Below are 56,477 nucleotides of genomic sequence, written 5' to 3' on the forward strand. Positions count from 1 at the left end.
CAGCAGATCGAAGTGATAGTTCTGCAGGGAGAGATCCGCCTGGGCGCCGTAGAAGGAGAGCGACTTGCGGCGCAGGTGGCCCCCCGTCATCAGCAGCTCCACCCCTTCCGCCTCCAGCAGGGCATTCGCCACGTTCATGCCGTTGGTCATCACCACTATCTCCTGGTGATCGCGCAGGTGGCGTGCCACCTCCAGGGTGGTGGTGCCCGAGTCGAGAATGAGGCGGCAACCCGGCTGCACCAGGCTCGCCGCCATGGCGCCGATGCGCTGTTTGACCGGGGTGTTGAGCACGCTCTTGTCGGCGATGGTGCGCTCGGCCACCGGCTGGCCGGATTCACACAACAGGGCACCGCCGTAGGCGCGCACCGCCACCCCCTGTTTCTCCAGAAATGCCAGATCGTTGCGGATGGTGACGGTGGAGACCTGATAGTGGCCGGCCAGCTCGTTGACCTGAACGCTGCCATTGCTGCGCAGCTGTTGAATGATGCGCTCCCGTCGCTCGCTGGTACCGAGCACGCTCTTTTCGGTGATTTGCATAGTCTCTCTGCCGGAGTCCTGTGGTGAAAGTAGAGCTTTCACTTCGTTACGTTTCCCTATTAACACTCAGCCTCGATGGCAAATCAAGCTTTCATTGAATTGAAAAGTGCCGTCAGACTCCCTAAAACAGCCACAATCCTTTCGATTCATTTCTTTTTGTGATCTTGTTCAAGATGTGAACACGCTTTTATTTCGTTTCGAACGCCGTACGCCTAGGGTAAAGAAAGAAATCGAAAGCAAAGCATCTTGTTCAGGCCAAGAGGAAGAGGGAAATGAAATCAATGCTGGATCTGGTCGCACAACACAAGCAGGGGGAGCAGGTCGGGATCTACGCCGTCTGCTCCGCCCATCCGCTGGTGCTGGAGGCGGCCTTGCGACTGGCGGCGCAAGGAGACCAGCTGCTGCTGGTCGAGGCCACCTCCAATCAGGTGGATCAATTTGGCGGCTACACCGGCATGACACCGGCCGATTTTCGCGACCTGCTGCACCGGCTCGCCGCCGAGTGCCGGTTTCCCGTGCAGCGGCTGGTACTGGGTGGGGATCACCTCGGCCCCAACCGCTGGCAGAGCGAGCCCGCCGAACAGGCCATGGCCCACGCCGAGGATCTCGTCGCCAGCTATGTCGCGGCCGGCTTCAAGAAAATCCACCTCGACTGCAGCATGTCCTGCCAGGGGGATCCGGTGCCGCTGACCGACGAACTGGTGGCGGTGCGCGCCGCCCGGCTGGCAAGCGTGGCCGAGCAGACCGCCACAGAGCAGTTTGGCCACAGCGACCTGGTCTATGTGATTGGCACCGAAGTGCCGGTACCGGGCGGTGCCCACGAAGAGCTGGCCGAGCTGGCGGTCACCACGCCGGAGGCGGCGCACCACACCCTGGCCGCCCACCAGCAGGCCTTCGAGCAGGCCGGACTGGCCCAGCTCTGGCCGCGGGTGATCGGTCTGGTGGTGCAGCCCGGCGTGGAGTTCGACCACACCCACGTCATCGACTACCGCCCCGAGCGGGCCGCCCCCTTGAGCCGGATGATCGAGGCCTATCCCCATCTGGTGTTCGAGGCCCACTCCACCGATTACCAGACCCCGGATGCCTACCACCAGCTGGTGCGCGATCACTTCGCCATCCTCAAGGTCGGCCCCGCCCTCACCTTCGCCCTGCGCGAGGCACTGTTTGCCCTCGCCGCCATCGAGGAGGAGCTGGTGGTGGCCAAGGCCTGCTCGGGCCTGCGCCAGGTGCTGGAAGAGACCATGCTGGATCGCCCCGACTTCTGGCGCAGCCACTATCAGGGCAGCCCCAACGAGTGCCGGCTGGCCCGCGGCTACAGCTACTCCGATCGCATTCGCTACTACTGGCCCGACAGCCGGGTCGATGAGTGCTACGCCCGGTTGCTGGCCAACCTGGCCGCCGAACCCATTCCCCTGCCGCTGCTCAGCCAGCACCTGCCGCTGCAATACCGCAAGGTGCGCCAGGGCACGCTGTCGCCCCGGGTGCACGACCTCATTCTCGATCAGGTGCAGGAGGTGCTGCGCCAATACGCGGCGGCCTGCTGCGCCTCCCCCGCCAGCCACTCCCGGCTGACCCCGGTTGTATAAGGAGTTGTAGAGATGATCCTTGGTTATCCAGAAGAGACGCTGCGGTCGGCCAACGGCCTGGCCACCGCCCGTGAAATTCGCCAGCAACCCGCCACCTGGCGGGAGACCCTCACCATGGTGGAGGAGTGCCGCGCCACCATTGAACGCTTCCTGCTGCCCCTGCTGTCACGGGGCAACCTGCGGGTGATCCTGACCGGAGCCGGCACCTCCGCCTTTGCCGGCCGCGCCCTCGCCCCCTATCTCAGTGCCCGCCTCAACGGCCGCTTCGAGGCGATCGCCACCACCGACATCGTCACCGATCCGGGCGAATACCTGGCACAGGACTGCCCGACCCTGCTTATCTCCTTCGCCCGCTCCGGCAACAGCCCGGAGAGCGTGGCGGCGGTGGAGCTGGCCAGCCAGCTGCTGAGCGAGTGCCACCACCTGGTGCTGACCTGCAACGGCGAGGGGGAGCTCTATCGCCGCTGTCAGAAGGATGCCCGCTCCCTGGCGCTGCTGATGCCGCCCCAGACCCACGACCGCAGTTTTGCCATGACCAGCAGCCTGACCAGCATGATGCTGAGCTGTCTGGCGGTGTTCCTGCCGCGCCAGTTCAACCCGATCGCCAGCCAGCCGCTCATCGCGCTGGGGGACGCCATCCTGCCCCAGGCCGAACTGAAGGTGCCCGAGTGGGATCGGCCGTTGCCGGAGCGGGTCATCTACCTTGGCAGTGGCAGCCTGCAGGGGGTGGCCCAGGAGGCGGCCCTCAAGCTGCTGGAGCTCACCGCCGGCCAGGTGATGGCCATGCACGACTCCCCTACCGGCTTTCGCCACGGGCCCAAGTCGGCCATCAATCGGCAGACCCTGATCGTGCTGATGGTGTCCAACGATCCCTATACCCGCCAGTACGATCTGGACCTGCTCGGCGAGCTGCGCCAGGACGGCCATGCCGCCCGGGTGGTCGCCCTGGCCGACCGGCCGGATCCGCTCATCAGCGCCGGCGAACACATCTACCTGCCCACCCCCCTCAACGGTGACGACGCCGAACTGGCGCTCTGCTACCTGCTCTACGCCCAGTACTACGCCTTCCACACCGCGCTGGTGCTGGGCATCACCCCGGACAACCCCTGCCCGAGCGGGCGGGTCAACCGGGTCGTGCAGGGGGTCAACATCTATCCGTTCAACCAGCAAGGAGGCGTCTGATGCCGAACATAGTGCTGAGCCGTATCGACGAGCGCCTGATCCATGGTCAGGTCGGCGTGCAATGGGTCGGCTTCGCCGGCGCCAATCTGGTGCTGGTCGCCAATGACGAAGTCGCAGAGGACCCCATCCAGCAGAACCTGATGGAGATGGTGCTGGCGGAGGGCATCGCAGTGCGCTTCTGGCCGCTGCAGAAGGTGATCGACAACATCGGCAAGGCCGCCGAACGCCAGAAGATCCTGCTGGTGTGCAAGAGTCCGGCGGACTTTCGCACCCTGGTTGAGGGCGGGGTGCCCATCCCCCGCATCAACGTCGGCAACATGCACTACGCCGACGGCAAGCGTCAGATCCACAAGACGGTATCGGTGGACGAGTCGGACATAGCGGCGTTTCACGCCCTGCAGGACGCCCACGTCGCCTGCTTTGTCCAGGGGGTGCCGACCGAACCGGCACAGGACATTTTCAACCTCATCTGATTAAGGACAATTGTGATGGAAATCAGTTTGTTGCAAGGGCTCTTGCTGGGCATGCTGGCGTTCTTCGCCGGGCTTGACCTGTTCAACGGCCTGACCCACTTCCACCGGCCCGTGGTACTGGGCCCGCTGGTGGGCCTGATCCTCGGCGACCTGCCCACCGGCATTCTGGTGGGAGGCACCCTGGAGCTGGTCTGGATGGGGCTGGCCCCGCTGGCGGGGGCGCAGCCGCCCAACGTCATCATCGGCACCATAGTCGGCGCCACCTTCGCCATCACCACCGGGGTCAAGCCGGATGTGGCGGTCGGGGTCGCGGTACCGTTCGCGGTGGCGGTCCAGATGGGGATCACCTTCCTCTTCTCGGTGATGTCGGGGGTCATGTCCCGCTGTGACCGGATGGCGGAACAGGGGGATGTGCGCGGCATCGAGCGGGTCAACTACCTGGCACTGCTGGCGCTCGGCTCCTTCTACTTCCTGTGCGCCTTCCTGCCTACCTACTTCGGGGCCGAACACGCCAAGACCGCCATCGACGTGCTGCCCGCCCGACTCATCGACGGCCTCGGCGTCGCCGGCGGCATCATGCCCGCCATCGGCTTCGCCGTGCTGCTCAAGATCATGATGAAGAACGTCTACATCCCCTACTTCATCCTCGGTTTCGTTGCCGCCGCCTGGCTCAAGCTGCCGGTGCTGGCCATCGCCGCGGCCGCCCTGGCCATGGCTCTGATCGATTTCATGCGCAAGGACCCGGCAACACAAGCCCGCCCCATCCAGGAGGAAACTGAAGATGGCATCTAACAACACCGCCACCCGGCTGACCCAGGCGGCCGAGCCGCAACCGACCAGCACCGTCTCCGACGACGTCTACGAAGATCAGCAGCTGGGGGCCGAGCTGACCCGCCAGGACATCAACCGCTTCGCCTAGCGTTCCCTGCTGCTGCAGGCCTCCTTCAACTACGAGCGGATGCAGGCCTCCGGCTGGCTCTACGGCCTGCTGCCGGCACTGCAGAAGATCCACACCAACCCCAAGGATCTCTCCCGGGCGATGAAGGGCCACATGGGCTTCTTCAACACCCACCCCTTCCTGGTCACCTTCGTGATGGGGATTGTGCTGGCGATGGAACGCTCCAAGCAGAACGTCAACAGCATCCAGAGCACCAAGATCGCGGTCGGTGCACCGCTCGGCGGGATCGGTGATGCCATGTTCTGGCTCACCCTGCTGCCCATCTGCGGCGGCATCGGCGCCGACCTGGCCCTGCAGGGTTCCATCATGGGGGCTGTGGTCTTCTTTCTGCTGTTCAACCTGGTGCACTTCGGTCTGCGCTTCGGGCTGGCGCACTACGCCTACCGCATGGGGGTGGCCGCCATTCCGCTCATCAAGGCCAACACCCGCAAGGTGGGTCATGCCGCCTCCATCGTCGGCATGACGGTGATCGGCGCCCTGGTCGCCACCTATGTGCGGCTCGGCACCACCCTGGAGATCACCGCCGGCGATGCGGTGGTGAAGCTGCAGGCGGACGTGCTCGACAAGCTGATGCCCGCCTTCCTGCCACTGCTCTACACCCTGGCCATGTATGGGCTGATCCGCCGCGGCTGGAGCCCGCTGCGCCTCATCGTCATCACGGTCGTGCTCGGCATCGTCGGCAAGTTTGCAGGCTTCCTCTAATCCGGTGCCGGCACCAGGCCGGCCCTTTGCTGTAAAGGAACAGATTATGTTGGGCATCATCATTTGCGGACACGGCGGCTTCGCCAGCGGCATGGAACAGGCCATGCTGCAGATCCTCGGCGAGCAGGAGGCGGTGGTCGCCATCGACTTTCCCGAGTCCTCCACCACGGCCCTGCTGCAGGATCAGTGCGAAACCGCCCTGACCCAGGTTGAACGAGGGGATGGGGTGGTTTTTCTGACCGACCTGCTGGGGGGAACCCCGTTTCGGGTCGCCTCCACCCTGGCGCTGCGCCAGCCCGGGCGGGAGGTGGTCACCGGCACCAATCTGCAGCTGCTGCTGGAGATGGTGATGGAACGCGGCGAGCTGACCCCGTCCCAGTTTCGTGAACAGGCGCTGTGCTGCGGTCATCGCGGCCTCACCAGCCTGGTCGACGAGCTGGCGCGCGAGCGGGCCGAGACCCTGGCCGAGGAGGGGATCTAGATGGCAGAGCGGATCCGCGCCCGCCGCCTGCTGACCGAGCAGGGCTGGCTGACACACCAGGTACTGACCCATGAGGGGGGCGTCATCACCGCCATCGCCCCCATACCGGCCGACGACCCGGTGCGGGAGGTCGAGCTGCTGGTGCCCGCCCTCATCGATGGCCATGTCCACGGCGGGGCCGGCGTCGACGTGATGGACGAGGCTGCCGACGTCCTGGCCCGCCTCTCCCTTGCCAAGGCGGCAGAAGGGGTGGGCGCCTTCCTCGCCACCACGGTCACCGCCCCGCTGCCCGCCATCCTCAGCACCCTGGGCCGCATCGCCGATGCCATGGCGGGCCCCCTGCCGGGCGCACAACTGCTCGGCAGCTATCTGGAGGGGCCCTACTTCACCCCGGACAACAAGGGTGCCCATGACCCGGCCCTGTTCCGGGAGCTGGATCTGGCGGAGCTCGACCGGCTGCAACAGGCGGCGCGAGGCACCCTGAAGGTAGTCGCCCTCGCCCCCGAGAAAACCGGGGCGCTGGCCGCCATCCGTCATCTCAAGCAGGCCGGCATCCGGGTGATGCTGGGTCACTCCGCCGCCAACCACGACACCACCATGGCGGCGCTGGCGGCGGGGGCCTCCGGGCTGGTGCACTGCTTCAACGGCATGCGCGGCCTGCACCACAGAGAACCCGGCATGGTCGGCGCCGGCCTGGTGCATCCCGATGCCTGGCTGGAGCTCATCGCCGACGGCCACCACGTCCACCCGAGCGTGCTCAGACTCTGTCACTGCTGCGCCAGGGATCGCCTGCTGCTCATCACGGATGCCATGCGCGCCGCCGGCATGCCGGACGGCCACTACCTGCTCGGCGACTACCGGGTGGAGATGAAGGACGGGGTGGTGCGCACCGACACCGGCGGCCTGGCGGGCAGCACCCTCGCCCTGCTCGGCGCCGTGCGCAACATGGTGCAGCTGGCCGGCGTGCCGCTGGAGGAGGCCATCCGCATGGCTTCGCTGGCTCCGGCCCGGATGCTGGGGATGGAACATCGCCTCGGCTCGCTGGCCGTCGGCAAGCAGGCCAACCTGCTCGCCCTGACCGCGGAACTCAATCAACAACACATCTGGGTGGCGGGCCGGGAGATCCTCCCCACCCCTGCCCCGCTCTCTTTCCCTGAAGCTGGTGCCCGCCAGGGCGCCAAGGAGTCCTCATGTATCTGATCTCGTCCCACGAAATGCTTAAAGATGCCCAGCGCCGCGGCTATGCGGTGCCCGCCTTCAACATCCACAACCTGGAGACCGTCGAGGTGGTGGCCCGCACCGCCGCCAAGCTGAACTCCCCGGTGATCCTGGCCGCCACGCCGGGCACCTACCGCCACGCGGGGGTCGAGTACCTGGTTTCCATCTGCGCCTCGGCGGCCCACCAGTACCGCATTCCGCTGGTGCTGCATCTGGACCACCACGAGGACGAGCAAGATATCCACTACAAGGTTGAAGCCGGCATCCACTCCGCCATGATCGACGCCTCCCACCTGCCGTTCGAGGAGAACGTCGCCAAGGTGCAGCGGGTCGTCACCTTCTGCCACCGCATGGGGGCAAGCGTGGAGGCCGAACTGGGCCAGCTCGGCGGCCAGGAGGATGACCTCATCGTGGACACCGCCAACGCCCATCTGACCGACCCGGACAAGGCGGCCGAGTTCGTGGCGCGCACCGGCATCGACTCCCTGGCCGTCGCCATCGGCACGGCCCACGGCCTCTACAAGGAGGAGCCGCGCCTGGACTTCGAGCGTCTCGCCGCCATCCGGGCCAGGGTCGCGGTGCCGCTGGTGCTGCACGGCGCCTCCGGCATTCCCGACCGGGACGTGCGCCGCTGCATCGAGCTCGGGGTGTGCAAGGTCAACGTGGCCACCGAGCTCAAGATCGCCTTCTCCGATGCCATGAAGGCCTTCCTGGCCTCCCACCCGGATGCCAGCGACCCGCGCCAGTATCTGGTGCCCGCCATGGCCGCCATGGAGGAGGTGGTCGCCGCCAAGATCCGCATGTGCATGAGCGACGGCAAGCTGTAATCCCAAAGGCGGGCCCGCTGCGGCGAGCCCGCCTCCATCCCGGTATCACAGGCGAGGTTCTGCCGACTCACACCTCACTCACATCAACACATGGAGACACCCATGCACGCACGTACCGTCATGACGCTGCTGCTCATGCTGAGCCCCTTCGCCCAGGCCGAAACCCTGTCGCTGGAGGGTGACCAGTACCGTATCAAGGTCGAAACCGATGCCGGCAAGTTCCGGGAACTGACCTTCACCAATACCGCCAACGGCGATCTCATTCGCTCTGACAACCTGTTCGACATCAAGGGGACGGATGATCGGCTGACCCCCTCCGCCGATTTCAAGGTCACCGCATTCACCAAGAACGGTGACCGGATCGAGATGGCGTTGGAAAATGCCGACTTCGTGGTCAAGAGCGCCATCCGGCTGGGCCGGGACAAGCGCTACGCCAGCATCGACTTTGCCCTCGACACCCTCAAGAACGGCAAAAAGATCAACGGCTTCTCCATGCTTCCCTTCCACTCCCAGGCGCCGTTTGTCTATGGCGCCATCAACAGCTCGCCCATCGTCAGCGACAGCTTCTTCATTACCCCCCAAAATCCGCTGGTCAATACCCGGGCCTACGAGGGTGGCGTCAGCCAGCTGATCCCGCTCAAGCTGCCGCTCGCCCAGGGCAAGCCACTCAGCTATCGCACCTATGTCGGCACCTTTGGCGAGGGTCAGCTCAGGCGCGACTTCAACCGCTTCCTCAACGAGGCCCGCGATCGTCCCTACGCCCCCTACCTGCATTACAACTCCTGGCTCGACATCGGCTTCTTCAATCCCTACACGGAGGCCGAAGCACTCAAGCGCATCGATCAGTTCGGCGAGGCGCTGATCAGCCGGCGCGGCGTGCCCATGAACGGCTTTCTGTTTGACGACGGCTGGGACGATCGACTGGGCAACTGGGGTTTCAGCAAGGATTTCCCCAACGGCTTCAGCAAGCTCAAGCGCGCGGCCGAACGCTACCATGCCCAGCTCGGGATCTGGCTCTCCCCCTGGGGTGGCTACAACAAGCCAAGGGATGAGCGGGTCTCCCATGCCGCCGAGTTCGGCTACGAGCTGAGCGATGGCAAGTTCGCCCTCTCCGGCCCGGTCTACTACCAGAACTTCCACCAGAAGGTGATGTCGCTCATCAAGGATCAGGGGGTCACCCACTTCAAGTTCGACGGGACCGGCAATGCGGACAAGCTGATCGAGGGGAGCCGCTTCACCAGCGACTTCGATGCCGCCATCCATCTGATCGCGGATGCGCGAGCCGCCAATCCGAAGGTATTCATCAACCTGACCACCGGCACCACCGCCTCCCCCGCCTGGCTGTTCTTTGTCGATTCCATCTGGCGCGGCGGCGATGACATCAACTTCTACGGACCCGGCTCCAGGGTGCAGCAGTGGATCACCTACCGGGATGCCGAGACCTATCGCTCCATCGTCAAGAACGGCCCCCTGTTCCCGCTCAACTCCCTGATGCTGCACGGGCTGGTCTATGCCAAACAGGCCAAGCATCTGGATCGGCAGTCACCGCTGGACTTCGCCGATCAGGCCTGGAGCTACTTCGCCACCGGCACCCAGTTGCAGGAGCTCTATCTCACGCCAGAACTGTTGAGCGACCAGGACTGGGACCTGCTGGCCAAGGCGGCTCTCTGGTCGCAGCAGAACCAGGCCGTGCTGTTCGACAGCCACTGGATCGGCGGCGACCCCACCCTGCTGGCGGTGTATGGCTGGGCGGCCTGGAGTCCGAGCCGCGCCTTCATTACCCTGCGCAATCCCTCCAGCCAACCGCAGACATTCCTGCTGGAGCCTCAGCGCCAGCTGGAGATCCCGGCGGGCGAGGCCACCCGCTTCACGGTGCAGCCACGCTATGGCAGCAATGCCAGCGTACCGGCCACCCTCGATGCCCCCCGCCTCATCACCCTGGCACCGCTCGAGCTCATCACCCTGGAGCTGACTCCGGCGGGAGCCAAACCCGCTGCTGCGGAAAAATCCTGACCCAGACCAAGTTTGACCTGACAAAAAGGGACGCCGCGGCGTCCCTTTTTCTTCGTGCCGTGGGGCCCAGCCCCTGCCGACAGATCAGATCCCCTGACGGGCTTCCTGCATCAGCAGGCGCATGTCGCTGACCGCCTTGGCCAGGCCGTCGAAGGCGGCGCGGCCGATGATGGCGTGGCCGATGTTGAGCTCATAGAGCTCGGGGATGGCGGCGATGGCCTTGACGTTGTGGTAGTGCAGGCCGTGGCCGGCATTGACCTTCAAGCCCTTGCCAGCGGCATAGGAGGCACCGGCGGCGATGCGCTTGAACTCGGCGTTGCGCTCGGCATCCGTGGTGGCATCGGCGTAGCGACCGGTGTGGATCTCGATGAAGGGGGCACCGCTCGCGGCAGCCGCATCGATCTGGATGGGGTCGGCATCGATGAAGAGGGATACCTGGGCGCCGACGGCGGCCAGACGGGTCACCGCATCGGTCACCTTGTCCAGCTGGCCGGCCACGTCCAGCCCCCCCTCGGTAGTCACCTCGGTGCGCTTCTCCGGCACTAGGCAGACGAAGTGAGGCTTGATACGGCAGGCGATGCCGACCATCTCCTCGGTCACCGCCATCTCCAGGTTCATCCTGGTCTGGATGGTCTGGCGCAGGATCTCCACGTCACGGTCGGTGATGTGGCGGCGATCTTCCCGCAGGTGTACCGTGATGCCATCGGCACCGGCCTGCTCGGCCACGAAGGCGGCCTGTACCGGATCCGGATACTGGGTGCCCCGGGCATTGCGCAGGGTGGCGATGTGATCGATGTTCACACCCAGATAGATTTCGCTCATTGACGACTCCTTGAAGCTCTTCACTGTTAACTGTGCAGCTGGCGCCTTGGCACCAGCGCCGATATCCGTATGTCACGTGGGCGGTTGCAGGTTGCAACCCGCGGCAGAGGCACAAGGCCGGCAGGCGTTCAGCCCTGGCCTGCAACTCTGCGCTTTAAAAACAGCTCCCGGCTCTTCAACTGACGCCGTCCCAGATAGGGTTGCAGCGCCAGCCGGCTGAAACGCTTGGCCGCCTGCAACAGGGGGGGACTGTCGAAACGCCCCTCGGCAAAGGCCAGCAAGTGCGCGCCGAGAAACAGGGTACGGGGATCCGGCGCCCGCTCGCAAGCGACAAAGCCCAACTCCCGCTCGAAGCCGTAGAGCAGGGTTGGCTCAATCGGCGACTCGTCATCCGCCGTGTACTCGAAATCCACCGCATAACCCAGCGCCTGCAGCAGCAGGAACTCGAAGCGGCGCAGCGGCAGCTCCGGCGTCTCGCCGTCGGCCAGCGCCATGATGGCGCGGGCATAGGCATCGAACACCTCGGGGAAGGGGGTGTGCGCCTCCAGCAGGTAGTAGACCAGCTCGTTGAGATAGAGGCCGTAGAAGAGGCGATCGCCACCGAGGCGCAGGGAGTGATCCGGGCACTCGACCTGGGTGAGATTCTTGAGATCCCCCTTGCCACGCCAGGCGATGGTGAGCAGGGTAAAGGGTTGCAACAGCCCCTTCAGAGGCGAGCGTGGCCCGCGAGAACCGCGAGCCACCAGGGTAAAACGGCCACTATCCTGGGTGAAGACCTCGACCAGCTGGCTGGTCTCTCGATAGGGCCGACTGTGAATGACGAAAGCCGGGGTCAGCAATCAGTCGTCGCCATAGCCGAGACTACGCAGAGCGCGCTCGTCGTCGGCCCAGCCGGACTTGACCTTGACCCACAGCTCCAGGTGCACCTTGTTCTGGAACAGCCGTTCCATGTCGATGCGGGCCTCGGTGCCGATGGTCTTGATCTTCTCGCCCTTGTTGCCGATGACCATCTTCTTCTGGCCTTCGCGCTCCACCAGGATCAGGCCGTGGATGTGGTAGAGACCGTTCTCTTCCACCTTGAAGCGTTCGATCTCCACCGTCACCGAGTAGGGCAGCTCCTCACCGGTGAAGCGCATCAGCTTCTCGCGGATGATCTCGGAGGCCATGAAGCGGGAGGAGCGATCGGTTACGTAATCTTCCGGGAAGAAGTGGACGTTTTCCGGCAGCAGATCCTTGGCCCACTCGCGGATCTTCTCCACGTTGGTGCCCTTCTCGGCACTGATGGGCAGGATGTGGGAAAAGTTCATCTGCTGGCCCAGCCACTCCAGGTGCGGTAGCAAATCCTCTTTCTCTTTGACGTTGTCGATCTTGTTGACCGCCAGCACCACGGGACACTTGAGGTTGCGCAGTTTGCCCAGCACCATCTCGTCGTCCTTGGTCCAGTGGGTGCCGTCGACCACGAACACCACCATGGCAACGTCCCCCAGCGAACTGGTGGCGGCGCGGTTCATCAGGCGGTTGATGGCCCGTTTCTCTTCAATGTGCAGACCCGGGGTATCCACGTAGATGGTCTGATAGTTCTCCTCGGTGTCGATCCCCAGGATCCGGTGACGGGTAGTCTGGGGCTTCTTCGAGGTGATGCTGACCTTCTGGCCAAGCAGCTTGTTGAGCAGGGTGGACTTGCCCACGTTGGGGCGGCCCACGATGGCGACAAAGCCGCAATAAGTGCTATCTGTCATGACAGTTTTTCCAATGCTTGCTGTGCGGCGGCCTGTTCGGCCTTGCGACGGCTGGTGCCGACCCCGACCAGCGGACCATCCAGACCTTCCACCTCACACTGGACGGTGAACTCCTGGTTGTGGGCTTCGCCCTTGACGTTGGTCACTGTATAGGTCGGCAGGAATTTGCGGCTTCCCTGCAGAATTTCTTGCAGACGGGTCTTGGGATCCTTCTGCTCTATGCCCGGCTTGATCTCGTCCAGGCGACTGGCGTACCAGCCCAGCAGCAGGGTCCGTACCGTCTCAAGATTGGTATCCAGATAGACGGCGCCGATCACCGCCTCGACCGTGTCGGCCAGAATGGATTCACGGCGAAAACCGCCGCTCTTCAGCTCGCCCGGCCCCAGGATCAGGTGATCCCCGAGGTCGAACTCCCGGCCCAGTTCGGCCAGGGTCTTCTCGCGCACCAGGGTGGCGCGCATCCGGCTGAGATCCCCTTCCGCCGCCTGCGGGAAGCGGTGGAAGAGATCGTCGGCAATCACCAGACTCAAAATGGAGTCACCCAGAAATTCCAGTCGCTCGTTGTGACGGGAGCCGGCGCTGCGGTGAGTCAGCGCCCGGGTCAGCAGTTCTTGATCCTGAAAGACATGTCCGAGACGGGACTGCAGTCTGTTCATCTTGATATTCATTTACTTGATTCCGCCAATGCGGTTGAAGCGCACCCCTGTCGGTACCCAGCTCGGCAGCAGGGAGCCTTCTTCGCGCTCGAATTCAAAACTTATCCAGATAGCGACCGCCTTGCCCACCAGGTTCTGCTCGGGCACGAAGCCCCAGAAGCGGCTGTCGGTACTGTTGTCACGGTTGTCGCCCATGACGAAGTACTGACCTTCCGGTACGACCCACTCGTCGGGGTAGGTGCCGGGCTGGCGGTAGTAACGGCCGACCATATCGGGCATCAGCGGGTTGCGCAGGGTCTCGTGAGACACCTCGCCCAGCTGCTCGGTATAGCGGTCAAGCGGGATCCCCATCTGGGTAAATTCACCCCTTTGTTCAAACTTGACGTCGAGCTTCTGGAAGCCCGGGCACGTTTTCCCTTCCTGCTCCTCGCACTTGGGCCGGATCATCAGCTCCTTGTTGCGATAGATGACCCGATCCCCCGGCATGCCGACTACGCGCTTGATGTAGTCCACCCGGGTATCCAGCGGATACTTGAACACCACCACGTCGCCGCGCTTGGGTTCACCGGTCTCGAGGAACTTGGTATTGGTCACCGGATCCTTGAGGCCGTAGGCAAACTTCTCCACCAGGATGAAATCGCCCACCAGCAGGGTGGGCATCATGGAACCAGACGGGATCTGGAACGGTTCGAAGATGAAGGAGCGCAGGATCAGTACGAGGGTGATGACCGGGAAGACCCCGGCGGTCTGTTCGATCCAGACCGGCACGGGGGCCACCTTGGCCAGGGTTTTCTCGTCCAGATGGGCGCCGCCGTGGGCACGGGCCACGGCAATCTTGGCGGCTCGCTGCTTGGACCAGATCATCTTGTCCAGACACCAGATAACACCGGTGATCGCGCAGACCACCACCAGGATCAGGGAAAACGTGCTTGCCATCTATTAATCCTTTCCGACGTGGAGAATTGCGAGGAAGGCTTCCTGCGGCACGTCGACACGGCCCAGAGACTTCATCCGTTTCTTGCCTTCTTTCTGCTTGTTCAGCAGCTTCTTCTTACGACTCACGTCACCACCGTAACACTTGGCGGTCACGTCCTTGCGCAGGGCCTTGACGGTGCTGCGGGCGATGATCTGGTTGCCGATGGCTGCCTGGATGGCGATATCGAACATCTGGCGCGGGATCAGCTCGCGCATCTTCTCCACCACCTGGCGACCGCGATACTGGGCGTTCTCCTTGTGGGTGATGATGGCCAGGGCGTCGACCCGCTCGCCGTTGATCATGATGTCCAGACGGACCATGTCGGAGGTTTCGAAACGCTTGAAGCCGTAATCCAGCGAGGCGTAACCGCGGCTGGTGGATTTGAGGCGGTCGAAGAAATCGAGCACCACTTCCGCCATCGGGATCTCGTAGGTCAGTGCCACCTGCTTGCCGTGATAGACCATGTTGGTCTGCACGCCACGCTTCTCGATACAGAGGGTGATCACGTTGCCCATGTACTCCTGCGGCAACAGGATGTGGCACTCGGCGATCGGCTCACGCATCTCCTTGATGCTGGTGATGGCGGGCATCTGGGCCGGGCTGTCGATGTGGATGGTGGTGCCATCGGTTTGCTCGATCTGGTAGACCACGGTCGGCGCGGTGGTGATCAGATCCAGATCGTACTCACGCTCCAGCCGCTCCTGGATAATCTCCATGTGCAGCATGCCGAGGAAGCCGCAACGGAAGCCGAAGCCCAGCGCGGTGGAACTCTCCGGCTCGTAGAACAGGGAGGCGTCATTGAGCGACAGCTTCTCCAGTGCATCGCGGAAGGACTCGTAGTCATCGCTGGAGATGGGGAACAGACCGGCATAAACCTGCGGCTTCACCTTCTTGAAGCCGGCCAGCGCCTTCTCGGCACCGTGTTTGGCCAGGGTCAGGGTATCGCCCACCGGCGCGCCGTGGATGTCCTTGATGCCGCAGACGACCCAACCTACCTCGCCGCAGCCCAGACCGTCGGTGTCCACCTGCTTGGGCGTGAAGATACCGATTCGATCGACGCCCCAGGTCTGGCCGGTGCTCATTACCTTGATCTTGTCGTTCTTCTTGAGCGAACCGTTCTTGATCCGCACCAGAGAGACAACGCCCAGATAGGAGTCGAACCAGGAGTCGATGATCAGCGCCTGCAACGGGGCATCCGGATCCCCTTCCGGAGACGGGATCTTGGCCACGATCTCTTCCAGCACCAGATCGACGCCGAGGCCGGTCTTGGCGGAGCAGCGCACCGCATCTACCGCGTCGATGCCGACGATGTCCTCGATCTCTTCGGCAACCCGCTCTGGCTCGGCGGCCGGCAGGTCGATCTTGTTCAGCACCGGCACCACTTCCAGGTCCATTTCCATGGCGGTGTAGCAGTTGGCCAGAGTCTGTGCCTCAACCCCCTGGCCGGCATCCACCACCAGCAGTGCCCCTTCACAGGCCGCCAACGAGCGGGAGACCTCGTAGGAGAAGTCCACGTGGCCTGGGGTGTCGATAAAGTTCAGCTGGTAGGTGTTACCGTCTTGTGCCTGGTAGTTCAGGGTCACACTCTGTGCTTTGATGGTAATGCCGCGCTCGCGCTCCAGTTCCATGGAGTCAAGCACCTGAGCCTGCATCTCGCGGTCGGACAGGCCGCCACAAGTCTGGATCAGACGGTCCGACAGGGTCGATTTACCGTGGTCGATGTGCGCAATAATCGAAAAGTTACGAATGTGTTTCATCGAGCAAGAATCACTCAAAATTAGGTTAGGGCCGGATATGGAGGCAGGATTTTACTGGATAACCCGGTCGACGGCCAATCTTTAGTCGACGAAGCACCAGAAATAGCGGCCTGCACGGTCAGGAGAGATGGCGGGTGGGCAGGACCACTCCCAGCATGCGGGGACCATAGGCCCCCTGATCAAGCCGGTTGGAAAAGTAACGAACCAGTGAAAATCCGATAAGGCCCCCCAGCAGGCAGCAGAGGATGGTGACCCCCTCCCCCGCAGAGAGCAGGGGGGCCAGCCAGAGTTGCCCCAGCAGGGCTCCCGCCAGCAGACAGAACAGCGGCAGCACGTAGACCAGCGCGGCCCCCTGCAGGATGCTCGCCTGGGGAATGCCGAGCCTCACCTGCTGGCCGACGCTCACCTCGGCGGTGAGCGCCACTCGCAGTCGCTGCGCTTTCAATGGAAACGCCTTGGCCACCGTGCCGGTGCCGCAGTTGGACTGTTGATGACAACCGCTGCAGGCGGAGCGCCGTTCGCACTCCACCCAGGCATGTTCTCCATCAATGGCCACCACGGTCGCCAGCTCTTCGCTCATTCCACTCACAAGACGGTTCCACAATAACGAAAGATAGATTGACCCAATCTGAACACGACTGCCGGCCTTGGGCAAGCAGCCGCGTCTGACGGCTTACTGTACGGCCTCGTTGCGGGCCAGCGGCTGCACCGACTCGGCAATCCGCTTGGCGGTGTCGGCCGGCACTTCCCCGACCACGGTTATCTCGACCCCCACGTCATTGACGAAGCTCACCAGCGAAGTGGCGCCCTGGCGGATCAGTTGCTGGCGCACCGCCTGCTTGGGATCGACCCAGGCCACGTAGACCGAGAGATCCACCAGCCCGTCGGAGAGCATCATGTAATCCACCGGCAGACTGGTAGTCACCAGCTGGTGGCGATCCCGGGAGAGCACCTTGAAGCCTTCAGGCAGCCAGGTGAGGTGCCAGTTCAGCTGCTGCTGCGGCGCCGGATAGGCATCTTCCAGCGCCAGCGCCTGGGGCAGCTTGCTGCTGGCCAGCTTCACCAGCCAGGGGGCCGGCGCAGGGAGCCGATCCAGATCCACCCCCAACACCTGCTCGACCAGATTGCCTTCCCGATCCACCATGTCCACCCGCAGCAACAGGTTGCTCTGCTCGTCAATCCAGAGCACGAAGCCGTACTTGTCGGCCTCCTTGGGTACCAGCCGTACCACCTGAGCCACCAGCCCGGCAGCCCGGCTGCGGCCGGCCAGCACGGGATCATAACTCTCCAGCACCCGCGGCAGCGGCATTTTCACCAGGGTGGCCCATACGCCGGGGAAACGCGCCCCCTTGAGGGTGTAGGGTTCATGGGTATTTTCAAAAAAGGTGTACTCGTCCTGACGCTGCAGGTACTCGATGGTCTTGCCATCGAGATAGCTGAGATGAGCCACCTCCTTGCCATCGATCACGCCGTGGCTGAAGCGGATAGGCTCGAGGCGCCCCTGCCGGGCCTTGACCATGGACAATTCGAAATTCTGTTGCGAGACGGCACTCTGCATCTGCTGCAACAAGGCCTCGGCCGACTTGTCGTCGGCCGAGGCCTTGGCACTGATCAACAGGAGAGAGGCCAGCAAAATACGGCTGGACTGGCGCACGTTCTGATCCCTAATCCGTTATTCCTGAATCTGCTTGTCTTGCAGCAGACGCTGTTGCAACTGGTGGTCGCGCAAGAACGCGTTGATGCGTTCGCGCTGCTCCTGCATCTGCTGTTCGCTCAGCCCCTGCTGACGCTGGGTTGCGCGGTTACCGTCCTGCGGATAGTGCACGCTCACCGGCGAGGCGCTGCCACCCACCGGAATGGTGTTGAGTACCGGGTTGGCTGGCACACCGTCCTGCCCCTGATACTGCTGCACCCCGAAGATGACGGCGGCAGCGACCGAGGCGGCGATGGCGTATTGTCCAACCTGTTGGCCGGCACGACGCAGGAACGGCACTATCGTGGCGGTCTTGGCGGTACCCGGCTGCGGTGCGGCTGGTTTGCTCTCCACCGGCTTGGGCGCCAGTATGGTGGGCTCATCTTCCAGCGCAGCCATGATGCTGTCGCTCAGATCCAGTTGCAGATTGACCGGCAGGTCCCCCCGCATGGCATCACCGATCAGGTGGTAACGAGACCAGGTCTCTTGCAGAGCCGGATCCGTTCCCAGCTCGTTCAGAACCTCAACATCGCTCAAGTCACCGTCCATCAGGGCCGAGAGTTGCTCTTTATTTGCCATAAGTTAACCTGTCTTTCCCCAGTTTAATTCTCGATCAGAGGTTGCAGCTTTTTATCGATTGCTTCCCTCGCCCGGAAGATGCGGGATCTCACCGTACCCACCGGACAATCCATGATTTCGGCAATCTCTTCATAGCTCAGCCCTTCCAGTTCGCGAAGGGTGATAGCTGTCCTCAAGTCTTCCGGCAAAGCTTCTATGGCAGAAAACACGGTGCGCTTGATCTCGTCGGTCAGCGTCAGGTTTTCCGGGGTAGCCACCTCTTGCAAGGCTTCGCCACCGCCATAGTATTCTGCCTCTTCCGCCTCTACGTCACTGCTGGGCGGCCTGCGCCCCTGAGAGGTCAGATAATTCTTGGCCGTGTTCACGGCAATTCGGTACAACCAAGTGTAAAAGGCGCTCTCGCCACGGAATGTCGGCAGCGCGCGGTAAGCCTTGATGAAGGTCTCCTGCGCTACATCCGGTACATCACCCGGATTGTTGACATACCTGGCCACCAGGTTGACCACCTTGTGCTGGTATTTTTTTACCAACAGGTTGAATGCATTTTTATCGCCACGCTGGACCCGTTCAACCAGCTGTTCGTCCAGTAGATTCTGGTCGCTCATCAGAGCCGTAAAACCCCCATCAGGTTATCGTTTTTCTTTTCCGGCCCTTCCTAAGCGCACAAGTTCAGACAGGAGGAATCAGGGAAAGTTCGCTTGCATTGAAAAAAATGTGACGCAGGCTGCATCACCACCCTCGCTTGGGCTACCATGGTGCCAGTTCTTAATCCAGGCCAATGATACTTATGAAAGCAAGTGTTGAATACCTTTGCGACGTACTGATCATTGGCAGCGGTGCCGCCGGTTTGTCTCTCGCGTTGCGATTGGCAGACCAGGCCAAAGTCCTGGTTCTGAGCAAGGGGCCCATCAGTGAAGGGGCCACTTTCTATGCGCAAGGAGGCATCGCTGCCGTGTTCGACGAGACCGACAGCATCGAATCCCACGTGAGCGACACGCTCAACGCCGGGGCCGGGTTGTGTGACCCGGCCGTGGTGGAGTTCACCGCCCGCAACGCCCGCGACTCCATCCAGTGGCTGATCCAGCAGGGGGTCCCCTTCGATCAGGAGGAGGACGCCGAGGGCGAATCCCACTATCACCTGACCCGTGAAGGGGGCCACAGCCATCGCCGCATCTTCCACGCGGCCGATGCCACCGGCAAGGCGGTGCAGCTCACCCTGATCGACCAGGTGCGGGCCCACCCCAACATCCAGCTGATGGAGCGTTTCAACGCGGTCGACCTCATCACCACCCGCAAGCTGGGTCTGCCGGGCAACCGGGTGCTGGGCGCCTATGTCTGGAACCGCAACGCCGAGCAGGTCGAGGTGGTGCGTGCCCGTTTCGTGGCGCTGGCCACCGGTGGTGCCTCCAAGGTGTACCAGTACACCTCCAACCCGGATGTCAGCTCCGGTGACGGCATCGCCATGGCGTGGCGCGCCGGCTGCCGGGTGGCGAACCTGGAGTTCAACCAGTTCCACCCCACCAGCCTGTTCCACCCCGACGACCCCAACTTCCTGCTGACCGAAGCCCTGCGCGGCGAGGGGGCCTATCTGCGCCGCCCCGACGGCAGCCGCTTCATGCCCGACTTCGACGAACGGGCCGAGCTGGCACCGCGCGATATCGTCGCCCGTGCCATCGACCACGAGATGAAGCGGCTCGGTGCCGACTGCATGTATCTGGACATCAGCCACAAGCCGGCCGACTTCATCATCAAGCACTTCCCGACCATCCATGAGCGCTGCCTTGCGGTCGGCATCGACATCACCAAGGAGGCGATGCCCATCGTCCCTGCCGCCCACTACACCTGCGGTGGCGTGATGATCGACAACAACGGCCAGACCGACATTCCCGGCCTCTACGCCATCGGCGAGGTGACCTACACCGGGCTGCACGGCGCCAACCGGATGGCCTCCAACTCCCTGCTCGAATGCGTGGTCTATGCCCATCAGGCGGGGGCCGACATCCTGGCCAAGCTGCCGACGAGCGTGGAGCCGCCCCGTCTGCCGGTGTGGGACGAAAGCAAGGTGGAAGATTCGGATGAGCTGGTGGTGATCCAGCACAACTGGCACGAGCTGCGGCTGATGATGTGGGACTATGTGGGGATAGTACGTACCAACAAACGTCTGGCCCGCGCCAAGCGCCGCATCGACCTGCTCAAGCAGGAGGTGCAGGAGTATTACGCCAATTTCCGGGTCTCCAACAACTTGCTGGAGCTGCGCAACCTGCTGCAAGTGGCCGAGCTCATCGTCAACTGCGCTCTGCAGCGCAAGGAGTCGCGCGGCCTGCACTACAACCTGGACTACCCGGACATGCAGCCGGACTCCAGGCCGACCGTGCTGACGCCGGAGCGGGATTGATCTTTTTGCTCAGCAATGAGCCTGAAGGTCCCGCAGCCTGCACTGCTGCAACCCGGACTACGCGGACATGCAGCCGGACTCCAAGCCGACCGTGCTGACACCAGAGCGGGATTGATCTTTTCGCTCAACAATGAGCCTGAAGGTCCCGCGGCCTGCACTGCTGCAACCCGGACTACGCGGACATGCAGCCAGACTCCAGGCCGACCGTGCTGACGCCGGAGCGGGACTAATCTCTGCCGCAAGCAATAAGAATCAACATCCAGATGACCTCGCTCCGGCGGGGTCATCTGTTTTATGGGGAAGATAGGCTAGCGGGTCTGCAGGGAGAAGTGGATGGCGCGAGCCAGCGTGCGGTAGTGGGCCGGTGCCAGCGCATCGCTGAACAGCCAGAGCCGGCTGGCGGGACGCTCCACCGCTACCAGCTGCAGCCAGAGTACCCCGGGCCAGATGCGGCTGCCCGCCCCCAGCTGATAACGGTTGCCCTGCCAGCTGAGCCACTGACCGTCCCACTCCAGCACGCCGGTCATCCGGCTCGTGTCGAGCCAGGCGCGCCACAACCCCAGACCCCAGCAGGGCAGCAACAGGGCCCACTGCCAGCCGTGGATCAGGGCGGCCAGTGGCCACAGGATCAGCAGAAACAGCGACAACAGCAGCAGACGCTGCTGCCTGGAGACGGTGACGGGCATCGACACCCGTACGGATGGATCAACGCTGGCGATCGTGACGGGCCTGATTGCGTTCCAGGATCAGCGGGATCATGGCGGCGAAGGCGGGGTCTTCCGGCACGCCGTGGCCCATGCTCCAGCGGAACAGCTCCGGATCCTCGCACTCCAGCAGGCGGATGAAGGTCTGCTGATCGGCCTCGCTCAAGCCATCGAACTCGTGCTCGAAGAAGGGCATAAAGATCACATCCAGCTCGAGCATGCCACGGCGGCAGGCCCACTTCAGGCGGGATTTTTCAATTGGGCTCAACATGGAACTCTCCTTACAAAGACCCGGCGATGGTACCAGCTGGATTTTCCGGCTGACAAACATTCCTTACGTCTTTACCATGCAGGTCACATACTTTCTGTCTCTGGAATGCCATCGTGAGCCTGCCAATCCTTCCTGCCGAGCCAACCCTGTTCCCTCTGACCGACCTTGCCATCACCAGCCTGAGCGGCCCGGATCGTGCCAAATACCTGCAGGGTCAGGTCACCTGTGACGTCAACGCCCTGCAGCCGGGCCAGCACACCCTGGGCGGCCACTGCGATCCCAAGGGCAAGCTGTGGAGCGATTTTCGCCTGCTCTGCCTGAGCGATCGCCTGCTGATGCTGACCAAGCCGTCGGTGCTGGCCCGCCAGCTGCCCGAGCTCAAGAAGTTCGCGATCTTTGCCAAGGTCGAGATCAGCGAGAATCACGGCCAGGCGGTCGGCGTGGCCGGTCAGGGAGCCGATGGCTGGATCGCGGGGCAATACGACCTGCAGCAGAGCGGCCTCATCGAGGGTGGCATGGCGGTGCGGATCGAAGCCGATCGCTGGCTGCTGGTCAGCGAACAGCCGCTGGCGCTGGCCCTGCCCAGCGGCCCCGAGTCGCTCTGGTGGGGACTGGAGATCAAGGCCGGCATCCCCCATCTGGAGGCGGTTCATCAGGGTGAGTACATTCCCCAGATGCTCAACCTGCAGGCGCTGGATGGCATCAGTTTCACCAAGGGCTGCTACATGGGGCAGGAGACGGTGGCCCGCGCCAAATATCGCGGCGCCAACAACCGCGCCCTGTTCGTGCTGAGCGGCACCGCCACTACCCCGGTTACCAGCGGCGACACCCTGGAGATCCAGCTCGGTGACAACTGGCGCCGCAGCGGCATGGTGCTCAACGCCTGGCAGCAGGATGGCGAGCTGTGGCTCACCGCCGTGCTGCCCAAGGACACCGAGGCCGACGCCCACTTCCGGCTCAAGCAGGAAGAAGGCTCAAGCCTGACCCTGCAGCCCCTCCCCTATCAGCTGACCGAGTAAGCGAAGCCAAGCGCCCTGCTAGCGCACCCGCGCCAGCAGGGCCTCCTTCAGCCAGCGCCCCGCCTGCCCGAGCGGGCGGGCGCGATGCCACTGCAGCTCCAGCGCCAGCTCGGGCTGAGTGATAAAGTCCGGCTTGAGCACCACCACCTCGCCCCGAGCCAGCGGCCGGTGCAGCAGAAAATCGGGCACTGCCGCCCACCCCAGCCCCAGTTTCACCAGCTCCAGGATCCCGAGATCCCCCTCCACCCACCACACCTGCGCCGACAGGCGAAAGCGATGGCGCTCCGTCCCCTCCCGTCGCCCTGTCACCAGCAGCTGGCGAGCCCCCTGCAGATCGCTCTCCCGCAGCGGCGCCTTGTGGGCCAGCGGATGCTCGGGGGAGACCACCAGCGGCATGGCGACGCCTCCCAGCGAGCGGGCCACGATCTCCTGCTGCGGGTGCTCCTTCTGATAGCTGATGCCGAGCTGGGCGCGGCCGCTGATCAGCATCTCGGTGAGATCCTCCATCAGCGGAAACAGCAGCTCCAGCTCAACCGTCGGGTAGTGGGTGGCGAACTCCTCCAGCACGGCGCCGAGCCAGGGCAGGTGGGAGTCATCATCGATGGCCAGGGTCAGGCGCGACTCGCCGGCGATGGCCTGCAAGCGGGCGCTCTGGGCCAGCAAGATGCCGGCCTCCTGGCTGATGCGTACGCCCGCCTCGGTCAGCACCGGATAGCGCCCGCTGCGATCGAACAGCTCCAGCCCCAGATCTATCTCCAGATTGGCGATGGCGGTACTGACTACCGACTGCGCCTTGCCCAGCTGACGCGCGGCCGCCGAGAAGGAGCCTGCCTGTGCGGCGGCCAGCAATACCCTGAGTTGTTCCAGCGATGGGTTCATCATCCTACTCCTGCAAATGCGGCAATCCATCTATTTTAGCGATGGATACCAACGTGAAACTATCAATAAATAGCGATAGATTGCCAACCAGTCAGTCAACATAGCGGTTTAAAGAGAGGAATTTATGCGTACCCGCAATGACCGTATCCGCCACGCCATCGGCTTTGAAGTGATAGGTCTGCTCATCGCAGCCCCCCTGGCCAGCTGGATCACAGGCATCGAGCTCAGCCACATGGGGCCGCTGGCCGTCCTGTTCTCGGTACTGGCCACCGTCTGGAACTATGTCTACAACATCGGCTTCGACAAGCTGCTGCTCAAGTACCAGGGTCACCCGCACAAGACCTTGTGGCAGCGCGTGGTCCATGCGTTCGGCTTTGAAGGTGGCTTCATGGCGCTCACCCTGCCGGTCATCGCCTGGTGGCTGGATCTCGCCCTGCTGGCGGCACTGGCGCTCAACATCGGCTTCGTGACCTTCTATCTGGTCTACGCCTTCGTCTACAACTGGAGCTACGACAAGGTGTACCCGATCCCGGGCCAGTGGCAGCAGAACGCACTGGGTTGAACAACGGCAAAAAACGGTAGGAAAAACGAGGCACCATCATGCAAGGGGCATGATGGTGCTGGGGGAGGACAAGCCCGGCGGGCCTGCCGCGTCGTTCAGGCTTGTGCCTTCAGCTCTTCGGTCTGGGCCTCTGCCTCGGCCTCCTGGGTCAGCATGGCCTCAAGGTCGCTCTGGTACTGGGTCAGCAGACGCTGGGCCGCCACCATGTCGCCCTTGTGCAGGCGCTCGAACAGATGGTGTTGCACCACGCCGTTGAGATACTCCACCGTGACCGGTTGCTCCAGGGTCTCCAGCAACTCCTCTTTTTCCAGCTCGGCATTGATTTCATCGGCACTGGTACGCAGCAGACCGGCCAGTTGCACCAACATACGGCGCTCACCTTCGCGCAACAGGCTCAACATGCGGTTTCTCTGCTGCTCATTCTGTTGGGTCATACATTTCCTTACGTCGAATGGGAACAAGCCCGCTCATTCTGCCTTGTCGCTCTGACAGCGTCTATCTCATGCCCCCCACTTATTTTCATGTCGCAGCCACAAAGTGCGCCAGATGCTATTTGACCCGTCGCTAGGTATAGTAGCCACTGGTTTGCGGGCTCCTTGCCGCCCGGTACGGACGAGAAATTTCACCATGACTGACGCCATTCTGGTGCTTTGCACCTGCCCGGATGAGGCCAGTGCCGACCTCATCTGCGAACAACTGCTCGACCGGCGGCTGGCGGCCTGCATCAGCCAGCTGCCCGGCCTCACCTCCGTCTATCGCTGGCAGGGCCGGATCGAGCGGGCCACGGAGATCCAGCTCATCATCAAGTCGCAAGCGGCCCTGTTCGAGCAGCTGCGCCAGTGCATCATTGCTCATCACCCCTATGAGGTGCCGGAGATCCTGGCGCTCCCCACCCATCAGGGTCACCAGCCCTATCTCGACTGGATAAAACAGGAAACCTCATGACGCCGTTTCGCCTGCTCTCCCCCCTGTTGTTGCTCTGTGCCCTGCTGGCCGGGCTGGGCTCGCTGCCGGCCCGGGCCAGCAGCACGGATCTGCTGAGCGCCCTCGGCATCGAGGCCAGTGCCCAGCCCAAATTTCTGAAAGTGGACGAGGCGTTCGTCCTCGAGAGCGAACAGCAGGGCAACCGGCTGCTGCTGCGCCTGCGCATCGCCGACGACTACTACCTCTACCGCCACCGCTTCAGCTTCCAGGGCGAGAACCTCACCTTCGAGGAGCCGGTGCTGCCCGCCGGCACCGATCATGAAGACGACTTCTTCGGCAAGACCCAGGTCTATTATCGGGAGGTGCAGATCCCCGTCACCCTGACCGAGGCGGGCCAACAGGCCAGCCTCAAGATCAGCTATCAGGGCTGTACCGACGGCCTCTGCTATCCCCCGACCGACAAGCGGATCGCCGTCGAGCCCCTCGTGGCCGAACCGCCGCATGACCAGGTCGATGCGCCCACGCCGGCCCCGGCCAGCAGCCAGCAGGATCAGCTGGCGGCCGCCCTCGGCAGCCAGGGTTTCTGGCTCAGCGTCGCCGCCTTCTTCGCACTGGGGCTCGGCCTCGCCTTCACCCCCTGCGTCTTCCCCATGTATCCCATCCTGACCGGGATCATCGCCGGGGCCGGCCATCACCTCTCCACCCGCCGCGCCTTCCTGCTCTCCTTCGTCTACGTGCAGGGGATGGCGGTCACCTACACCCTGCTCGGGCTGGTGGTGGCGTCGGCAGGCTTGAAATTCCAGGCGGCGCTGCAGCACCCCTATGTGCTGATCGGGCTCTCGGTGATGTTCGTGCTGCTGGCCCTCTCCATGTTCGGGCTCTACACCCTGCAACTGCCGAGCAGCCTGCAGACCCGACTCTCTGGTCTCTCCAACCGCCAGCAGGGCGGCTCCGTGCTCGGGGTCGGCATCATGGGGATGATCTCCGGCCTGGTCTGCTCCCCCTGCACCACGGCCCCCCTCTCCGGCGCCCTCATCTACGTGGCCCAGAGCGGCGATCTCTGGCTCGGCGGCGCGGCCCTCTACACCCTGTCGCTCGGCATGGGACTGCCGCTGCTGCTGCTCGGCACCTCGGGCGGCAAACTGCTGCCCAAGGCGGGCGCCTGGATGGACGTGATCAAGCAGCTGTTCGGGTTTGCGCTGCTGGCGGTGCCCATCCTGCTGCTCTCCAGGCTGTGGAGCGATCAGGTCACCACCCTGGCCTGGCTCGGCTGGGGGCTGCTGCTGTGCGGCTACCTCTACCATCACAATCAGCACCAGAGCCATTCGGTGGGCCGCAGCCTGCGCGGCTTCGTGCTGCTGCTGGCGATGATCAGTGCCGTGGTGGTGGGCAAGGATCTGCTGCTGCCCTCCCCGGGCGCCAGCGCAGCCGCCCAGACCGAGGCACCGGCCTTCATCCGCATCAAGACGCTGGACGATCTCAAGACCCAGCTGGCCGCCGCCCACGGCAAGCCGGTGCTGCTCGATCTCTATGCCGACTGGTGCGTGGCCTGCAAGGAGTTCGAACACAAGACCTTCAGCGACCCCGCCGTGCGCGCGCGCTTCGGCCAGATGGTGCTGCTGCAGGCGGACGTCACCGCCAACGACGATGCCGATGTGGAACTGCTCAACGGTCTCAACGTGCTGGGGCTGCCGACCCTGATCTTCTTCGACCGCACCGGCAACGAGGTGAGCGGCCAGCGGGTGACCGGCTTTATGGGGCCCGCCGAGTTCCTCGGCCAGCTGGACAGGATTGGCAATGCCAACTGAGCTGCGTCAGCTGCAGGCAAGCGATGCGCCCGCCCTGCAGCGGCTGTTCGAGCTGACGCCAGCCTATCAGGCGGCGATAAGTCACTCACCGCTCTGCGCCCGGGCAGCAGAGGAGGCGCTCACGGCCTGTCCGCCGACGCTGCCCTTCTCTGCCAAACAGGTGATCGGGCGCTGGGAGGCGGGGGAGCTCACCGCCGTGCTCGATCTGCTGCGCGGCTATCCCGAGCCCACCACCGCCTATCTGGGGCTGCTGCTGGTGGGCGAGCCCTGGCAGGAGGCCGGCCGCGGTCAGGCGCTTTATCTGCACGCCTGCACGCTGGCTCGCGCCTGGGGCGCAACCCGGCTGCGCCTGTCGGTCATTGCCAGCAATGAGGTCGCCTTGTCCTTCTGGCAGCACCGAGGGTTCACCGAGTGCTATCGTCGCGAGCTGGCCGGCTACCGGGCCGAGGCAATCGTGCTGGAGCGTGCCATCGACCCTGCCCCTTCCGGGCACGCCCCCTCCCTCTCGCCCCTTACTGACTGATTTTTCTGGCAATCCCTTGTATATGGTCGGCAGCATGGCAAAATTTGCCCTTTCCCGTCTCGTTCGTCCGGAGTTTTGATGAAAAAGTGGTTCATCCCCCTGCTGGCCCTCTGGCTCTATGGCTGTTACGCAGGTCCAGGTGAAGAGGCAATCCGGACCCAGGTCACCGCCAAGTTGCAGGCAAACACCGACGCCAATCTGTTCGAAATCAGTGACTTCGCCATCCTGGACAAGGAAGAGCGCATGGAGGGGGTCAATCTGGTCAAGGTGAGCTACCAGCTCCACTTCAAGCAGGGGCTGGAACAGCTGCAGGTGTTGCACGACGAGGATCTGGTCTATGACAGGGTAGGCCCCTTCCAGCAGGAGATGGGGCTGATGGAGCTGGAACGCAAATACGGCGAATTCGAGGCGGGCCAGGTGCTGCCGCAGCAGGCCGAAGTGTGGATGATGAAGACCGAACAGGGCTGGCGTCTGGCCGAGCCCGCTCACTGACGCGGCCCCGGCCAGGCAACCCGGGCCGACTCAGGCCTGGGTATCCACCATATAACCCTTCCGGTCGGGCGCGTCGCTCGGGATCTTGCTGGCAAAGGCCGACAGCAGATCCTTCAGAGTCACCCCGCTACCGCTGTTGCCGCTGCTCTCCAGCAGGCTGGAGAATTGACTCTGCAGGGCGCTCACCTCGCTGCCAGGCTCCCCTTCCCCATCCAGCTGACCCAGCAGGCTCTGCAGATCCAGCTTCATGGGATTGTCATTGCTGCCAGTGGCGATGGCCTTGCTCCCCTCCTGCTGAGCGTGCAGGGCATCCATCAGGCTCGCCATGAAGGAATCGAGTGAACCACCGCTGGCGGCGGTACTCTCGGTACTCTCACCGCTCTCTTCCTCGCTCTTGCCCGACAGGCCTAGCTCGGCCAGCACCGACTTGAGATCCTGCTCCATCTTGTTGCTCGCACCGGGGGGCGGCGGGGGCGGCATCTCTGGTCTCTCCTGCCGTTCGCCGCTGCGCGTTGCCAGCAGTTGCGCCAGCGAGCCGACGCTTCCCGCGGCTGTTACGTTTGTTGTCATTGTCCTGATCTCCTGAGCGGGGCCGCCGCTGACCCTCAGCGGCTCGAACCCCGTTCACAGATGGCAAACCCCGCGCCAATCCGGTGTATTCCTCTGATCAGCACAAGAAATTGGCGCACGATGGATTTTTGACAACTCCGGCTATAAAGCGAGGCAACGGCAGGATAAATCCGGCTGGCCGGCAAACGGGGCGGCAACCGCTTGCCGAGCCGTGGCAAGCCCTGACTCGCTTAGAACAGATCCTTGAAGCGGTACCAGAGCATCCCCAGCGCCAGCAAGGGCGAGCGCAGCGCCGGACCGCCTGGGAAGGTCATGTGAGGCACGCGGCCAAACAGATCCAGCCCCCGGCCATCCCCCCTGATCGCCTCCGCCACCAGCTTGCCCGCCATGTGGGTAGCATTGAGGCCGTGGCCGGAATAGGCCTGGGCATAGAAGACGTTGGGCTGCTCCGCCAGACGGCCGATCTGGGGCAGCCGGTTGGCCCCTATGCCTATCATGCCGCCCCACTGAAATTCGATGGCGGTCTCCGCCAGCTCGGGAAACACCCGCAGCAGCTTGGGCAGCATGAAGGCCTTGATGTCGCGAGGATCCCGGCCCGAATAGTTGCAGGCCCCGCCAAACAGCAGCCGGCCGTCGGCGGAGAGACGGTAGTAGTCGAGCGCCACGTTCTGATCGCACACCGCCATGTTCTGCGGCAGCAGGCGCTGGCGCAGCCGTTTATCCAGCACCTCGGTGGCGAGGATGTAGGAGCCCGCCGGCAGCACCTTGCCCCCCAGCTCGGGGTTGAGGTCGTTGAGATAGGCGTTGCAGCCGATCACCAGGTAGTCGGCGCTGACCCGGCCATGGGCCGTGGTGACCTGCAACCGATCGCCATAGTCGATGTGCACCACTCTGGAGTGCTCAAACAGCGCCACTCCCAGGCTGGCTGCCGCGCGCGCTTCACCCAGCGCCAGGTTGAGGGGGTGCAGGTGGCCGGAGCCCATGTCGATCATGCCGCCGATGTAGCGATCCGAGCCCACCACGCTATGTATATCTTCGCGCGCCACCAGTTTCAGCTCGTGCCGGTAGTCGAGGCTCGCCAGGTGCGCGAGCTCGTCTTCGAAGCCGGCCAGATGGCGCTGGCGAGTGGCCAGATCACAGTAGCCCCAACGCAGGTCACAGTCGATGTTGAAGCGCTCGATCCGCTCGCGCACCAGCTCGACCGCCGCCAACCCCATCAGGTCGAGCTCACGGACCCCCTCTTCACCAATCCAGCGGGCGAACTGGCTGGTGTCGTGGCCAATGCCGCGGATAAGCTGACCACCGTTGCGCCCGGAAGCGCCCCAGCCGATGCGGTTGGCCTCCAGCAGCACCACCTTGTAGCCCGCCTCGGCCAGATTGATGGCGGTGTTGAGACCGGTGAAACCGCCGCCGATGATGCAGACCTCGGCATGCAATTCACCACTGAGCTCGGGCCACTGCTGATTGTCATTGCGGGTGGCCGCGTAATAGGAGGCCACGTGTTCCTGATGTGTGTTGTGCTTTCCCTGCATCTTCTGCATCCTGCCCTGATCCCGTTGCGTTTACTAAAATAAACAGTCTGTCATCGATAATACGCAGGCCCCCGCCGCCAATCCAGCCCGCCGGGATCACAGAAATGCAAAAGGCGCCCCGCAGGGCGCCTTTTCATGCAATCTAACAACCGTAACGGATTACAGTACGTTGATGGCGTTCAGGTCGGAGAAAGCCTGTTCCAGACGCTTGATCATGGAAGTCTGACCGGCACGCAGCCATACGCGCGGATCGTAGAACTTCTTGTTCGGCTTGTCGGCGCCTTCCGGGTTGCCCAGCTGACCTTGCAGGTAGGCTTCGTTGGTCTTGTAAAAGTCCAGGATGCCTTCCCAGGTCGCCCACTGGGTGTCGGTGTCGATGTTCATCTTCACTACGCCGTAGGAGATGGACTCGCGGATCTCTTCCAGAGTGGAACCTGAGCCACCGTGGAATACGAAGTCCAGAGACTTGGCCGGGATGCCGAACTTCTCGGACACGTACTTCTGGGAAGCGTCCAGGATGGACGGGGTCAGCTTGACGTTACCCGGCTTGTAGACACCGTGTACGTTGCCGAAGGAGGCAGCGATGGTGAAACGCGGGCTGATCTTGGACAGACGCTCGTAGGCGTAGGCCACGTCTTCCGGCTGGGTGTACAGAGCAGACTGATCCATGTGGCTGTTGTCGACGCCGTCTTCTTCGCCGCCGGTGCAACCCAGTTCCAGTTCCAGAGTCATGTTCATCTTGGCCATGCGGGTCAGGTACTCGCAGCAGATGTCGATGTTCTCTTCCAGAGACTCTTCGGACAGATCCAGCATGTGGGAGGAGAACAGCGGCTTGCCGGTTTCAGCGAAGTGCTTCTCGCCCGCTTCCAGCAGACCGTCGATCCACGGCAGCAGCTTCTTGGCAGCGTGGTCGGTGTGCAGGATTACCGGTACACCGTAAGCTTCGGCAACGGCGTGCACGTGCTTGGCACCGGAGATGGCACCGATGATGGCAGCCTGCTGACCTTCCAGCTTCAGACCCTTACCAGCGGTGAATGCAGCACCACCGTTGGAGAACTGAACGATAACCGGCGCTTTCACCTTGGCGGCAGCTTCCAGCACGGCGTTCACGGAGTCGGTACCGACGCAGTTGACTGCCGGCAGAGCGAAGCCGTTCTCTTTCGCGATGGCGAACACTTTCTGAACGTCATCACCAGTGATCACGCCCGGTTTTACGAAGTCGAAAATTTTCTTAGACATGTTTAATCGTCCTGTCTCGTATGCCGTTAATAAAAAATGGGGGGTTCATCATGAACCGGCACAGCGGCCACATGATAAACGAAACGGGAGGCTTTTGCCCCCCGTCTCGGGTCAATTAGGCTTTGGCGCGCTGTTCCAGAATCGCAACAGCCGGCAGTACCTTGCCTTCCACGAACTCCAGGAAGGCGCCGCCGCCGGTGGAGATGTAGGAGACCTTGTCGGCGATGCCGAACTTGTCGATGGCAGCCAGGGTGTCACCACCGCCAGCGATGGAGAAGGCCGGGGATTCAGCGATGGCGCGAGCGATCACTTCGGTACCCTTGGCGAACTGGTCGAACTCGAACACGCCGACCGGGCCGTTCCACAGGATGGTCTTGGCGTTCATGATGATGTCGGCCAGGGCCTTGGCAGAGTCAGGGCCGATGTCGAAGATCATGTCGCCGTCGGTCACGTCAGCGACGGACTTGATGGTGGCCGGGGTGGACTCGGAGAACTCGGCACCCACAACCACGTCGGTGGTCACCGGGATGTTGGTTTCGGCAGCCAGCTTCTTGGCGGTGTCGATCAGGTCGTGCTCGCACAGGGACTTGCCGACGTTGTGACCGGCAGCGGCGATGAAGGTGTTAGCGATGCCACCACCGACCACCAGCTGGTCAGCGATCTTGGAGAGGGATTCCAGTACGGTCAGCTTGGTGGAGACCTTGGAGCCGCCAACGATGGCAACCATCGGGCGCTCGGGCTTCAGCATGGCTTTGCCCAGGGCTTCCAGTTCACCCGCCAGCAGCGGACCGGCACAGGCGACCGGTGCAAACTGGGCCACACCGTAGGTGGAGCCTTCGGCGCGGTGAGCAGTACCGAACGCATCCATTACAAAGACGTCACACAGGGCGGCGTATTTTTTGGCCAGCTCTTCGGTGTTCTTCTTCTCGCCTTTGTTGAAGCGGCAGTTTTCCAGCACAACCAGCTCACCGGCGGCGACTTCTACGCCATCCAGGTAGTCTTTGGCCAGACGAACCGGGCAGGACAGTGCGTCTTTCAGATAGTTGACAACCGGAGCCAGGGAGAATTCTTCGTTGTATTCACCCTCGGTCGGACGACCCAAGTGGGAGGTGATCATCAGCTTGGCGCCCTTTTCCAGAGCCAGCTTGATGGTCGGCAGAGTCGCCACGATACGTGCATCGGAGGTGACCTTGCCGTCTTTTACCGGCACGTTCAGGTCAGCACGGATCAGAACGCGTTTGCCCGCCAGATCCAGGTCAGTCATCTTGATAACAGACATATTCAGTCCTCTATATTTTCAGGTAATGTTAAAAACAGTAACCTTGCGCCCGGTGCAGGCTCTCAGCCTGCGGCCATCATGGCCCGGGTGGTATCCAGCATGCGGTTGGCGAAGCCCCATTCGTTATCACACCACATCAACATCTTGACGAGGTTGGCATCGCTGACCCGGGTCTGGGTACCATCAATGATGCAGGAGTGAGCATCATGATTAAAGTCTACGGAGACCAGTGGCTCTTCCGTGTAATCCAGAATACCGCTTAATGTACCTCTGGATGCCCGTTGCAGGGCTTGATTTACGTCAGTAACCGTCACTTTTTTACGAACAGTAATACTGAGATCCATTGCCGTTACATTGATGGTCGGTACCCGTACCGCGATCGCCTCAAACTTGCCGGCGAAGTGGGGGAGGATCCGCTCCAACCCCTTGGCCAGCTTGGTATCCACCGGGATGATGGACTGGCTGGCGGCGCGGGTTCGGCGCAAGTCGCTGTGGTAGGCATCGATGACTTGCTGATCATGCATGGCCGAATGAATTGTCGTAATAGTACCACAATTTATCTCGAATTCTCGATGCAATGTTTCGATGACGGGGACCACGCAGTTGGTGGTGCAGGAGGCGTTGGAGACGATCCGCTCGCGCCCGGTCAGCACCTGATGGTTGACCCCGTAGACGATGGTGGCGTCCACGTCCGCCTCGGCCGGATGGGAGAACAACACCTTGCCCGCCCCCGCCGCCAGATGCAGCTCGGCATCGGCCCGCGAGCCGAACACTCCGGTACAGTCCAGCACCACGTCCACTCCCAGCGCCCGCCACGGCAAGCGCGACGGATCCCGCTCGGCGAACAGGGAGATGAGATCTTCCCCCACCAGCATGCTGTTGCCGGCCAGCTGCACCGGATGGTGGAAGCGACCGTGGCTGGTGTCGAAGCGGGTCAGGTGCACCATGGCCTCGGGAGCGGCCAGCTCGTTGATGGCCACTATCTTGATGTTCTTGTCGCGGCCGCTCTCGTAGAGGGCCCGCAGCACGTTGCGGCCGATCCGCCCGTACCCGTTGATGGCAATCTTGATCATGAAAATTCCGGGTCCTCAGCATGGACAAAGGGACAAGCGGATGGCTGACTCACGACAGCAGGGCATCCTGAAATTCACCACGGGCCAGCAGTGCCGCCCCGAATACCCCGGCGCTGTCCCCCAAGGCTGGAGCAATAATGGGGGTGGCGAAGCGGGGATTAAAGAGGAAGGGCAAAATAGTCTCCCGTCCCGCGCGGTACAGGCTCTGCACGTTGCCCACCCCGCCGCCGATGACGATCACATCCGGATCCAGGATGTTCACCACGTTGGCAAGCGCCTGGCCAAACAGCAGGTGCAGCCGGTCGATGGTGAGCTTGGCCACGTGATCGTGAGCCGTCGCCGCCGCTATCTTGGCCAGCGAGAGGTGACGCTTCGCCTTGGCCTCGTACCAGGTCTCCAGCGCCGGACCACTGATGAAGGTCTCGACGCAGCCGCGCTTGCCGCAGTAGCACTCGGGGCCGTCCGGTGAGAGCACGTTGTGGCCCCACTCGCCGGCGATGCCGTGGTGGCCGTTGAGGATGCGGCCGTTGATGACGATGCCGGAGCCAACCCCGGTGCCCATGATGATGCCGAACACTACCTTGGCATCAGGGTGGTGCTGGCGCACGGCTCCCAGATGGGTTTCCGCCAGCGCGAAGCAGTTGGCGTCGTTGGCGATAAGCACCGGCACGCCGAGCCGGCGCTCCAGATCTTCCTTGAACGGCTTGCCGTTGAGCTCGGTGGTGTTGCAGTTCTTCATCAGGCCGGTTTGCGGATCTCGCGCCCCCGGCGTCCCCATGCCGATAAGGGTCGGCCGCTGACCGATCTTGTCGGCACACTCGGCCACCAGTTTGGCGATCTGGCCGATCATGTGGTCATAACCGCCGGCACGCTCGGTGGGAATGCGATGGCGCAGCAGCACCTCGTCCCCGTCCAGTACCACGCACTCGCATTTGGTACCGCCAAGGTCGATACCCCAATCCAACAACCTGTTGCTCATCCTGCCTCCAGCCATGACCGCAGGGCGCCAGCTCCGGGGTGCACGCTGTCGTGCCCGCCTGCAGTCGACCGCCCTCTACCGGGTTGCAGTGTAACCCGAGCGGCGGTCAGGATGCAGCCCCCGCAGCAGACAGCAAAACGGGGCCCGCAGGCCCCGTTGTTCACTGTGCTGTCGGCGGCGCTCAGCGGCCGTGGTACTGGGCGGACAGCTCGTGGACCGCGTTGACGAACACGCCGGCATGCTCCGGGTTCACATCCTGATGGATGCCGTGCCCCAGGTTGAATACATGGCCGTTGCCGTGACCGAAACCGGCCAGGATGGAGGCGACCTCTTCACGGATGCGGGCCGGGCTGGCGTAGAGCATGGAGGGGTCCATGTTGCCCTGCAGCGCCACCTTGTCGCCGACCCGACGCTTGGCGTCCGCGATGTCGGTGGTCCAGTCCAGACCCAGCGCATCGCAACCGGTGGCGGCGATCTGCTCCAGCCACTGGCCACCGTTCTTGGTGAACAGGGTGACCGGCACGCGGCGACCGTCGTGCTCGCGGATCAGGCCGTCGACGATCTTGTGCATGTACTGCAGGGAGAAGTCGCGGTAATCGCGCGGGGTGAGCACGCCGCCCCAGGTGTCAAACACCATGACCGCCTGCGCACCCGCCTTGATCTGGGCGTTGAGATAAGCAATCACGCTGTCGGCCAGCTTGTCGAGCAGCAGGTGCAGGGTCTGCGGCTCTGCATACATCATCTGCTTGATCTTGGTGAACGCCTTGGAGCTGCCCCCCTCCACCATGTAGGTGGCCAGGGTCCAGGGGCTGCCGGAGAAGCCGATGAGCGGCACTTCGCCCTTGAGCTCACGGCGGATGGTACGCACCGCGTTCATCACGTAGCCGAGTTCGTCTTCCGGATCCGGCACCGGCAGCGCCTGCACATCGGCCATGGAGGTGATCGGACGCTCGAAGCGCGGGCCTTCACCCTGCTCGAAGTAGAGACCCAGGCCCATGGCATCGGGCACGGTGAGGATGTCGGAGAAGAGGATAGCGGCATCGAGTGGATAGCGGCGCAGCGGCTGCAGGGTGACTTCACAAGCCAGCTCGGCGTTGCGGCACAGGGACATGAAGTCCCCCGCCTGGGCGCGCGTGGCCTTGTATTCCGGCAGATAACGGCCAGCCTGGCGCATCATCCATACCGGGGTCATGTCCACTTCTTGGCGCAGCAGGGCACGCAGGTAACGATCGTTCTTCAGCTCTTTCATCCCAGTTCCTGAGTCATATCCAGCATAAAATGGCGGATATGATACCACTTTGTGCGCGGCGGGGGGCGGCTCAAACGCCAGCCGCCGCCGTTGGAGTGCAAAGATGTGAAGGGGCGCAAACAAGCGCCCCTCTTTGCATCCCTCATTGCATCCCTCAGGCCTGCTCGCCGAGGCAAAGCTCGATTAGCCGCCGCGCTATGGTGCCGTGGGGTGGCAGCCTTGGCAGCGCATCGGCCTCGAAGAAATCGGCCGCCACCAGCTCTTCGTCCTGCACCCGGATCTCGCCGCTCTCATAATCGGCGGTGAAGCCCATCATCAGGCTATGGGGAAACGGCCAGGGCTGGCTCGCCACGTAACGCACATTGCGCACCCGGATGCCGCTCTCCTCGAACACCTCCCGCGCCACGCACTGCTCGAGGTTCTCCCCCGCCTCCACAAAACCCGCCAGCACGGTATACATGGGATCCTCGGCCTGATAGTGACGGCGGTGGGCCGCCAGCAAGATGGCGGGCCCCTTGCGCACCGCCACTATGATGCAGGGGGAGATGCGCGGATAGACCAGGTGGCCATGGCGGCACCCTTGCGCCCACTCCCCCGCCTTCGGGCTCATGGGGGCGCCGCACTCGCCGCAGAAGCGGTGGGTACGGCGAAAGGTGGCGAGCTGCCAGGCACGGCCGGCGAGGCGAAAGCCCTCTTCATCCCCGGCCACCATCAGCTGGCGCAGCGGGGTCAGGGGCGCGGTGTCAGCCGCCTCCCCCAGATCCAGCAGCAGGCAGGGCAGCCCGTCCCACTCGTCAAAGCGCTCAAAGGCGGCATGCTGCAAGTGGCTGGGCAGACAGGCACGGGGGCCTTGTGGAATGCGCCCCTGGTCATCCAGCAGGACGAGGTGATCGCCCCCCAGCACGAGCCAGCGGGCCTGTTCGGTCAATGGCATAGATGCAGCACTCTTTGTTGTGACGTCGGTCGGAATGCGCGCCCGGGGCTGGGCGGCAGTGACGGATGAAAGCGACAACCGGCCACCATATTAAGGCGCGGCAAGCCGGGTGGCGACCCCAAGATGGCGGCTTTTCAATACTCATGAGAATGCCCATGAAAAACGCCCATGAAAAAGGCCGCCCGCAGGCGGCCTGATGTCGGTCACGGTCGATCAGGCGTCGCCCATCGCCAGCAGGGAGGCGTTGCCGCCCACCGCCGTGGTGTTGATGGTGCGGGTCTTCTCGGTAATGAAACGGCTCAGGTAATGGGGGCCGCCCGCCTTGGGACCGGTGCCGGAGAGGCCCTGCCCGCCGAACGGCTGCACCCCGACCATGGCGCCGATCTGGTTGCGGTTGATGTAGACGTTGCCCACGTTGATGCGGCTCGCCAGCTCCTCGGCATGGGATTCGTTGCGGCTGTGGATCCCCAGCGTCAGGCCGTAACCGGTGCCGTTGATGTCGCTGATCACCTTGTCCAGATCCCGCGCGGCGTAGCGCACCACGTGCAGGATGGGGCCGAACTGCTCGCGGGTCAGCTCGCGGATGGAGCCGATCTCCAGCGCGGTCGGCTGCACGAAGTGACCCCCCAGGGTCACCGCCGGCATCGGCGCCTGGGCGATCAGGCGGGCACGCAGGATCATGTGCACCAGGTGCGCATCCAGCCCGGCCTTGGCCTCGGCGTCGATGACCGGGCCGACGTCGGTGTTGTGCTCGGCCGGGTTGCCCACCTTGAGCTCCTGCAGGGCACCGGTCAGGATCTCCAGCACCCGCGGCGCGATCTCTTCCTGCAGGTAGAGCACCCGCAAGGCGGAGCAGCGCTGGCCGGCACTCTGGAAGGCGGCGCTCACCACGTCGCGCACCACCGGCTCCGGCAGGGCGGTGGAGTCGACGATCATGGCGTTCTGGCCGCCGGTTTCGGCGATGAGCGGCAGGATGGCGCCATCGCGCTGGGCCAGGGTCATGTTGATGAGCTTGGCGGTCTCGGTGGAGCCGGTGAAGCAGACGCCGCCGATGCGGGCATCCGCCGTCAGCTTGGCACCGACGGTGGCGCCGTCGCCCGGCAGCAGTTGCAGCACGTCGCCCGGAATGCCGGCCTGATGGGCCAGGGTCACCGCCAGGTGGGCGATGAGACCGGTCTGCTCGGCCGGCTTGGCGATGACTGTGTTGCCGGTGGCCAGCGCCGCGGCGACCTGGCCGAGGAAGATCGCCAGCGGGAAGTTCCACGGGCTGATGCAGACAAACACGCCACGCCCCTGCAGGAACAGCTCGTTCATCTCGCCGGTGTAACCGGGCAGCAGGGTGGCCTGCCCCATCAGGCCGCGGGCCTGCACCGCGTAGTAGCGGCAGAAGTCCACCGCCTCGCGCACCTCGTCGATGCCGTCCTGCAGCAACTTGCCCGCCTCGCGGGTACAGAGGGAGATGAACTGCTCGCGGTTCGCTTCCAGCAGATCCGCCAGTTTCTCAAGGGCGGCGGCACGCTCGCTCACCGGAGTCTCGCGCCAGCGCGGGAAGGCGGCGTGGGCCGAAGCCAGCGCCTGCTCCACCGCCTGCTCGTCGGCCCAGTGGATCTTGCCGACGGTCAGGCTCACATCCTGCGGGCTCAGCACCACGCGGGCCTCGTTGCGCTTGAGGGTCTCGCCATCGACGATGGGGCCCGCCAGCCACTGCTTGTTCTCCAGCTCTTTCAGCTTGGCAAAGAAGGGACGCTGGATGGAGACGATGTTCATGTTGACGCCGCTGGAGTTCTTGCGGTCGCTGAACAGGTTCACCGGCTGCGGAATGCGGTCGTTGGCCAGGCTGGAGTAGCGCTTGAGGGTGCGCAGCGGGTGCTCGGCCAGGGAGTCGACCGGGGTGTTGGGGTCCACCAGCTTGTGGACGAAAGAGGTGTTGGCCCCGTTCTCCAGCAGGCGGCGCACCAGGTAGGGCAGCAGATCCTTGTGGGCACCCACAGGCGCATAGATGCGGCAGTGCAGGCCGGGCTGCTCGTTCAGCACCGCGTTGTGCAGCTCCTCCCCCATGCCGTGCAGGCGCTGGAATTCGAACTGGCGATCACCGGCCATCTCCAGAATGCTGACCACTGTGTTGGCGTTGTGGGTGGCGAACTGGGGCGAGATGAAGCCGCGGGTCGGCTCGCTCAGCAGGTAGCGGGCGCAGGCGAGGTAAGAGATGTCGGTGCCCGCCTTGCGGGTAAACAGCGGGTAGCCGGGCAGGCCGGCCTGCTGGGCATATTTCAGCTCGCTGTCCCAGTAGGCACCCTTCACCAGCCGCACCGGAATGATATCCCCCTGCTCGCGGGCCAGCGCGGTGAGCCAGCAGAGCACCGGCAGGGCGCGCTTGGAGTAGGCCTGCACCACCATGCCGAGCTTGCCCCAGCCACGGTTGGCGTCGGAGCGATAGAGCTGCTCGAACAAGTCCAGGGAGAGCTCGAGGCGGTCCATCTCTTCGGCGTCGATGCTGATGGCCACGTCCTTGTCGCGGGCCAGACGCACCAGTCCCACCAGCCGCTCGCACATCTCGCCGAGCACCCGCTCGCGGTTCGCCACGTCATAGCGCGGATGCAGCGCCGACAGCTTGATGGAGATGGAGGGAGCCGGGCCGCCGTCGCTGATGCGCTCGCCGCCCACCGCCTCGATGGCGCGCTGGTAGTCACCGAAATACTTGTCGGCATCGGCCAGGGTCAGGGCGGACTCCCCCAGCATGTCGTAGGTGTGGGTGTAACCCTTCTCGCGGGACTTGCGGCTCGCCTTGAGGGCTTCCTTCATGTCGCGCCCCAGCACGAACTGTTTGCCCATGATCTTCATGGCGGCGTACATGGCGGAGCGCACCACCGGCTCCCCCAGCTTGTTGACCATGCGGCCCAGCAGGTTGGCCGGGTTGCCGTCCAGCTTCTTGTCCAGCTTGATGATCTTGCCGGTCAGCATCAGCCCCCAGGTGGAGGCGTTCACCAGGGTGGAGTCGCTCTTGCGAAAATGGGACGACCAGTTGGCGCCGGAGAGCTTGTCCTTGATCAGGGCATCGGCGGTCTCGGCATCGGGAATGCGCAGCAGCGCCTCCGCCAGGCACATCAGGATGATCCCCTCCTGGGTATCCAGGCTGTACTCCTGCAGGAAGGCGTCGATGCCATCGCCGGAGCCGCTCTCCTTGCGCACCTTGGTCACCAGGGTGCGGGCACGCTGGGTCACCCGTTCCAGCGAGGCGCCATCCCCCGGCAGCATGGCCGACAGTTCGGCCAGATAGGCATTTTCATCCACCACGTAGTTCTGGGTGATGGCTTCGCGCAGGGCGGCCAGATCGGAGGGAATGTAGTCAGCGGCAAGCACTTGGGTAGCTTTGAACATATGGGGTCTTCCTGTACGCCCTAGGGCTGATATCGACGAAGGCGGTCGTGCCGCCGAAACGCCGATAATGTATACAATATCGACCCATAGATGAAATGAAATTGTTGCCTGTTATTAACAAAGATCGCTGATTGGCTCATATGGCGCACTATATCGGCGCCATATGCCTACCAGGCAAAATTCATCGCCTTATTTTGTATACAATTTTTCGCCAGGCAAAAAAGAAGGGTCGCCATGGCGACCCTTCACTCTGCTGACGACACCCGGCATCAGTTCATCCAGCGATCGCCGCGGCTGCGGCGACGGGGTAGCATGGGCAGCAGGATGCCGAGCAGGATGCCGCCCCCCACCATGGCCCCACCGCGGATGAACCAGTCCATCTGCATGTCGTGCTCCTGGTTGTCGTAGCTCTGGGTCAGGGCGTCGTTCTGTTCCTTGAGGTTGCCCATCTCCTCGCCCTGGCTGGCCAGCTGGGCCTTGAGGGTGGCGATCTCCTTGCTCTGCTCGGCGATCTTGCCATCCTTCTCGGCGAAGCGTTTCTCGTTGTCACCGTTGAGGTTCAGCAGGCGGGCCTTGGCCTCTTCCAGCTCTTTCTGTACCTGGGGCAGCCGCTCGCGCAGGCTGATCTCGCCCTGCAACTCGCTGCTCTTGATCCAGCCCTCACGGCCGCGACCGTCCACCACCTGGGTAAAACCGGCCTCGTTGTTCACTGCCTTGACGTCCAGCGGCTCACCCGCCTTGACGCTGCCAAGGATCCGGTACTGGGTGCCCGGACCATTGTGAATAAAGGTAAAGATGTTGTCTGAAACATAGCGGGTATCGGCCAGTGCCTGTTGGGCACACAAGCAGATCAGGATCCCGAGAAGGGCGCGCATGGTCGATCGGTTCTCTTCGTTTGGTTAGGTGACTGGCGAATGTTAAGCCGCCGGCGGGTCAAAGGACAAGCAAAGAAAAGGGCTCCCCCCCGAGCTGAGAGGTGGCTCGCAACTTGTCTCTATCGCGACGCGACCATTCCGGACGCCGCTGCCTATTTCTGTTTCAGTGCCTTCACTTCGGCCCGCAGGGCACGCAGCTCCTGCAGCAGCAGATCCTGCTGTGCGCTCTGGTGATGGCGCCACTTCTCCAGCTCAGCATCCCCCCGTCCCGGCTGCAGGAACAGGCTGGCCATGAAACCGCTGATGGCACCGAACAGGCCGACCCCGAACAGGATCAGCAGACTGGCGACGAAGCGCCCCTCCTCCGTCTTGGGCACCAGATCGCCGTACCCCACGGTGGAGAGGGTCACCAGCGTCCACCAGAAGGCATCGTAGGGAGTCTGGATCTGGCTGCCGGGCTGGCCCGACTCGACCCAGTACATCACCCCTGATCCCACCCCCAGCAGCAGGAAGAACAGAAACAGGATGCCGGAGAGGGTGGTCTCGTTGCGCTCGCGGCGAAACATGGCCAGCAGATCCGGCTGATCCCGCAGCAGCCGGTAGATCCGCCACAACTGGATGAGACGGGCCCAGCGCAGTTGCTCCACCATGGGCAGACTGCCCGGCAGATAGAACCAGTTGGCCTTGAAGAAGGCCATCCGGTCGGGGGCCCGGATCCAGCCATAGGCGAAGTGGCCGAGGAAGAAGTAGCAGATCAGGCTGTCGACGTCATAGAAGAGCTGCAGGGTCTGGGGGGCCAGGGTTTGATGACCCCACCAGCGGGCAGTGACCAGCACAACCGAGATCACCGACAGAAACGCCATCAACAGATCCATGGCGCGTAGATGAGTTAAGTGATGGCGCATACATTTTCCCACTTTAGGCACGGTGCGAATTAATAAAAAGGAAGATAATGCCGATAGCCCTGAGGACAAAGGAAAACCGGTCATTAAAAGGAGAAATATTATGCAGTTAAACCCGCTGGAGAGGCGAATGAGCAATATCCGGCTGGTACCCAAAGTGGTACTGCTCATGGTGTTCAGTACTGTGCTGCTGCTGATCAAGCTCTGGTTCGACGCCAGCAATCTGGAAACCACCCTGCTCAGCGAAGGGATCGCCCCCGACAAGGCGGACACCATCGCCAACAGCCTGCTCTGGACCGGCCTGATGGAGACCGCCATCATGGGGCTGGTCTTCGTGGTACTGCTGCTGACCGGCTCGCGCCTGATGGTCAAGCAGGTGCACTATCTGGTGGGGTTGCTGGAACGCTTCGCCCGCAAAGATCTGAGCCACCGGGTGCTGCTCAAGTCCCGTGACGAATTCGGCGATATCGCCAAGGCGGTGGCCCACTCCCAGGAGAACCTCAAGGAGGTGTTCGGCACCCAGCGCGTCGCCTGCAAGGAGCTCAACGACATCGCCTCCCAGGTGACCCTCTGCATGGAGGAGGCCAACGAGGCCATCAGCGAGGAGTTCACCCAGATTGAGCAGCTGGCCAGCGCCATGAGCCAGATGGTGGGCGCCATCCGCGAGGTGGCCGCCCATGCGGAGCAGGCCTCCCACGCCACTGCCGAAACCAGCCAGCTGGCGGAAGAGGGGAGCCGCTGCGTGGCCGCCACCGTCAACACCATCGACACCCTCTCCGGCAACATTCAACGCTCCTCCACCGTGGTCAACCAGGTGGAACAGGGGGTCGATCAGATAGGCTCAGTGGTCGACACCATTCGCGGCATCTCGGAGCAGACCAACCTGCTGGCGCTGAACGCCGCCATCGAAGCCGCCCGTGCCGGCGAGGCGGGCCGCGGTTTTGCGGTGGTCGCCTCCGAGGTACGGGAGCTGGCCAACCGGGCCCAGGCTGCCACCGTCGAGATCCAGAAGATGATCGAGCAGCTGCAGGGCAATGCCCGCCAGGCCGCCGAACTGATGGCCCAGAGCGTGCAACAGGCCGACAAGGGGGTGGAGCAGGTGACCCAGGCCGGCGACCAGCTCGCCACCATAGTGCAGCGGGTACAGGGGGTGGCCGACATGAATCGCCAGATCGCCGCCGCCTCCGAGCAGCAGAGCTCGGTGGCCGAGGAGATGAGCGGCAACCTGGAGCAGGTCAAGCAGGTGGTGGAGGGCTCCGTCGTGGTGCTGCGCGAGCTGCAGGAGGCTTCCGAACTGGTGGAGCGCCACAGCCAGACCCTGGATACTCATATTCAGGCCTTCAAGCTGGCCTGACACAGGGCCGCTGTTGTTGAACGCCGCAATCCGGTTAGACTGGAAGGCCCCCACGAGGGCCTTTCTTTTTCCATCGCGGCAAGGAGCCAGGATGCAGACCACAGAACTTGCGCTTGAAATCAGCGCCGACCAGGGGCGGCTCGACCTGCCGCTGATCCACAGCTTCTTGTCTGAAGAGGCCTACTGGTGCCGCGGCATCCCCCTTGCCACCCTGCAGCGGGCCATCAACCATTCGCTCTGCTTTGGCGGCTACCTCGGCGGCCGGCAGGTCGCCTTCGCCCGGGTCATCACAGACCGCGCCACCTTCGGCTATCTGGCCGACGTGTTCGTGCTGCCCGAGCATCGCGGCCGCGGCTACAGCAAGGCGCTGGTAGCGGCCATGCTCGACCATCCCGAGTTGCAGGGATTGCGCCGCCTCTCCCTCGCCACCTCGGACGCCCACGGCCTATACGCCGGTTTCGGCTTCGTGCCGCCCGCCAGCCCCGGCAGCCTGATGGAGATCTACCACCCCGATATATACCAGCGCACCTGAATGGCCGGCTGCCGATAATTCCCGCCGGATCATGCTTCTCGCCCCTGCGCTGTGACGCGAGGGCCCGACAGTGCTAGATTGGCAGCCAGCCTTTTATCCGGCAGTTTCGTTAATCACAAGGACGGCAACCGTGGCCCAGCACTCTCCCTCTTTCTCCGCCTTCTCCCCCCAGTTGCAGGAGCTGGCCCAGCGCCACTGGCAACGGCTGACTGAACTGGCCCCCGACTACGGCACGCAACCCGAGCCGGTGCGCCAGACTCTGCTGACCCTGCTCGGTCTCTCCGATTTTGTCGCCGACTCCCTCTTCAAACAGCATGAGTTGCTGACCGAGCTGCTCGCCTCCGGAGAGCTGGAGCAGGCCGAGCGCTGGCCCGCCTACCAACGCGATCTGGCCGCCCTGCTGGCCGAGGTGGACGATGAGGAGGCGCTCAAGCGCATCCTGCGCCAGTTCCGCCGCAGCCGCATGCTGGTAATCGCCTGGCGCGAGCTGTTGGGTCACGCTGCGGTGGAAGAGAGCTTTATCCACCTCACCAAGCTGGCGGATGCGCTCATCTGCGCCGCCCGCGACTGGCTCTACGCCAAACAGTGCAACGAGCTGGGCACCCCGATGGATGGCGACGGCAACCCACAGCCGCTGCTCATTCTCGGCATGGGCAAGCTGGGGGGCGGCGAGCTCAACTTCTCCTCCGACATCGACCTTATCTTCACCTTCCCCGAGAACGGCTACACGGTGGGCGGGCGGCGCGAGCTCGCCAACCAGCAGTTCTTCATCAAGCTGGGCCAGCGCATCATCAACGCCCTGCACCAGAGTACGGTCGACGGCCAGGTGTTTCGAGTCGACATGCGGCTGCGCCCTTTTGGCGATGCGGGGCCGCTCGCCATCTCCTTTGCCGCCATGGAGGATTACTACCAGCACCACGGCCGCAACTGGGAGCGCTACGCCATGGTCAAGGCGCGGGTGCTGGGCCCCCAATGCGAACATGCGCTGGAGCTGGCCGAGATGCTGCGCCCCTTCGTGTTTCGCCGCTATATCGACTTCGGCGTCATCGACGGCCTGCGCCAGATGAAGGCGATGATCGCCGCCGAGGTGCGCCGCAAGGGGCTGGAGGGCAACATCAAGCTGGGGGCTGGTGGCATTCGCGAGGTGGAGTTCATCGCCCAGGCGCTGCAACTGATCCGCGGTGGGCGCGAGCCGGCCCTGCGGGTGCGCCATCTGCCGGAGGCGCTGGCCGCCATCGCCCGGTGCGGCGCCCTCGAAGCCGACCACTGCGACCGCCTGCTGGAGGCCTATCGCTTCCTGCGCCGGGTCGAAAACATATTGCAGGAGATCGGCGATCAGCAGACCCAGACCCTGCCCACCGAGGAGCGGGATCGCCAGCGGCTCGTCGCAGCTCTGGGTTTTGCCGACTGGGTTGCCTTCATGGCTCATCTGGACGAGGAGATGGCGGCCGTCCATCAGGAATTCGCCGCCGTGGTGGGGGAAGAAAAGGAAGCCCCCGCCCACCTGGAGCAGCTCTGGCTCGATCTGTGGCGCACCGAGCTCGACGCCGCCGAGCTGGAGCAACTGCTGACCGCGCAGGGGGTGGCCGAGCCTGCCCCGCTCTGCGCCGCGCTGCTGCGTTTCAAGGAGGAGTACAAGCGCCGTCAGGTGGGGCCGCAGGGGCGCATCGCGCTGGACTGGCTGATGCCGGAGCTGCTGCGGCTGGTGGTCGCCAGCGAGCAACCCGCCCGCCTGTTCGAGCGGGTGTGCGAGCTGCTGACCCGCATCTTCACCCGCAGCGCCTATCTGCAACTGCTGGCGGAAAACCCGGGCGCCCTGCGCCAGCTGGTGCGGCTGTGTGACGCCAGCCATCTGGTGAGCGAGCAGCTGGCCCGCTACCCGATTTTGCTGGATGAGCTGCTCGACCCGCAGCACCTCTACCACCCCACCCCGCTCGATCAGTACAAGCCCCAGCTGCGTCAGTTCCTGCTGCGCATCCCCGAAGAGGACGTGGAGCAGCAGATGGAGGCGCTGCGCCAGTTCAAGCAGGTGCAGCTGCTGCGCATCGTGGCGGCCGACATTGCCGGCGCCCTGCCGCTGATGAAGGTGAGCGACCACCTCACCTGGCTGGCGGAGGCGATCACCGAGGAGGTGGTCAATCAGGCCTGGACCCAGATGAGCGAGCGCTACGGGGTACCGCCCGAGGTGGCGGTGAGCGGCCAACGCGGCTTTGCGGTGGTGGCCTACGGCAAGCTGGGCGGCATCGAGCTGGGCTACGGCTCGGATCTCGATCTGGTGTTCCTGCACGGCGGCGACCCCAACAGCTACACAGACGGGCGCAAGCCCATCGACAGCCGCCAGTTCTACCTGCGCCTCGCCCAGCGGATCCTGCACCTGTTCAGCACCCGCACCCCGTCCGGCATTCTCTACGAAATAGACATGCGGCTGCGCCCCTCCGGCGACTCAGGCCTGCTGGTCTCGTCGCTGTCGGCCTACGAGCTGTATCAGCAAAACGAGGCCTGGACCTGGGAGCATCAGGCCCTGGTACGGGCCCGCCCCATCTATGGCGATGAGGCGGTGATCGCCGAGTTTGCCCGCATCCGCCGCGCCGTGCTGGCCAAGGAGCGGGATCTGCCGACCCTGGCCCGCGAGGTGCGCGAGATGCGCCACAAGATGCGGGACCACCTGCTCAAGGCGGGCGCTGGCGAGTTCGATCTCAAGCAATCCCCCGGCGGCATGGTGGATATCGAGTTTATCGCCCAGTACCTGGTGCTGGCCCACGCCTGCGGCGAACCCGAGGCGCTCACCCGCTGGTCCGATAACGTGCGCATCTTCGACGAGTGCGTGCTGGCGGGAGTGCTGACCCTGGAGCAGGCGGAGGGGCTCAAGCACGCCTATCTGGAGATCCGCAACCTCGGCCATCGCCTCAACCTCTCGGAAGTCTCCCGCAAGGTGGGGGACGACCAGTTGCTGACCGAACGAGGCCATGTGCTGGCGGTCTGGCAACAACTGCTGGGGGAGTAAACAAAAGGGGCGCCGAGGTGCCCCTTGTTATATCTATCGTCCGGTCGGGGTCAGCGCCCGCCGGCCACGTCGATAAAGGTGCCGGTGACGTAGGAAGCCTCGTCAGAGAGCAGCCAGGCGATGGCGGCAGCCACTTCGATCGGCTGACCGCCCCGTTGCAGCGGGATCTGCCCCTTCACCCGGTCGACCCGACCGGGTTCGCCGCCGTCGGCGTGCATCTCGGTGTAGATGAAACCCGGACGCACCCCGTTGACCCGGATCCCCAGGGCCGCCACCTCCAGCGACAGCCCCTTGGTCAGCACGTCGACGGCCCCCTTGGCGGCGGCATAGTCCACATACTCCCCCGCCGAGCCCAGCCGGGCGGCGGCCGAGGAGACATTGACGATGGCGCCCCCCGCCGTCATCCGGCGCACCGCCTCGCGGCAGCAGAGAAAGCAGCTGGTAACATTGGTGGTCAGGGTCTGGTTGATGCGCTCGGCGCTCATCTCCAGCACCCGCATCTGCGGCTGCAACCTGCCGGCGTTGTTGACCAGATGGGTGACGGGGCCAAGCCGTGCGTCCATCTCCTCGAACAGACGCACCACCTCGGCCTCCACCCCGACATCCGCCTGCACCGCGATGCAGCTGACCGGATGGTGGGCCAGGATCTCGGCCACCAGCGCCTCGGCACTGGCCTTGTCATGACGATAGTTGAGGCACAGGTGATAGCCCTGCCCCGCCAGATGGCGGGCGGTGGCGGCGCCAATGCCTCTGCCGCCGCCGGTGATCAGCACCCGTTTGTTCATGGACCCTCCTGGTCATGTCGCGCATGGTGGCACTGCGAGATGGATGGCGGCCGTGTCAGGCCGGGCCGTGATCCATCACTGTCTCCACCAGCACCTTGTTGAAACGCAGATAATCTTCCTTGTCGAGCGGGGCCGGATAGCTCAGCACCCGCAGCGCATGTCCCTCGCAATCTGGCTGATAGGGCGGGTGCACGTGGTCATGCTCGTTCAGGCAAAAACCCAGCGACTGGTAGAAGCGCAGCCGACGAAGGGAAATCTCGTCCTCTGGCGGATCTATCTCCAGGATGACCGGGCGCCCCGCCGTCTCGCAGAAGGCGGCAAGCAGGCGTGAGCCGTGGTTCTGGCCGCGCAGGGCCGGGTTGATGGCCAGATGCTCGATGTAGATCTGCTCACCGCAGTCCCACCAGAAGATAAAGCCGAGCAGCTGCTCGCCCTGATAAAAGAGCTGACAGTGAAAGCGGGAGTCTCCCATCTTGCGTTGCTGATGCTGCGGCTGGCGCTGTTCGTAGCGGGGAAAGCTGCTGCCGTAGATCTGCCAGACCAGTGGCCAGTCCGGATGGGATATCTCTCTTGCGATTTCACTTCGACTCATTCATCTGCTCCTTGGTAAAACCACAGTGATACCATCTTTATCCGGCCCAAACACCCCTCTCTTTCACTACCGGCGCGTCCCCGCCTCCCGGCCAAAACGCACAGAGCCCGCACGGGGCGGGCTCTGCATGGCGATAAAACAACAGGGCTAGGCTATTTGAACAGGCCCTTGAGCAGCTGATCGGCCACCCCCTTCACCCCTTCGTTGTCGGCCTTGTCACCCAGCAGCTTCTTGAGACCGCGCTCGGCCTCCTTGCGGGCCTTCTCCTCCAGCAGCTTGTTGTTGCTGAGCAGGGCCTTCACGTCGAGCCGGTAGCTCGGCGCCTGCCAGTGGCCGCCGATGCGCACCGGTATGGTGATGTCCTTGAGTTCGTCCACATCCTTGCCCCCCTGCCCCTTGCTGCTCTCCACCACTGAGGTGAGGAACAGGAAGTCGAGGGTCTCCGGCACCAGGGCGGTCTGGCCCTGCCCCTTCACCCGCAGAGCGGGGGCGAACAGCTGGATGTCGTCGCTCTGGGCGACCCCGTCGGCAATCCGGAAGCTGGCGGTAAGGGCGCTGAAGTCGGTCTTGCGCGCCTCCTTCACCTGATCCGCCCCCTTGCCGGTCAGGGTGGCCCGTGCCTCGCGGATCATCTCCGCCAGGTTGATGCCGTGCAGGGCGCCATCGCTCAACTTGAGGTTCACCTTGCCCTGCATCCGGCTGCGCAGCGCCAGTTCGGAGAGGCCGGCTCCCTGCACCTCGACCTCGAGATCCCCCTTGCCCTCCAGCAGATCGGTCTGGGCCAGGGTCTGCAGCAGCGGCCGCACATCGACCCCCTGTACCCGCTTGTGGGCCTGATAGCGAGCCGGCTTTTGCCGTGCATCGAGCACGCCGCTGGCGGTCACCTTGCCACCGGCCACGCCGGCGCTGAACTGCTTGAGGGTGAGCTGGCCACCGGCCAGGGCGAGCTGCAGGTCGACGGCGCTCAGATCCAGTCCCTTCAACCGCACACTGCCCAGCTGCAACCGGCCGGCCAGATCCACCGCCTTGAGGGCGGTCAGATCCGGTTCGGCCGTAGAGAGCGCCTTGGCGGCGGGGGCGGCGGCCTGCGCCGTCGTCCCGGCCGGGGCTGCAGCGCCCGAACTGGCCGCGGCGGGTGCGGTCTTGGCCGGCTGACCGAGCCAGCCGTCAAGGTCGAGCTTCTCCCCCTTGAGGTCGAATTCCACCCTGGGCACGGCGCCCAGCTGCACGCTGCCGTTGCCGCTCAGCAGGGCGTCATCCACCCCCATCACCAGGTTGGTCAGGGTCACGTTCTGCTTGTCGAGCTCGGCACGGGCAAAGCCCGCCAGCTTCACCTGCAGTTGCGGGCGTGGCAGGGCATCACCACTGAGCTTGGCGGCCAGCACGGCATCCGACACCTCCAGCAGTTGCCGGTTATCGTCGAGGCGCGCCTTGAGAGTACCCTCCAGGGTGCCGGCCAGGGTCGGCTTGTCCGCCGCCCCCTGGGCACCCTGCAAACTGAGCGTGAGGCTGCTCCACTGCCCCAGCGCCAGCCGGTCGGCCTTGAGGGAGAAGGCGTCGAGCCGCTGCACAGGATCCTTCAGGCTCCCCTCCAGGCTGAGATCCTTGAGCTCGCTGCGGCTCTCATCCTGGGCCAGCTTGAGCTGGGCCTGCCCCTTGAGATCAAATGCCAGCTCCCCCTGGGCCCCCTTGGCGGCCAGGGTCACCGGCACCCACTGATCCACCACCAGCTGGCCCAGGTTCAGGTCCAGTTGTTCGAGGCGGGAGACGGTGCCGTTGCGATCGTCCTGCAGCACGGCGCTGGCCTGTTGCAGCTCCACCCCTTGCAGGCTGATCTGCCAGGGCTGCTTGTCACTGGCGGCCGGGGCAGCCGGCTGACTCTCGCCCGCTGGCGAGGCATCCGCCCCCTGTTTGGTCGTCTTGATGAGATCGCTCAGGTTGGAGCTGCCGTCAGCCTTGGTCTGGATAAACAGGTGGGCACCACTCAGGGTCACCTTGCCTATCTCAAGCCGGTGGGAGAGCAGCGGCAGCAGGCCCACCGAGGCCTCCCCGCGCTCAAAGCGCACCAGGTCTGGCTCGGCGAAACCGGCGGGGTTGCGCAGCGCCACCTGCTCGAGGGAGAGGCCGAGGCTCGGCCAGAAGCGCCAGCCGATCGCCCCCTCCATCACCAGCTCGCGGCCGGTGCTCTTGCGCACCTGCTCCACCAGCTGAGGCTTGAACTGATTGGGGTCGATGAGGGACACCAGGGCGGTGATGGCCACCACGGCCGCCAACGCCAACCCCAGCAGGATGTAGATGATCTTCTTCACGATGGACTCCTTGAATGCGGATCTTGTGACTGACTATACCACCGGGGGGATAACAGATGGGGCCCGTCTGCCAAAACGAGCCACCGGCGAGACAGGGATGGTCGCAGGTCGGCGCTCAAACGCACGGCAATGAAAAGGGCCCCGCAGGGCCCTGATGATAGTGGATGGTGGATGGCTGACGCCCCTCTCGCCCGGATCAAGGTTGACGCGGCAGCTCCCGGTAGCCCATCTCGTACAGGGTGAAGGCATAGATGTCCGCACTCTGCTCAATCAGCTTGGCCACCGGCGTACCCGCCCCGTGCCCGGCATTGGTCTCAATGCGGATGAGCTGGGGATGGGGGCCGGCATCGTCGGCCTGCAGGGTAGCGGCAAACTTGAAGGAGTGGGCCGGCACCACCCGATCGTCGTGATCCGCCGTGGTCACCATAGTCGAGGGGTAGCTGACCCCGGGTCGGACGTTGTGCAGCGGCGAGTAGCCCTTCAGGTAGTCGAACATCGCCTCGCTGTCGGCACTGGTGCCGTAGTCATAGGCCCAGCCCGCCCCGGCGGTGAAGGTGTGGTAGCGCAGCATGTCGAGCACCCCCACCGCCGGCAGGGCGACCCGCATCAGATCCGGCCGCTGGGTCATCACGGCCCCCACCAGCAGACCGCCGTTGGAGCCACCGCGGATCGCCAGCCGATCGGTGCGGGTGTAGCCCTCGGCCTTGAGGTACTTGGCCGCCGCGATGAAGTCGTCGAACACGTTCTGTTTGTTCTGCTGGGTGCCCGCCAGGTGCCAGGCCTGGCCGTACTCGCCGCCCCCGCGCAGGTTGGCCACCGCATAGACGCCCCCCAGATCCAGCCAGTTGGCCACCGACACGCTGAAGCTCGGGGTCAGGCTCACGTCGAAACCGCCGTAGCCGTAGAGGATGGTCGGGTTGCTGCCATCGAGTTTCAGCCCCTTGCGGTAGCTGATGATGAGCGGCACCCGGGTGCCGTCCTTGCTCTGGTAGAAGCGCTGTTCGGAGACGTAATCCGCTGGTTTGAACGGCGCCGCCGAGGCGCGATAGAGGCTGATGGCGCCGCTTTTTGGCTCGAACCGGTAGAGAGTGGGCGGCTGGGCATAATTCTCGAAACCGAAGTAGAGGGCGGGGTCGTCGTGCTTGCCGTTGAAGCCGCTGACGCTGCCAAGGCCGGGCAGCGCCACCTCGCGCACCCGCTTGCCCTCGTAGTCGAACTGCTCGACCCGGGCGGTGGCATCCACCATGTACTCGGCAAACAGATAGCCGCTGCCGCTGTGCACCGTCAGCACCTGCTGGCGCTCGGGGATGAGATCCCGCCAGCGGGCCGGCCCCGGGTTGGCGGCATCCACCGTCACCAGCCGACGGTTGGGGGCATCCACCGTCACCAGCCGACGGTTGGGGGCATCCCGGTTGGTCAGCAGGTAAAGGGTGCCGCCCTTGTTGTCCACCAGGCTCACGTCCGCGTCCAGATCCCCCTGCACCGTCAGCAGCGGCGCGTTCTCCTGGCTCAGATCCTTCACATAGAGGCGGTTGCCGGAGGTGGAGTTCGCCGCCGAGATGAGCAGGAAGCGATCATCCTCGGTGACGCTCGCCCCCACGTAGCGGTGGTGCTGAGCCGGGATGGCGCCGAACACCAGCCGGCCATCCTGCTGCGCCGTGCCGAGCCGGTGGAAATAGACCTTGTGCTGATCGGTCCTGGCCGACAGCTCGCTGCCGTCGGGCTTGTCGTAGCTCGAGTAGAAGAAGCCCTCGTTGCCGAGCCAGCTGATGCCGCTGAATTTCACGTCCTTGAGGGGCGCCTCCAGCGGCTGCTTGCTCTCCACATCCATCAGGTGGATCTCGCGCCAGTCGCTGCCGGCCAGCGACAGCGAGTAGGCCAGGATGCGGCCATCGCGGGAGAAGCTCAGCTGATCCAGCGCCGTGGTGCCGTCGGGGCTGAGGGTATTGGGATCGAGGAACACCTCCGCCGGCTTGCCCTCCTGCTGGCGCCACAGCACGTTCTGGTTCTGCAGGCCGTCGTTCTTGAAGAAGTAGTGGTAGCGCCCCTCGCGAAACGGCGCCCCCTCCTTGGCGTAGTTCCAAGAGGCGGCCAGCTTCTCCTTGATGGCGGCGCGATACGGGATCTGTGCCAGATAACCCTGAGTCACCCGGTTCTGGGCCTTGACCCAGGCCTCGGTCTCGGGGCTGCGGTCATCCTCCAGCCAGCGATAGGGGTCGGCCACGGCTTGGCCGAAGTAGTGATCCACCTGCTCACCCTGGCGGGTGACGGGGTAGTGAAGGCGCGCTTTCCCTGACATGGCATCCTCTTTGGTTGACTGGCCACTGCACGCACAGAGCAGTGACAGGGCCAGCAGGCTGACAATCGCTCGCATCAATGCGGCTCCCTGCAATTTTGGTGAAGCGGGCAGGTTAGCAAAGAGTGCCGGATGGCCCAACCCCCCAGCGGGTGGCGCCTTTTTTTCGCATGGGAAAAAGAACCGGGCCAGGGGCCCGGTTGAAAACCCGCGCAGAGCAGGCTGTGTCACGTCGATGACACGGTTCAGGCTGCCGGACTGGCACGGGATGCCGTCCGGCCAATTCGCCGCGCCGCCGGGGCGGGATGAGCCCTCGGCAACGCCGGCGAATGGGGTGGCGCAGCGGGCGCCGAAGAGAGTGGCTACTCCCGCTCCAGGGCGTGGATGGGGTCCATCCGCGCCGCCCGCCGTGCAGGAAAGAAGCCGAACAGAACGCCGATGAGGCTCGAGCATAAGAAGGCCATCAGCACGGCGTCCAGGGAGTAGCTCAGGGTAAACTGGCTGCTGAAGTGCTCGAACAAGACGCCGACCAGCAGGGAGAGCAGCACCCCGGCCGCCCCGCCCAGCAGGCAGACCAGCACCGCCTCGATCAAGAACTGCTGCAGTATGTCGCCGGTTCTGGCCCCCACCGCCATCCGCACGCCGATCTCGCGGGTACGCTCGCTCACCGACACCAGCATGATGTTCATCACCCCGATGCCGCCCACCACCAGGGAGATGAGCGCAATCATGGCGATCAGCAGGGTCAGGGTGGCATTGGTGCTGGTGATCGCCTGACGGATGCTGTCGGTGTTGAGCACGAAGAAGTCCTGACTGCCGTGACGCTCACGCAGCAGGCGGCTGATGCCATCCTCGGCGGCGGCCAGCGCCACCTCGTCCTGCACCCGCACGCTGATGCTGCGCAGGTGGCTCTGGCCCAGCATCCGCGTCATGGCCGTGGTGTGGGGGATCCAGACATTGAGGTTCTCGTCGCTGCCAAAGCCGCTCTGGTTGCGGGCCACCACCCCGATCACCCGGCATGGCAGGCTACCCAGCAGGATCACCTGACCGAGCGGCGACTCCCCCGCGGCAAACAGGCGCGCCAGGCTGTTCTCGTCGATCACCACCTCCTGCGCCATGTCGGCCACGCTGGTGGCATCGAACAACATGCCTTGCAGCAGTCGATAGCCGCGCACCTGGAAGAACTGCTCCCCCACCCCATTCACCGAACCCAGCACCGCCTGGCTGCCCCGGCGCAGGGTGACGCTGGTGGCCAGGCTGGGGGTCACGCTGTGCACATAGCCGAGCCCGGCGAGGGCCTCGGCATCCTCCACCCTGAGGGTCTGGATCGCCTCGGCCCGCCGATCGCCAAAGCCGCTGCCGGGGAAGATCTCCAGGGTGCTGGTGCCCATGGCGTTGATGTTGGCCAGCACCTGCTGCTGGGATCCGCGCCCCAGCGCCACCACAGACACCACGGCGGCGATGCCGATGATGATGCCGAGCATGGTGAGGAAGGTGCGCATGCGCTGGGCCTGCATGGCCAGCAGCGCCATCTTGAAGGCGGCGCCGAGCCGCCCGGCCAGACCGCCGCGTCCCTCGGTGTCGGTACGGGGAATGGTTGGTACGAGAAGCGGCTGTGCCGGCTCGCGACGACGGTCGGCCACCACCTCGCCATCTTTGAGCTCGATGAGCCGCTCGGCCTGCTCGGCGATAGCCATGTCGTGGGTCACGATCACCAGCGTATGCCCCTCGCGGTGCAGCCCATTCAATATGCCGAGCACTTCGGCCCCGCTCTGGCTGTCGAGGGCGCCGGTCGGCTCGTCCGCTAGGATCACCTGACCGCCATTGATGAGAGCGCGGGCAATGCTGACCCGCTGCTGCTGGCCGCCGGAGAGCTGGCTCGGCTTGTAGTCGAGCCGGCTGCCGAGCCCGAGCCGCTGCAGCAGGCTCTCGGCCCGCGCCTTGCGCGCATCGCCGGCCAACCCGGCATAGAGGGCAGGCAGCGCCACGTTGTCGCGGGCACTGAGATCCCCCAGCAGGTGGTAGCGCTGAAAAATGAAGCCGAAGTGCTCGCGGCGCAGGGTCGCCAGCGCATCGGCCGTCAGCCGGCTCGTCTCCCGTCCGGCCACCCGATAGTCACCCTCGCTCGGCTGATCGAGGCAGCCCAGAATATTGAGCAGGGTCGACTTGCCGGAGCCGGAGGCGCCGACGATGGCCACCATCTCGCCCCGCGCTATGGTCAGGTCGATGCCCTTGAGCACCTCGACGCGCCGCTCCCCGTCGCCAAAATAGCGGCGGATGCCGCTCAGTTGCAGCAGAGGTTCTCTCATCATCACATCCCCATGGGCGGACCCATCCGCCCGCTCTGCTGGTGCTGGGCCGTCAGCTGGCTCACCACCACGACCTCCCCCTCCGCCAGCCCGTCCAGGATCTGGGCATCCACCTTGTTGTTGAGGCCGACCTTCACCTGCCGCCATCGCGGGCGACCGCCCTCATCCACCACCTGTACCCGCCCCTCGCTCAGGGCGATGGCCGGGATCACCAGCGCGTTGCGCTCGGTCGCCAGCACTATGTGCACCTGGGCCGTCATGCCGATGCGCAGGGCCCGCTGCGGATTTTCCACCTCGAACAGGCCGTTGTAGTAGACGGCCGTGCTGGTCGAACTGCTGCTGGTCGTGTCGTCGTTGATGGTGTCGGGGGCGGGCTCGATGGCGCGCAGGCTGGCCTGGTAGCGCTGTTCGGGCGCTCCCAGCACGGTGAAATAGCTGGGCAGGCCGGCCTTCACCCCGATCACGTCCGCCTCCGAGATCTGCGCCTCCACCGTCATGGTGTCGAGTCGCGCCACCTTGACCATGGTCGGGGTACTCTGCACCGCGTTGACCGTCTGCCCCTGCTCCACCGGGATCGCCACTATGGTGCCAGCCATGGGGGAGACGATGCGGGTGTAGCCCAGGTTCACTTTGGCGGTGTCGACCGCGATGCGGGCCTGCACCGCCTGCGCCGTCAACGCCCGGATGTCGGCACGGGTGGCCGTCAGGGTTGCCTCCGCGCTGTCGTAGTCGGCCTGGCTGCCCAATCCGCGAGCCAGCACCTTGCGCTGGCGCTCGAAGGCCAGCTGGTTGTTGCGCAGAGTTGCCCGTCTAGAGGCCAGCTGAGCCTGCACGTTGTCGAGGGCGGCTTCGGCATCCTTGAGGGCGTTCTGTTGGGTGAGATCGTCGATCTCGACCAGCAGATCACCCTGCTTCACCTCGTCCCCCAGTGCCACGTGCAGCGCCTTGATCTGCCCCGATACCTGGGCCCCCACGCTCACCAGCTTCTGGGCCTGCAGGGTGCCGTCGGCCAGCACGCTCTGCTCCAGATCCCGCCGCTCGACCGAAGCCGTGATATAGGCGGCTGCCGGCGCCGCCGTGGAGGGCAGCCACAGCCAGCCGGCGCCGACCAGCACCAGGGCGGGCAGCAGCAGGCGAACAACGAGAAGACGGACAGGGGTCATCGCGGATATCCTTGGCTAAAACAGAGGGTGAAACAGACCCGGGCAATCTACTCCAATGTCCGGTTAAGCCTCTTGCAGGGCAGTGTAAGGATTGCGTAAAAGCAGCTGTCAGGCAGGGACGGACACGGGAAAATGGCGCCAACCCGAGACGGAGAAGAACGATGAAGATCCTGCTGGTGGACGATGATCTGGAGCTTGGCACCATGCTGAGCGAATACCTGGGCGGCGAAGGCTTTGCCACCACCCATGTACTGACCGGCAAGAGCGGCGTGCAGCACGCCCTCTCCGGCAACTATGCCGCCGTGGTGCTCGACATCATGCTGCCCGACCTTAACGGCAGCGAGGTG

The 56,477-nt window shown here is 64.0% G+C and carries 51 protein-coding genes and 1 pseudogene (2 of these 52 running past the window's edge); 20 read left to right on the plus strand and 32 right to left on the minus strand.

All coding sequences use genetic code 11. From position 1 onward, the window contains the following. Positions 1–537, minus strand: the 5' portion of a protein-coding gene (locus CAK78_RS08195) for a DeoR family transcriptional regulator (RefSeq protein ID WP_005309410.1). It extends 261 nt beyond the left edge of the window; 537 of the gene's 798 nt are visible here — the first part of the coding sequence; the start codon lies at positions 535–537; its stop codon lies off the left edge, out of view. 272 nt (positions 538–809) lie between these two features. On the opposite strand from CAK78_RS08195, the gene kbaZ reads away from it, so the two are divergent. From kbaZ to ast, 9 genes and pseudogenes are all read left to right on the plus strand, one after another. Next, complete coding sequence (gene kbaZ / locus CAK78_RS08200; protein ID WP_094696957.1) at positions 810–2,123, plus strand: tagatose-bisphosphate aldolase subunit KbaZ; 1,314 nt, start codon at positions 810–812, stop codon at positions 2,121–2,123. Positions 2,124–2,135: 12 nt separating this feature from the next. After that, positions 2,136–3,305, plus strand: a complete 1,170-nt coding sequence (locus CAK78_RS08205) for an SIS domain-containing protein (RefSeq protein WP_017780936.1) — start codon at positions 2,136–2,138, stop codon at positions 3,303–3,305. Then, a complete protein-coding gene (agaV, locus tag CAK78_RS08210) occupies positions 3,305–3,778 on the plus strand; it encodes a PTS N-acetylgalactosamine transporter subunit IIB (protein ID WP_094696958.1) in 474 nt (157 codons plus the stop codon). Before CAK78_RS08205 ends, agaV begins: the two co-directional genes overlap by 1 nt. A 15-nt stretch (positions 3,779–3,793) precedes the next feature. Further along, positions 3,794–4,570: a PTS N-acetylgalactosamine transporter subunit IIC gene (gene agaW / locus CAK78_RS08215; RefSeq protein WP_094696959.1), complete on the plus strand. Its 777-nt coding sequence runs from the start codon at positions 3,794–3,796 to the stop codon at positions 4,568–4,570. After that, positions 4,560–5,438 (plus strand): annotated as a pseudogene (gene agaE, locus CAK78_RS08220) (PTS N-acetylgalactosamine transporter subunit IID). The gene agaW and the pseudogene agaE overlap by 11 nt, the downstream one beginning before the upstream one ends. A gap of 46 nt (positions 5,439–5,484) precedes the next feature. Then, positions 5,485–5,919: a PTS galactosamine/N-acetylgalactosamine transporter subunit IIA gene (agaF, locus tag CAK78_RS08225; protein ID WP_010635027.1), complete on the plus strand. Its 435-nt coding sequence runs from the start codon at positions 5,485–5,487 to the stop codon at positions 5,917–5,919. Next, positions 5,920–7,119 (plus strand): N-acetylglucosamine-6-phosphate deacetylase, encoded by a 1,200-nt coding sequence (gene nagA, locus CAK78_RS08230; protein ID WP_094696960.1) that lies wholly within the window; start codon positions 5,920–5,922, stop codon positions 7,117–7,119. After that, positions 7,110–7,964, plus strand: coding sequence for a tagatose bisphosphate family class II aldolase (locus CAK78_RS08235; protein WP_094696961.1), 855 nt, complete (start codon positions 7,110–7,112; stop codon positions 7,962–7,964). Before nagA ends, CAK78_RS08235 begins: the two co-directional genes overlap by 10 nt. Positions 7,965–8,066: 102 nt before the next feature. Further along, positions 8,067–9,977, plus strand: a complete 1,911-nt coding sequence (ast, locus tag CAK78_RS08240; RefSeq protein ID WP_094696962.1) for a thermostable cytotonic enterotoxin Ast — start codon at positions 8,067–8,069, stop codon at positions 9,975–9,977. Positions 9,978–10,061: 84 nt separating this feature from the next. Here the strand turns inward: ast and pdxJ are convergent, their stop codons facing one another. From pdxJ to rpoE, 10 genes are all read right to left on the minus strand, one after another. Next, positions 10,062–10,799 carry a pyridoxine 5'-phosphate synthase gene (pdxJ, locus tag CAK78_RS08245; protein WP_017779321.1) on the minus strand — a complete coding sequence of 246 codons (738 nt, stop codon included), beginning with the start codon at positions 10,797–10,799 and terminating at the stop codon, positions 10,062–10,064. A gap of 128 nt (positions 10,800–10,927) precedes the next feature. Continuing rightward, positions 10,928–11,638 (minus strand): DNA repair protein RecO, encoded by a 711-nt coding sequence (recO, locus tag CAK78_RS08250; protein WP_094696963.1) that lies wholly within the window; start codon positions 11,636–11,638, stop codon positions 10,928–10,930. Further along, positions 11,639–12,538: a GTPase Era gene (gene era / locus CAK78_RS08255; RefSeq protein ID WP_005309385.1), complete on the minus strand. Its 900-nt coding sequence runs from the start codon at positions 12,536–12,538 to the stop codon at positions 11,639–11,641. Further along, the gene (gene rnc, locus CAK78_RS08260) at positions 12,535–13,206 is read right to left on the minus strand and encodes a ribonuclease III (RefSeq protein WP_094696964.1); all 672 of its coding nucleotides are present in this window, start codon (positions 13,204–13,206) and stop codon (positions 12,535–12,537) included. Before rnc ends, era begins: the two co-directional genes overlap by 4 nt. Next, positions 13,207–14,130 carry a signal peptidase I gene (lepB, locus tag CAK78_RS08265; protein ID WP_005309381.1) on the minus strand — a complete coding sequence of 308 codons (924 nt, stop codon included), beginning with the start codon at positions 14,128–14,130 and terminating at the stop codon, positions 13,207–13,209. A gap of 3 nt (positions 14,131–14,133) precedes the next feature. Continuing rightward, complete coding sequence (gene lepA / locus CAK78_RS08270; protein ID WP_005309379.1) at positions 14,134–15,927, minus strand: translation elongation factor 4; 1,794 nt, start codon at positions 15,925–15,927, stop codon at positions 14,134–14,136. A gap of 118 nt (positions 15,928–16,045) precedes the next feature. Then, on the minus strand, positions 16,046–16,507 hold the full coding sequence (locus CAK78_RS08275; RefSeq protein WP_094696965.1) for a SoxR reducing system RseC family protein: 462 nt from the start codon (positions 16,505–16,507) through the stop codon (positions 16,046–16,048). 93 nt (positions 16,508–16,600) lie between these two features. Next, the gene (locus CAK78_RS08280) at positions 16,601–17,581 is read right to left on the minus strand and encodes a MucB/RseB C-terminal domain-containing protein (protein ID WP_094696966.1); all 981 of its coding nucleotides are present in this window, start codon (positions 17,579–17,581) and stop codon (positions 16,601–16,603) included. Between the two features lie 18 nt (positions 17,582–17,599). Further along, complete coding sequence (locus CAK78_RS08285; protein WP_094696967.1) at positions 17,600–18,199, minus strand: RseA family anti-sigma factor; 600 nt, start codon at positions 18,197–18,199, stop codon at positions 17,600–17,602. 23 nt (positions 18,200–18,222) lie between these two features. After that, on the minus strand, positions 18,223–18,804 hold the full coding sequence (gene rpoE, locus CAK78_RS08290) for an RNA polymerase sigma factor RpoE (RefSeq protein WP_094696968.1): 582 nt from the start codon (positions 18,802–18,804) through the stop codon (positions 18,223–18,225). 182 nt (positions 18,805–18,986) lie between these two features. Here rpoE and nadB point away from each other — a divergent pair, with 182 nt between their 5' ends. Next, entirely contained in the window at positions 18,987–20,594 is a 1,608-nt protein-coding gene (gene nadB, locus CAK78_RS08295; protein ID WP_094696969.1) for an L-aspartate oxidase, read from the plus strand. Positions 20,595–20,902: 308 nt separating this feature from the next. Here nadB and CAK78_RS08300 read toward each other — a convergent pair whose 3' ends face one another. Both CAK78_RS08300 and CAK78_RS08305 read right to left on the minus strand, forming a co-directional pair. Next, on the minus strand, positions 20,903–21,280 hold the full coding sequence (locus CAK78_RS08300; RefSeq protein WP_094696970.1) for a protein YgfX: 378 nt from the start codon (positions 21,278–21,280) through the stop codon (positions 20,903–20,905). A gap of 19 nt (positions 21,281–21,299) precedes the next feature. Continuing rightward, the gene (locus CAK78_RS08305; RefSeq protein ID WP_005309363.1) at positions 21,300–21,569 is read right to left on the minus strand and encodes an FAD assembly factor SdhE; all 270 of its coding nucleotides are present in this window, start codon (positions 21,567–21,569) and stop codon (positions 21,300–21,302) included. Between the two features lie 113 nt (positions 21,570–21,682). Here CAK78_RS08305 and ygfZ point away from each other — a divergent pair, with 113 nt between their 5' ends. After that, positions 21,683–22,588, plus strand: a complete 906-nt coding sequence (gene ygfZ / locus CAK78_RS08310; RefSeq protein ID WP_094696971.1) for a tRNA-modifying protein YgfZ — start codon at positions 21,683–21,685, stop codon at positions 22,586–22,588. 18 nt (positions 22,589–22,606) lie between these two features. Here ygfZ and CAK78_RS08315 read toward each other — a convergent pair whose 3' ends face one another. After that, a complete protein-coding gene (locus tag CAK78_RS08315; RefSeq protein ID WP_094696972.1) occupies positions 22,607–23,467 on the minus strand; it encodes a LysR family transcriptional regulator in 861 nt (286 codons plus the stop codon). Between the two features lie 124 nt (positions 23,468–23,591). Between CAK78_RS08315 and CAK78_RS08320 the strand changes: the two genes are divergently transcribed. Next, positions 23,592–24,029 carry a PACE efflux transporter gene (locus CAK78_RS08320; protein ID WP_005309357.1) on the plus strand — a complete coding sequence of 146 codons (438 nt, stop codon included), beginning with the start codon at positions 23,592–23,594 and terminating at the stop codon, positions 24,027–24,029. 95 nt (positions 24,030–24,124) lie between these two features. Here the strand turns inward: CAK78_RS08320 and CAK78_RS08325 are convergent, their stop codons facing one another. Further along, positions 24,125–24,463, minus strand: coding sequence for a hypothetical protein (locus tag CAK78_RS08325; RefSeq protein ID WP_019839856.1), 339 nt, complete (start codon positions 24,461–24,463; stop codon positions 24,125–24,127). 193 nt (positions 24,464–24,656) lie between these two features. Between CAK78_RS08325 and cutA the strand changes: the two genes are divergently transcribed. From cutA to CAK78_RS08345, 4 genes are all read left to right on the plus strand, one after another. After that, entirely contained in the window at positions 24,657–24,974 is a 318-nt protein-coding gene (gene cutA / locus CAK78_RS08330; RefSeq protein ID WP_141214148.1) for a divalent-cation tolerance protein CutA, read from the plus strand. After that, positions 24,971–26,761, plus strand: coding sequence for a protein-disulfide reductase DsbD (locus tag CAK78_RS08335; RefSeq protein WP_094696974.1), 1,791 nt, complete (start codon positions 24,971–24,973; stop codon positions 26,759–26,761). The genes cutA and CAK78_RS08335 overlap by 4 nt, the downstream gene beginning before the upstream one ends. Beyond that, on the plus strand, positions 26,751–27,284 hold the full coding sequence (locus tag CAK78_RS08340) for a GNAT family N-acetyltransferase (RefSeq protein ID WP_094696975.1): 534 nt from the start codon (positions 26,751–26,753) through the stop codon (positions 27,282–27,284). The genes CAK78_RS08335 and CAK78_RS08340 overlap by 11 nt, the downstream gene beginning before the upstream one ends. Before the next feature lie 78 nt (positions 27,285–27,362). Next, entirely contained in the window at positions 27,363–27,776 is a 414-nt protein-coding gene (locus CAK78_RS08345) for a hypothetical protein (protein WP_094696976.1), read from the plus strand. A gap of 30 nt (positions 27,777–27,806) precedes the next feature. Here the strand turns inward: CAK78_RS08345 and CAK78_RS08350 are convergent, their stop codons facing one another. The 11 genes from CAK78_RS08350 to CAK78_RS08400 form a co-directional block, all read right to left on the minus strand. Then, positions 27,807–28,346 (minus strand): hypothetical protein, encoded by a 540-nt coding sequence (locus CAK78_RS08350; protein WP_236660577.1) that lies wholly within the window; start codon positions 28,344–28,346, stop codon positions 27,807–27,809. Positions 28,347–28,576: 230 nt separating this feature from the next. Next, positions 28,577–29,878, minus strand: a complete 1,302-nt coding sequence (locus CAK78_RS08355; protein ID WP_094696977.1) for an NAD(P)/FAD-dependent oxidoreductase — start codon at positions 29,876–29,878, stop codon at positions 28,577–28,579. Positions 29,879–30,037: 159 nt separating this feature from the next. Continuing rightward, a complete protein-coding gene (gene fbaA, locus CAK78_RS08360; protein ID WP_005309342.1) occupies positions 30,038–31,117 on the minus strand; it encodes a class II fructose-bisphosphate aldolase in 1,080 nt (359 codons plus the stop codon). A 115-nt stretch (positions 31,118–31,232) separates the two neighbouring features. Beyond that, entirely contained in the window at positions 31,233–32,396 is a 1,164-nt protein-coding gene (locus CAK78_RS08365; protein ID WP_005309339.1) for a phosphoglycerate kinase, read from the minus strand. A 62-nt stretch (positions 32,397–32,458) separates the two neighbouring features. Continuing rightward, the gene (gene epd, locus CAK78_RS08370) at positions 32,459–33,469 is read right to left on the minus strand and encodes an erythrose-4-phosphate dehydrogenase (RefSeq protein WP_010635047.1); all 1,011 of its coding nucleotides are present in this window, start codon (positions 33,467–33,469) and stop codon (positions 32,459–32,461) included. Between the two features lie 49 nt (positions 33,470–33,518). After that, on the minus strand, positions 33,519–34,448 hold the full coding sequence (locus CAK78_RS08375) for an ROK family protein (RefSeq protein ID WP_094696978.1): 930 nt from the start codon (positions 34,446–34,448) through the stop codon (positions 33,519–33,521). A gap of 181 nt (positions 34,449–34,629) precedes the next feature. Continuing rightward, the gene (gene hemE, locus CAK78_RS08380) at positions 34,630–35,697 is read right to left on the minus strand and encodes a uroporphyrinogen decarboxylase (RefSeq protein WP_010635049.1); all 1,068 of its coding nucleotides are present in this window, start codon (positions 35,695–35,697) and stop codon (positions 34,630–34,632) included. A 154-nt stretch (positions 35,698–35,851) separates the two neighbouring features. After that, positions 35,852–36,631: an NAD(+) diphosphatase gene (nudC, locus tag CAK78_RS08385; RefSeq protein ID WP_094696979.1), complete on the minus strand. Its 780-nt coding sequence runs from the start codon at positions 36,629–36,631 to the stop codon at positions 35,852–35,854. 213 nt (positions 36,632–36,844) lie between these two features. Then, the gene (gene putA / locus CAK78_RS08390; RefSeq protein ID WP_094696980.1) at positions 36,845–40,009 is read right to left on the minus strand and encodes a bifunctional proline dehydrogenase/L-glutamate gamma-semialdehyde dehydrogenase PutA; all 3,165 of its coding nucleotides are present in this window, start codon (positions 40,007–40,009) and stop codon (positions 36,845–36,847) included. Positions 40,010–40,278: 269 nt separating this feature from the next. Further along, on the minus strand, positions 40,279–40,884 hold the full coding sequence (locus CAK78_RS08395; RefSeq protein ID WP_005309324.1) for a TIGR04211 family SH3 domain-containing protein: 606 nt from the start codon (positions 40,882–40,884) through the stop codon (positions 40,279–40,281). A gap of 152 nt (positions 40,885–41,036) precedes the next feature. Beyond that, positions 41,037–41,858, minus strand: a complete 822-nt coding sequence (locus CAK78_RS08400) for a potassium channel family protein (RefSeq protein ID WP_094696981.1) — start codon at positions 41,856–41,858, stop codon at positions 41,037–41,039. A 31-nt stretch (positions 41,859–41,889) separates the two neighbouring features. On the opposite strand from CAK78_RS08400, the gene CAK78_RS08405 reads away from it, so the two are divergent. From CAK78_RS08405 to glnE, 3 genes are all read left to right on the plus strand, one after another. After that, positions 41,890–43,140, plus strand: coding sequence for a methyl-accepting chemotaxis protein (locus CAK78_RS08405; protein ID WP_005309321.1), 1,251 nt, complete (start codon positions 41,890–41,892; stop codon positions 43,138–43,140). Between the two features lie 91 nt (positions 43,141–43,231). After that, positions 43,232–43,672 (plus strand): GNAT family N-acetyltransferase, encoded by a 441-nt coding sequence (locus CAK78_RS08410; protein WP_094696982.1) that lies wholly within the window; start codon positions 43,232–43,234, stop codon positions 43,670–43,672. A gap of 130 nt (positions 43,673–43,802) precedes the next feature. Continuing rightward, positions 43,803–46,676 (plus strand): bifunctional [glutamate--ammonia ligase]-adenylyl-L-tyrosine phosphorylase/[glutamate--ammonia-ligase] adenylyltransferase, encoded by a 2,874-nt coding sequence (gene glnE, locus CAK78_RS08415; RefSeq protein ID WP_176452722.1) that lies wholly within the window; start codon positions 43,803–43,805, stop codon positions 46,674–46,676. Between the two features lie 50 nt (positions 46,677–46,726). On the opposite strand, the gene CAK78_RS08420 is transcribed toward glnE, so the two are convergent. From CAK78_RS08420 to CAK78_RS08445, 6 genes are all read right to left on the minus strand, one after another. Beyond that, on the minus strand, positions 46,727–47,461 hold the full coding sequence (locus tag CAK78_RS08420; protein ID WP_094696984.1) for an SDR family oxidoreductase: 735 nt from the start codon (positions 47,459–47,461) through the stop codon (positions 46,727–46,729). A 55-nt stretch (positions 47,462–47,516) separates the two neighbouring features. Continuing rightward, a complete protein-coding gene (locus CAK78_RS08425; RefSeq protein WP_065017301.1) occupies positions 47,517–48,053 on the minus strand; it encodes a GNAT family N-acetyltransferase in 537 nt (178 codons plus the stop codon). 152 nt (positions 48,054–48,205) lie between these two features. Beyond that, on the minus strand, positions 48,206–50,362 hold the full coding sequence (locus CAK78_RS08430; RefSeq protein ID WP_094696985.1) for an AsmA family protein: 2,157 nt from the start codon (positions 50,360–50,362) through the stop codon (positions 48,206–48,208). A gap of 196 nt (positions 50,363–50,558) precedes the next feature. After that, positions 50,559–52,736 (minus strand): prolyl oligopeptidase family serine peptidase, encoded by a 2,178-nt coding sequence (locus CAK78_RS08435; protein ID WP_094696986.1) that lies wholly within the window; start codon positions 52,734–52,736, stop codon positions 50,559–50,561. Positions 52,737–53,020: 284 nt separating this feature from the next. Beyond that, entirely contained in the window at positions 53,021–54,967 is a 1,947-nt protein-coding gene (locus CAK78_RS08440) for a MacB family efflux pump subunit (protein ID WP_094696997.1), read from the minus strand. Between the two features lie 2 nt (positions 54,968–54,969). Continuing rightward, a complete protein-coding gene (locus tag CAK78_RS08445) occupies positions 54,970–56,130 on the minus strand; it encodes an efflux RND transporter periplasmic adaptor subunit (protein WP_094696987.1) in 1,161 nt (386 codons plus the stop codon). Positions 56,131–56,291: 161 nt separating this feature from the next. Between CAK78_RS08445 and CAK78_RS08450 the strand changes: the two genes are divergently transcribed. Next, on the plus strand, positions 56,292–56,477 hold the 5' portion of the coding sequence (locus CAK78_RS08450) for a response regulator transcription factor (protein WP_094696988.1). Its footprint extends 495 nt past the window's final position; the window shows 186 of its 681 coding nt (coding positions 1–186); it begins with the start codon at positions 56,292–56,294; its stop codon lies beyond the right edge, outside the window.

Origin of the sequence: Aeromonas sp. A35_P (assembly GCF_002259925.1) — a bacterium.
GTDB classification, from domain to species: Bacteria; Pseudomonadota; Gammaproteobacteria; order Enterobacterales; family Aeromonadaceae; genus Aeromonas; species Aeromonas dhakensis.

Excerpts from the sequence above, each read along its gene's own strand:
- kbaZ (WP_094696957.1), top strand. The coding sequence starts at position 810 with ATGAAATCAATGCTGGATCTGGTCGCACAACACAAGCAGGGGGAGCAG.
- CAK78_RS08205 (WP_017780936.1), top strand. The coding sequence starts at position 2,136 with ATGATCCTTGGTTATCCAGAAGAGACGCTGCGGTCGGCCAACGGCCTG.
- agaV (WP_094696958.1), top strand. The coding sequence starts at position 3,305 with ATGCCGAACATAGTGCTGAGCCGTATCGACGAGCGCCTGATCCATGGT.
- agaW (WP_094696959.1), top strand. The coding sequence starts at position 3,794 with ATGGAAATCAGTTTGTTGCAAGGGCTCTTGCTGGGCATGCTGGCGTTC.
- agaF (WP_010635027.1), top strand. The coding sequence starts at position 5,485 with ATGTTGGGCATCATCATTTGCGGACACGGCGGCTTCGCCAGCGGCATG.
- nagA (WP_094696960.1), top strand. The coding sequence starts at position 5,920 with ATGGCAGAGCGGATCCGCGCCCGCCGCCTGCTGACCGAGCAGGGCTGG.
- CAK78_RS08235 (WP_094696961.1), top strand. The coding sequence starts at position 7,110 with ATGTATCTGATCTCGTCCCACGAAATGCTTAAAGATGCCCAGCGCCGC.
- ast (WP_094696962.1), top strand. The coding sequence starts at position 8,067 with ATGCACGCACGTACCGTCATGACGCTGCTGCTCATGCTGAGCCCCTTC.
- pdxJ (WP_017779321.1), bottom strand. The coding sequence starts at position 10,799 with ATGAGCGAAATCTATCTGGGTGTGAACATCGATCACATCGCCACCCTG.
- era (WP_005309385.1), bottom strand. The coding sequence starts at position 12,538 with ATGACAGATAGCACTTATTGCGGCTTTGTCGCCATCGTGGGCCGCCCC.
- rnc (WP_094696964.1), bottom strand. The coding sequence starts at position 13,206 with ATGAATATCAAGATGAACAGACTGCAGTCCCGTCTCGGACATGTCTTT.
- lepB (WP_005309381.1), bottom strand. The coding sequence starts at position 14,130 with ATGGCAAGCACGTTTTCCCTGATCCTGGTGGTGGTCTGCGCGATCACC.
- lepA (WP_005309379.1), bottom strand. The coding sequence starts at position 15,927 with ATGAAACACATTCGTAACTTTTCGATTATTGCGCACATCGACCACGGT.
- CAK78_RS08275 (WP_094696965.1), bottom strand. The coding sequence starts at position 16,507 with ATGAGCGAAGAGCTGGCGACCGTGGTGGCCATTGATGGAGAACATGCC.
- CAK78_RS08285 (WP_094696967.1), bottom strand. The coding sequence starts at position 18,199 with ATGGCAAATAAAGAGCAACTCTCGGCCCTGATGGACGGTGACTTGAGC.
- rpoE (WP_094696968.1), bottom strand. The coding sequence starts at position 18,804 with ATGAGCGACCAGAATCTACTGGACGAACAGCTGGTTGAACGGGTCCAG.
- nadB (WP_094696969.1), top strand. The coding sequence starts at position 18,987 with ATGAAAGCAAGTGTTGAATACCTTTGCGACGTACTGATCATTGGCAGC.
- CAK78_RS08300 (WP_094696970.1), bottom strand. The coding sequence starts at position 21,280 with ATGCCCGTCACCGTCTCCAGGCAGCAGCGTCTGCTGCTGTTGTCGCTG.
- CAK78_RS08305 (WP_005309363.1), bottom strand. The coding sequence starts at position 21,569 with ATGTTGAGCCCAATTGAAAAATCCCGCCTGAAGTGGGCCTGCCGCCGT.
- CAK78_RS08315 (WP_094696972.1), bottom strand. The coding sequence starts at position 23,467 with ATGAACCCATCGCTGGAACAACTCAGGGTATTGCTGGCCGCCGCACAG.
- CAK78_RS08320 (WP_005309357.1), top strand. The coding sequence starts at position 23,592 with ATGCGTACCCGCAATGACCGTATCCGCCACGCCATCGGCTTTGAAGTG.
- CAK78_RS08325 (WP_019839856.1), bottom strand. The coding sequence starts at position 24,463 with ATGACCCAACAGAATGAGCAGCAGAGAAACCGCATGTTGAGCCTGTTG.
- cutA (WP_141214148.1), top strand. The coding sequence starts at position 24,657 with ATGACTGACGCCATTCTGGTGCTTTGCACCTGCCCGGATGAGGCCAGT.
- CAK78_RS08335 (WP_094696974.1), top strand. The coding sequence starts at position 24,971 with ATGACGCCGTTTCGCCTGCTCTCCCCCCTGTTGTTGCTCTGTGCCCTG.
- CAK78_RS08340 (WP_094696975.1), top strand. The coding sequence starts at position 26,751 with ATGCCAACTGAGCTGCGTCAGCTGCAGGCAAGCGATGCGCCCGCCCTG.
- CAK78_RS08345 (WP_094696976.1), top strand. The coding sequence starts at position 27,363 with ATGAAAAAGTGGTTCATCCCCCTGCTGGCCCTCTGGCTCTATGGCTGT.
- CAK78_RS08350 (WP_236660577.1), bottom strand. The coding sequence starts at position 28,346 with ATGACAACAAACGTAACAGCCGCGGGAAGCGTCGGCTCGCTGGCGCAA.
- CAK78_RS08355 (WP_094696977.1), bottom strand. The coding sequence starts at position 29,878 with ATGCAGGGAAAGCACAACACACATCAGGAACACGTGGCCTCCTATTAC.
- fbaA (WP_005309342.1), bottom strand. The coding sequence starts at position 31,117 with ATGTCTAAGAAAATTTTCGACTTCGTAAAACCGGGCGTGATCACTGGT.
- CAK78_RS08365 (WP_005309339.1), bottom strand. The coding sequence starts at position 32,396 with ATGTCTGTTATCAAGATGACTGACCTGGATCTGGCGGGCAAACGCGTT.
- epd (WP_010635047.1), bottom strand. The coding sequence starts at position 33,469 with ATGATCAAGATTGCCATCAACGGGTACGGGCGGATCGGCCGCAACGTG.
- CAK78_RS08375 (WP_094696978.1), bottom strand. The coding sequence starts at position 34,448 with ATGAGCAACAGGTTGTTGGATTGGGGTATCGACCTTGGCGGTACCAAA.
- hemE (WP_010635049.1), bottom strand. The coding sequence starts at position 35,697 with ATGAAAGAGCTGAAGAACGATCGTTACCTGCGTGCCCTGCTGCGCCAA.
- nudC (WP_094696979.1), bottom strand. The coding sequence starts at position 36,631 with ATGCCATTGACCGAACAGGCCCGCTGGCTCGTGCTGGGGGGCGATCAC.
- putA (WP_094696980.1), bottom strand. The coding sequence starts at position 40,009 with ATGTTCAAAGCTACCCAAGTGCTTGCCGCTGACTACATTCCCTCCGAT.
- CAK78_RS08395 (WP_005309324.1), bottom strand. The coding sequence starts at position 40,884 with ATGCGCGCCCTTCTCGGGATCCTGATCTGCTTGTGTGCCCAACAGGCA.
- CAK78_RS08405 (WP_005309321.1), top strand. The coding sequence starts at position 41,890 with ATGCAGTTAAACCCGCTGGAGAGGCGAATGAGCAATATCCGGCTGGTA.
- CAK78_RS08410 (WP_094696982.1), top strand. The coding sequence starts at position 43,232 with ATGCAGACCACAGAACTTGCGCTTGAAATCAGCGCCGACCAGGGGCGG.
- CAK78_RS08420 (WP_094696984.1), bottom strand. The coding sequence starts at position 47,461 with ATGAACAAACGGGTGCTGATCACCGGCGGCGGCAGAGGCATTGGCGCC.
- CAK78_RS08425 (WP_065017301.1), bottom strand. The coding sequence starts at position 48,053 with ATGAGTCGAAGTGAAATCGCAAGAGAGATATCCCATCCGGACTGGCCA.
- CAK78_RS08435 (WP_094696986.1), bottom strand. The coding sequence starts at position 52,736 with ATGCGAGCGATTGTCAGCCTGCTGGCCCTGTCACTGCTCTGTGCGTGC.
- CAK78_RS08440 (WP_094696997.1), bottom strand. The coding sequence starts at position 54,967 with ATGAGAGAACCTCTGCTGCAACTGAGCGGCATCCGCCGCTATTTTGGC.
- CAK78_RS08445 (WP_094696987.1), bottom strand. The coding sequence starts at position 56,130 with ATGACCCCTGTCCGTCTTCTCGTTGTTCGCCTGCTGCTGCCCGCCCTG.